Annotated in this window: 40 protein-coding genes and 1 pseudogene (1 of these 41 running past the window's edge); 20 read left to right on the forward strand and 21 right to left on the reverse strand. The window is 65.3% G+C overall.

Going from position 1 to position 48,196, the window contains the following annotated elements; genetic code table 11:
* The 3 genes in view from BZF61_RS05535 to BZF61_RS05545 are tightly spaced (each overlapping or abutting the next) and all read left to right on the forward strand, a layout consistent with a single transcriptional unit that may run on beyond the window.
* A protein-coding gene (locus BZF61_RS05535) for a hydroxymethylglutaryl-CoA lyase (RefSeq protein ID WP_211276720.1) crosses the window boundary here: on the forward strand, window positions 1-317 show its final stretch. It extends 604 nt beyond the left edge of the window; 317 of the gene's 921 nt are visible here — the last part of the coding sequence; its start codon lies off the left edge, out of view; its stop codon occupies window positions 315-317.
* Window positions 314-1,495: a CaiB/BaiF CoA transferase family protein gene (locus tag BZF61_RS05540; RefSeq protein WP_086617634.1), complete on the forward strand. Its 1,182-nt coding sequence runs from the start codon at window positions 314-316 to the stop codon at window positions 1,493-1,495. Before BZF61_RS05535 ends, BZF61_RS05540 begins: the two co-directional genes overlap by 4 nt.
* Window positions 1,492-2,106 (forward strand): VOC family protein, encoded by a 615-nt coding sequence (locus tag BZF61_RS05545; RefSeq protein WP_086617635.1) that lies wholly within the window; start codon window positions 1,492-1,494, stop codon window positions 2,104-2,106. The genes BZF61_RS05540 and BZF61_RS05545 overlap by 4 nt, the downstream gene beginning before the upstream one ends.
* On the opposite strand, the gene BZF61_RS05550 is transcribed toward BZF61_RS05545, so the two are convergent.
* The 9 genes from BZF61_RS05550 to rpoB form a co-directional block, all read right to left on the reverse strand.
* On the reverse strand, window positions 2,087-2,404 hold the full coding sequence (locus BZF61_RS05550) for a DUF1330 domain-containing protein (RefSeq protein ID WP_086617636.1): 318 nt from the start codon (window positions 2,402-2,404) through the stop codon (window positions 2,087-2,089). The two genes, BZF61_RS05545 and BZF61_RS05550, sit on opposite strands and share 20 nt — an antisense overlap.
* An 18-nt stretch (window positions 2,405-2,422) precedes the next feature.
* Window positions 2,423-3,118, reverse strand: coding sequence for a hypothetical protein (locus BZF61_RS05555; RefSeq protein WP_245804522.1), 696 nt, complete (start codon window positions 3,116-3,118; stop codon window positions 2,423-2,425).
* A 45-nt stretch (window positions 3,119-3,163) separates the two neighbouring features.
* On the reverse strand, window positions 3,164-3,532 hold the full coding sequence (locus tag BZF61_RS05560) for a hypothetical protein (protein ID WP_086617638.1): 369 nt from the start codon (window positions 3,530-3,532) through the stop codon (window positions 3,164-3,166).
* Entirely contained in the window at window positions 3,529-4,749 is a 1,221-nt protein-coding gene (locus BZF61_RS05565; RefSeq protein WP_086617639.1) for a class I SAM-dependent methyltransferase, read from the reverse strand. The genes BZF61_RS05560 and BZF61_RS05565 overlap by 4 nt, the downstream gene beginning before the upstream one ends.
* A gap of 123 nt (window positions 4,750-4,872) precedes the next feature.
* Window positions 4,873-5,688, reverse strand: coding sequence for a DUF1838 family protein (locus tag BZF61_RS05570; RefSeq protein WP_086617640.1), 816 nt, complete (start codon window positions 5,686-5,688; stop codon window positions 4,873-4,875).
* Between the two features lie 333 nt (window positions 5,689-6,021).
* The gene (gene gltX, locus BZF61_RS05575; protein ID WP_086617641.1) at window positions 6,022-7,383 is read right to left on the reverse strand and encodes a glutamate--tRNA ligase; all 1,362 of its coding nucleotides are present in this window, start codon (window positions 7,381-7,383) and stop codon (window positions 6,022-6,024) included.
* A 43-nt stretch (window positions 7,384-7,426) separates the two neighbouring features.
* Complete coding sequence (locus BZF61_RS05580) at window positions 7,427-7,867, reverse strand: DNA-directed RNA polymerase subunit beta' (protein ID WP_086617642.1); 441 nt, start codon at window positions 7,865-7,867, stop codon at window positions 7,427-7,429.
* 160 nt (window positions 7,868-8,027) lie between these two features.
* Window positions 8,028-12,329 carry a DNA-directed RNA polymerase subunit beta' gene (gene rpoC, locus BZF61_RS05585; protein WP_086617643.1) on the reverse strand — a complete coding sequence of 1,434 codons (4,302 nt, stop codon included), beginning with the start codon at window positions 12,327-12,329 and terminating at the stop codon, window positions 8,028-8,030.
* A 143-nt stretch (window positions 12,330-12,472) separates the two neighbouring features.
* Window positions 12,473-16,666, reverse strand: coding sequence for a DNA-directed RNA polymerase subunit beta (gene rpoB, locus BZF61_RS05590; protein ID WP_086617644.1), 4,194 nt, complete (start codon window positions 16,664-16,666; stop codon window positions 12,473-12,475).
* A gap of 364 nt (window positions 16,667-17,030) precedes the next feature.
* Between rpoB and BZF61_RS05595 the strand changes: the two genes are divergently transcribed.
* From BZF61_RS05595 to BZF61_RS05610, 4 genes are all read left to right on the forward strand, one after another.
* The gene (locus BZF61_RS05595; protein WP_086617645.1) at window positions 17,031-17,291 is read left to right on the forward strand and encodes a helix-turn-helix domain-containing protein; all 261 of its coding nucleotides are present in this window, start codon (window positions 17,031-17,033) and stop codon (window positions 17,289-17,291) included.
* Window positions 17,292-17,591: 300 nt separating this feature from the next.
* The gene (rplJ, locus tag BZF61_RS05600) at window positions 17,592-18,104 is read left to right on the forward strand and encodes a 50S ribosomal protein L10 (RefSeq protein ID WP_086617646.1); all 513 of its coding nucleotides are present in this window, start codon (window positions 17,592-17,594) and stop codon (window positions 18,102-18,104) included.
* 71 nt (window positions 18,105-18,175) lie between these two features.
* The gene (gene rplL / locus BZF61_RS05605; RefSeq protein ID WP_086617647.1) at window positions 18,176-18,556 is read left to right on the forward strand and encodes a 50S ribosomal protein L7/L12; all 381 of its coding nucleotides are present in this window, start codon (window positions 18,176-18,178) and stop codon (window positions 18,554-18,556) included.
* 267 nt (window positions 18,557-18,823) lie between these two features.
* A complete protein-coding gene (locus tag BZF61_RS05610; RefSeq protein WP_086617648.1) occupies window positions 18,824-20,209 on the forward strand; it encodes an MATE family efflux transporter in 1,386 nt (461 codons plus the stop codon).
* On the opposite strand, the gene BZF61_RS05615 is transcribed toward BZF61_RS05610, so the two are convergent.
* Window positions 20,206-21,078 carry a mechanosensitive ion channel family protein gene (locus BZF61_RS05615; protein WP_086617649.1) on the reverse strand — a complete coding sequence of 291 codons (873 nt, stop codon included), beginning with the start codon at window positions 21,076-21,078 and terminating at the stop codon, window positions 20,206-20,208. The two genes, BZF61_RS05610 and BZF61_RS05615, sit on opposite strands and share 4 nt — an antisense overlap.
* Window positions 21,079-21,342: 264 nt before the next feature.
* Between BZF61_RS05615 and groES the strand changes: the two genes are divergently transcribed.
* The 3 genes from groES (at window position 21,343) to BZF61_RS05630 (ending at window position 24,771) form a co-directional block, all read left to right on the forward strand.
* Complete coding sequence (gene groES, locus BZF61_RS05620) at window positions 21,343-21,630, forward strand: co-chaperone GroES (protein WP_086617650.1); 288 nt, start codon at window positions 21,343-21,345, stop codon at window positions 21,628-21,630.
* 53 nt (window positions 21,631-21,683) lie between these two features.
* Window positions 21,684-23,315: a chaperonin GroEL gene (gene groL, locus BZF61_RS05625; RefSeq protein ID WP_086617651.1), complete on the forward strand. Its 1,632-nt coding sequence runs from the start codon at window positions 21,684-21,686 to the stop codon at window positions 23,313-23,315.
* A 418-nt stretch (window positions 23,316-23,733) separates the two neighbouring features.
* The gene (locus tag BZF61_RS05630) at window positions 23,734-24,771 is read left to right on the forward strand and encodes a serine hydrolase (RefSeq protein ID WP_086617652.1); all 1,038 of its coding nucleotides are present in this window, start codon (window positions 23,734-23,736) and stop codon (window positions 24,769-24,771) included.
* 102 nt (window positions 24,772-24,873) lie between these two features.
* Here the strand turns inward: BZF61_RS05630 and BZF61_RS05635 are convergent, their stop codons facing one another.
* Window positions 24,874-25,161, reverse strand: a complete 288-nt coding sequence (locus tag BZF61_RS05635; protein WP_086617653.1) for a hypothetical protein — start codon at window positions 25,159-25,161, stop codon at window positions 24,874-24,876.
* A gap of 225 nt (window positions 25,162-25,386) precedes the next feature.
* Here BZF61_RS05635 and polA point away from each other — a divergent pair, with 225 nt between their 5' ends.
* The gene (gene polA, locus BZF61_RS05640; RefSeq protein WP_086617654.1) at window positions 25,387-28,227 is read left to right on the forward strand and encodes a DNA polymerase I; all 2,841 of its coding nucleotides are present in this window, start codon (window positions 25,387-25,389) and stop codon (window positions 28,225-28,227) included.
* Between the two features lie 53 nt (window positions 28,228-28,280).
* Here polA and BZF61_RS05645 read toward each other — a convergent pair whose 3' ends face one another.
* On the reverse strand, window positions 28,281-30,587 hold the full coding sequence (locus tag BZF61_RS05645; protein ID WP_086617655.1) for a CDC48 family AAA ATPase: 2,307 nt from the start codon (window positions 30,585-30,587) through the stop codon (window positions 28,281-28,283).
* 573 nt (window positions 30,588-31,160) lie between these two features.
* Here BZF61_RS05645 and BZF61_RS05650 point away from each other — a divergent pair.
* From BZF61_RS05650 to BZF61_RS05670, 5 genes are read left to right on the forward strand one after another with little or no spacing between them, the layout of a single operon-like run.
* Window positions 31,161-31,883, forward strand: a complete 723-nt coding sequence (locus tag BZF61_RS05650) for a CoA transferase subunit A (protein ID WP_086617656.1) — start codon at window positions 31,161-31,163, stop codon at window positions 31,881-31,883.
* Window positions 31,880-32,851: a hypothetical protein gene (locus BZF61_RS05655; RefSeq protein WP_086617657.1), complete on the forward strand. Its 972-nt coding sequence runs from the start codon at window positions 31,880-31,882 to the stop codon at window positions 32,849-32,851. The genes BZF61_RS05650 and BZF61_RS05655 overlap by 4 nt, the downstream gene beginning before the upstream one ends.
* Window positions 32,848-33,498, forward strand: a complete 651-nt coding sequence (locus BZF61_RS05660; protein ID WP_086617658.1) for a CoA transferase subunit B — start codon at window positions 32,848-32,850, stop codon at window positions 33,496-33,498. The genes BZF61_RS05655 and BZF61_RS05660 overlap by 4 nt, the downstream gene beginning before the upstream one ends.
* Window positions 33,498-33,746, forward strand: a complete 249-nt coding sequence (locus BZF61_RS05665; RefSeq protein ID WP_211276721.1) for a hypothetical protein — start codon at window positions 33,498-33,500, stop codon at window positions 33,744-33,746. Before BZF61_RS05660 ends, BZF61_RS05665 begins: the two co-directional genes overlap by 1 nt.
* 3 nt (window positions 33,747-33,749) lie before the next feature.
* The gene (locus BZF61_RS05670) at window positions 33,750-34,901 is read left to right on the forward strand and encodes a CaiB/BaiF CoA transferase family protein (protein WP_086617659.1); all 1,152 of its coding nucleotides are present in this window, start codon (window positions 33,750-33,752) and stop codon (window positions 34,899-34,901) included.
* A gap of 127 nt (window positions 34,902-35,028) precedes the next feature.
* Here BZF61_RS05670 and BZF61_RS05675 read toward each other — a convergent pair whose 3' ends face one another.
* The 7 genes from BZF61_RS05675 to hisS all read right to left on the reverse strand — a co-directional run bounded on the left by BZF61_RS05675 (window position 35,029) and on the right by hisS (window position 43,492).
* A complete protein-coding gene (locus BZF61_RS05675; protein ID WP_086617660.1) occupies window positions 35,029-36,252 on the reverse strand; it encodes a DUF418 domain-containing protein in 1,224 nt (407 codons plus the stop codon).
* A 22-nt stretch (window positions 36,253-36,274) separates the two neighbouring features.
* Window positions 36,275-37,486 (reverse strand): methionine adenosyltransferase, encoded by a 1,212-nt coding sequence (metK, locus tag BZF61_RS05680; RefSeq protein ID WP_086617661.1) that lies wholly within the window; start codon window positions 37,484-37,486, stop codon window positions 36,275-36,277.
* Between the two features lie 98 nt (window positions 37,487-37,584).
* Window positions 37,585-39,189, reverse strand: a complete 1,605-nt coding sequence (lnt, locus tag BZF61_RS05685; RefSeq protein ID WP_086617662.1) for an apolipoprotein N-acyltransferase — start codon at window positions 39,187-39,189, stop codon at window positions 37,585-37,587.
* Window positions 39,190-39,194: 5 nt separating this feature from the next.
* Window positions 39,195-39,938, reverse strand: a complete 744-nt coding sequence (locus BZF61_RS05690; RefSeq protein ID WP_086617663.1) for a DUF4167 domain-containing protein — start codon at window positions 39,936-39,938, stop codon at window positions 39,195-39,197.
* 264 nt (window positions 39,939-40,202) lie between these two features.
* Entirely contained in the window at window positions 40,203-41,027 is an 825-nt protein-coding gene (gene prmC / locus BZF61_RS05695; RefSeq protein WP_086617664.1) for a peptide chain release factor N(5)-glutamine methyltransferase, read from the reverse strand.
* A gap of 10 nt (window positions 41,028-41,037) precedes the next feature.
* Window positions 41,038-42,105, reverse strand: a complete 1,068-nt coding sequence (gene prfA / locus BZF61_RS05700) for a peptide chain release factor 1 (RefSeq protein WP_086617665.1) — start codon at window positions 42,103-42,105, stop codon at window positions 41,038-41,040.
* A gap of 136 nt (window positions 42,106-42,241) precedes the next feature.
* Window positions 42,242-43,492, reverse strand: coding sequence for a histidine--tRNA ligase (hisS, locus tag BZF61_RS05705; RefSeq protein ID WP_086617666.1), 1,251 nt, complete (start codon window positions 43,490-43,492; stop codon window positions 42,242-42,244).
* 104 nt (window positions 43,493-43,596) lie between these two features.
* Here hisS and ppa point away from each other — a divergent pair, with 104 nt between their 5' ends.
* On the forward strand, window positions 43,597-44,130 hold the full coding sequence (gene ppa, locus BZF61_RS05710; RefSeq protein WP_086617667.1) for an inorganic diphosphatase: 534 nt from the start codon (window positions 43,597-43,599) through the stop codon (window positions 44,128-44,130).
* 258 nt (window positions 44,131-44,388) lie between these two features.
* Here the strand turns inward: ppa and BZF61_RS05715 are convergent, their stop codons facing one another.
* Window positions 44,389-44,766, reverse strand: a complete 378-nt coding sequence (locus BZF61_RS05715) for a hypothetical protein (protein ID WP_086617668.1) — start codon at window positions 44,764-44,766, stop codon at window positions 44,389-44,391.
* Between the two features lie 252 nt (window positions 44,767-45,018).
* Between BZF61_RS05715 and lptB the strand changes: the two genes are divergently transcribed.
* The 3 genes and pseudogenes from lptB to BZF61_RS05730 form a co-directional block, all read left to right on the forward strand.
* The gene (lptB, locus tag BZF61_RS05720; protein WP_086617669.1) at window positions 45,019-45,801 is read left to right on the forward strand and encodes an LPS export ABC transporter ATP-binding protein; all 783 of its coding nucleotides are present in this window, start codon (window positions 45,019-45,021) and stop codon (window positions 45,799-45,801) included.
* 10 nt (window positions 45,802-45,811) lie between these two features.
* Window positions 45,812-47,320: an RNA polymerase factor sigma-54 gene (gene rpoN, locus BZF61_RS05725; RefSeq protein ID WP_086617670.1), complete on the forward strand. Its 1,509-nt coding sequence runs from the start codon at window positions 45,812-45,814 to the stop codon at window positions 47,318-47,320.
* A 206-nt stretch (window positions 47,321-47,526) separates the two neighbouring features.
* Window positions 47,527-47,712 (forward strand): annotated as a pseudogene (locus BZF61_RS05730) (response regulator); the annotation flags it as partial.
* 143 nt (window positions 47,713-47,855) lie between these two features.
* On the opposite strand, the gene BZF61_RS05735 reads toward BZF61_RS05730, so the two are convergent.
* Window positions 47,856-48,196: transposase (locus tag BZF61_RS05735; protein WP_143736936.1), on the reverse strand; the 341-nt coding region annotated here is incomplete at its 5' end.

Here is a 48,196-nt window from a genome sequence, read left to right on the forward strand (position 1 = left end):
CGACGCTGCATCTCCACAACACGCGCGGCCTCGGCCTCGCCAATGTCGTCGCGGGGCTGGAGGAAGGCATCACCACCTTCGACGCCTCCTTGGGCGGGCTGGGCGGGTGTCCCTTCGCGCCCGGGGCGAGCGGCAATCTCGTCACCGAAGATCTGGTGTTGATGCTGAACGCCATGGGCCTGAAGACCGGGATCGATCTCGACCGGCTGCTGGCCGTCCGCCAGATCCTTGCCGAGGCCCTGCCGGGTGAGCCGCTCTACGGCTTCACCCCCGATGCCGGGCCGATGCTCGACTACAAGCAAAGGCTCGCCGCATGAACGCCCCTACGCCCCTCGCCGGGATCCGCGTCGTCGAATTCACCCATATGGTGATGGGGCCGGTGGTCGGCCACATCCTCGCCGGGCTTGGCGCCGAGGTGGTGCGGGTCGAACCCATCGGGGGTGATAATACCCGCCGCCTCAAGGGCTCGGGCGCGGGCTATTTCCCGATGTACAACCGCGGCAAGCAATCGATCTGTCTCAACCTGAAATCGGCCGAAGGGCTTGCTGTCGCCAAAGACCTGATCGCCCGCGCCGATGTGCTGGTCGAAAACTTCCGTCCCGGCGCGCTTGACCGGCTGGGGCTGGATTACGACCGGTGCGCCGCCGCCAATCCGCGCCTTGTCTATTGCTCGGAAAAAGGTTTTCTGCCCGGCCCCTACGAACAGCGCACCGCGCTCGACGAAGTCGCGCAGATGATGGGTGGACTTGCCTACATGACCGGACCGCCGGGCCGGCCCTTGCGCGCCGGTGCGAGCGTGATTGACGTGACCGGCGGCATGTTCGGGGTGATCGGCGTGCTCGCCGCGCTCGAGGAACGCCACCGCACGGGGCGCGGACAGAAGATTACGGCAAGCCTGTTCGAGACCACGGCCTACCTGGTCGGCCAGCATATGGCGCAGTTCGCTGTCACCGGCAGCCCCGCCGCACCGATGCCGGCGCGGGTCTCGGCCTGGGCGATTTACGATGTCTTCGAGACCAAGGACGAACCCGTCTTCATCGGGGTCGTGACGGATGCGCTGTGGGAGAAATTCTGCCGCCTCTTCGGGCTCGACGCGCTGTGGGCGGATGAGACGCTGCGCGAGAATAACGCGCGCGTGGCGGCGCGCGACAGGATCATTCCGGAAATCCGCGCCCTGATCGCTACCATGACCCGCGCCGAGGTGATCGCCAGGCTCGACGGTTCTGGCCTGCCCTTCGCTCCCATCGGCAAGCCCGAAGACCTGTTCGACGATCCCCACCTCCAGCACGGCGGACTGGAAGACGTCACCCTCGAGAACGGCACCCAAGTGCGCCTGCCGACCATCCCGCTGGAGATGAACGGGGAAAGGATCGGGGCGCCGCAACACCTACCGCAGCCCGGACGCGATACGCGGGCCGTGCTCGAAGGGATGGGTTACGACGCGCAGGCAATCGCCGCCTTGATCGCAAGCGGCGCTGTGGGAGAAAGCGAATGAGGATGAGCGTATTGGTGGGAATGGCCGCGCTGCTGGCGGGTTGCGCCGTCAACATCGGCGACAGCGCCCCGCGCGCCGCTGCCGCGCCCGCTGGCGCTGCCGCCACAACCGTTTCGCCGGGGGTGACCGCCCCCAAGGAGCGCCTGCCGACCGACGTGCGCCGCGCCACGATCATCGTGCGCGACATGGAAAGGTCGCTTGCGCTCTATCGCGATGTCATCGGATTGCAGGTCAATTACGACACGACCGTTGAGACATCGGGCGTGGCGCTGCCCGCCGGCGAGCCGGGCGCGCGTGCGCGACTGGTGCTGCTCAACGCCAACGATCCGTGGGTCGGCTGGATCGGGCTGATGGAATGGGTCGATCCGCCGATTCCGGCGGGCGACTATCCCAAGCGCATGGGGCCGGGGGATGTCGTGCTGGTGCTCAACACCGACGATGTTCCGGGCCGCTGCGCGCGCGCCAAGCAGGTGCCGGGCGTGACCTTCACCGCCGAAGCCCGTTTGCAAACCTATCCGGGCCGTAACGGCGGGCCGGACATCAGGGTGATGGGCTGCAATTTCTTCGACCCCGACGGGATCCTGATCGAGCTCAATCAGATTTTGCCGTGACGAGGTCTGGCCCGTCAATCACCAGAACCTGAACATCGGCCAGTCCCTCGCGCAGTTTCCTCGCCTCGGCATATTCGGGGCTGTTCCAGAAGGCCCTGATCGCGGCGCGGTCGGGCCATTTGGAAATGACCATGCTCGCGCCCTCTCCGAAGCTGCCCTCGAGGCATTCGGCACCCGGCCCGCGCAGGAGGTATTCACCGCCGAACTTCGGAATCAGAGCCGCCGCGGCCGCGCCGTAGCCGGCGATGAAGGCCTCACGGTCACGGATGGCGGCGGTGACGATCATATAGGCGGGCATCGCAGGCTCTCCCCTACATCAGAACGGCTTGACCGCGCCCAGGAAACAGACCGAGGCGATGGTGATCCAGTAGATATAGGCCGCCACCCTTGCGAGCGCGATTTCACGGGCGAGCGCGGCCTCCTGTGCGGCATCCGGCCCCATGGCGAGAATCCGGAACCGCTCGGTCCAGCGGCGCATCACGAGGCGCAGGAACAGGCCGATGCACAGAGCGAAGGCATAGAGCCCCATCTTGGAAGGATACCACAGATTGCTCGGCCCTGAGGTGATCGGGCCACTGCCGGCAAACGCGAGCCCGGCAGCCGCGAACAGCGCAAGGATCAGCGGATAGCGCAGCCACTCCTCGGTGCGGGTGACGGCAATGCCGATATCGGTCTCGCGCTTGATGAAGGCCGTCCAGGTCATTGCCAGCCACGCGGCAAAGAACAGCCACATCCACCACACTCCTGCCCCTTCTAGCGCGGGAACGAAGCCGTAGATCTTGCCCATATGCAGGCCGAGCGGGAGCAGCAGGACGATCCCGGTCCGCGCGAGGATGTCGATGCGATAGGCGGTTTCCATGTGCCGCCGCCGCTCTTCCAGCGACAAGGCCGAATTGGTGACATGGTAACTGGTCTGGAACACACCCCATTCGCCGCCCAGCCAATAGACCATCGACAGAATGTGCACCCAGCGCAGAATGGCGAGTTCGTTGCTCGCGAGAAATTCCATCATCGTCTGTGACCCCCAGTTCTCGACGCCCCGTCCGCGTCGCAGTGCCTATTCGCGCGAGAGCTTCTCGACGATGTCCATGATTGGCGGATCATGCGCCTCCATCGCCTCGACCTCCTGCTGGAAGCCGCGCATGATGCGCGCAATATAGGCCTGCGTTGCCAGGCCACGCTCGGCCCCCGCCGCGCGGTCTGGCACGTAGTTTTCGATGTCGTCGCGCGAAAGCGTGCCCTTGGCCTCGAGCAGCCGTTCAATCGTATCCTGCCGCTCGCGCAGCGCCGAAACCTCGGCGGCGAGCGCGAAGACCGTCGAATAGAGCCGATCGAGCGCCGGGTCGTCAAAGAAATCCGGACGCTTGCCCTTGGCGCGGCGGCCCGAGAGCGCGACCCAGTCGAGCCCTTCGCCGGCCGCGCTCATGCCGCCACCTGCTGTTCGCTCGCAAGCGGTTTCCACGCGCCATAGGCATTCCAGATCGCCGCCCGGCCATAATCCTCCTCGCCTTCATCGGGAGAGGGGGGAAAGATCGCCGGATCGACCACCGCACGCACACCGGCGACGAACTGGCTTTCGCGCGGGAAGCCCGCCTTGGCCATGACTTCCTTCAGATCCTGCCCGTGCATCGCCGACCAGAAGGGCTCATTATTGTTGAAAGCATCCCAGTCGCGCATGAACTGCTCGAACAGCGGCATTTCATCCGAATATTGCGGCTGCTCGATGTGCAGGATCAGCCCGCCGGGCGCGAGCACGCGGTTGGCCTCGGCGAGGATACGCGGCATCGCCTTCGCCGACAGCTCGTGCAGGAACATCGTCGTCTGCACCCAGTCAAAATACCCGTCAGCCCAGCGCGAAAGATCCTCGCCCGAGGCTTGGACGAAGCGGATGTTCTTGACCCCCAACCCTGCCGCGCGCGCCGCACCGTAGCGAAGCGAGGCGGCAGCAGTGTCGATGGCGATGACCTCGGCATCGGGAAAGGCCTGGGCGATCGGGACAGCGTTGTGGCCGATGGTGCAGCCGATATCGAGGATGCGGCGGGGCTTCCAGTCGGGCCTTTCTGCCTTGACCCAGCCAACCACCGCCTGCCCGCCGCCGTCGTTCAGTCCGCCCAGCGCCCCGCCAGTGGTCGCAAACAGACCGACATCGTAATTCGCGCCAACCGTGACATCGCCCGGGCGTTCTTCGCCATGGTAACCGCCGGGCTGGCAATGAATGTCGACGGCTGTCTGATAATCGGGCTGCTGGATCGCCGGATCGAGTTCGAGCATTCCCGAATGCTCGTTGAACTGGCGCGCCATCGCGTCGAGCTCGTCAAGCTGACGCAGCACCACTTGCCGCCCGTTGTGCTGGCGCATCTCCATCGAATTGCGCTTCAGCGCCGACCACATGCGGTGCCAGGGATCGCGGTTCATCGCGTCGCGAATTTCGTAACGATGCTCCGGATCGCGGCCATGTTCCGCGCGAAAGGCGGGCAGCACACGCTTTTCGTAGGCCAGCCGATTGCCAGCACCGATGGGGCCGGAAAGATAGCGGTTGAAATGGGTGAGGAAGTTGAACCGGGCCGCCTCATCGTGGGATACCCGCGGCATCATCGGATGGCGGATCATCGCGGTGTAAGGCGGAGGCAGATCTTTGGCCATGTGCGGCACCTTTGTGCTGAGCCGGAAAGTTGTCCGGACAAATTTGACGTGGAGCGCAGCTTTGTCAAGGCTCCAGCGTCGCGGCATTGATCTAGATCATAGTGCATCCACCGCGCTGCACAATCAGCCCGCCCAGCCTTCCATCGCCTGACCCTGCTGGAGCGCGCGGATCTCGTCGATGTCGCGCGGCGGGTTGAGCCACATCGGCTTTTCCTTCTCTGCCCATTCGCGCAGCCGCTTCGGCAGTTCGGCATTGCTGTCGACCCGCCAGGAGAGCAGGTGATAGATTGCCTGTCCCTTGCCCGCAAAAGGCGGGAGCGCGCCATAGCGCTGCCAGGCCATCTGGTAGGGTTCGTCATTGGTGCCGGGACGGTGGATGAAGAAGTCATAGTTTTCCCAGGCCTCGTATCGCCCGCCATTGGGTAGCGGAAAATCGAGGAACACCGGCGCGGTGATGGCAAGCGTATCCTTGCCCATCCAGCGCCAGGTCATGCCGGTCTTGGCCTCGATCTTCTGGATCGCCGGCGCGACGCCTTGTTCGACATCCCCGTAGATGCGCCCGTTTTCGTAGCGATAGGAGATCATCTGGTAAGGATAGGCGATCGGCTCGACCTTCCGGCCATTATATTCGGTCAAGATCTCGCCGGTCACAGGGTCGGTATAGGCATAGGTCTTGCGGGTCAGATGAATGACCGGATCGCCCGGCTTCTTTGGCCAGAACACCCGGCTCGAATCGAATCCGATCATCCCGAAGAGCTTCTTGCCGCTGGGATATTCGTAGATGCCCCCTTCCGAAACCCAGTGCACTGGCGCGCCGGTGCCCGCACGCGCATCGATCCACATGCGGAACTCTTCGGGAGCAGCAGCACGGCTGTCCGCAGTGGCCTGAGCGGTTGCGGGCGTGGCCTGGCGCTCGGACAGGGCGGGCATTGTGGTCATTATTGCTGCCGCAGTGCAGGCGATCAGGATCGAACGCCGGACATGGGAAGAGGAATGCCGCATGGTTGCTCCTGTGATGATTGCGCCTCGTAATTTGTCCGGACAAAGGTCGCTTGGCAAGGGTCTATCGCAGAATCCGTGCCAGAGCGGTCAGGCGGGCGTCGGTAGGCAACCCGGTTCACGCCGCGCACGCTCTTGTCCATTCCGGATAGCTCGCCGGAGGGTTTGCCGGCAAAGCCGCGGGCGGCAGGTGCAGCGCGCACATGATCCGGTTTTCAGGCGGCGGGGCAGTACCGATCCAGCCCATGCATCGAAATGGCCCAGCCTTGCCGCTTAGTCGCGGGCTGCGGCTTGCAATCGGGCGCGAGCCTCGCTTTCGCCGATCAGGGGAAGGAGTTCGCCCATGTCGGGGCCGTGATCCATGCCGGTAAGGGCCTGACGCAAGGGGAGGAACAAGGCGCGTCCCTTGCGACCTGTAATCTGCTTCAGCCTGGCTGTCAGCGCGCCCCAGGGATCCTCGCTCCATACCAGCGCCGCCGCGGCCTCGGCCACGAAGGCGCGGTCTTCCCTGCTCAATTTGGGAGGCGCTATCGGGCCGGTCACCAGCCGCCACCAGTCTGCCGCCTCGCCGACGCGAGCAAGGTTCGGGCGGATCGCGTGCCAGCCGGCCTCGTCCATGCCATGCGGCAGACGATCCTGGACCGCAGCAAAGGGCAACTGGTGAACGATCGCCGCGTTGAGCCGTTCGAGGTCCTGCTCGTCGAACTTGGCCGGCGCACGGCCAAACGTGCCGAGATCGAAGCCCGCCACAAGCTTGCTGCGATCGGCAATCGGCTCGACCGGCTGTGACGTGCCAAGCCGCGCGAGCAGGGCGATGATCGCTTCCGGCTCGATGCCACGCGCGCGGAAGGTTTCGCAGCCGAGCGATCCCAGACGCTTGGAAAGCTTGCCCTCGCGGCCGACCAGCAGCGCCTCGTGCGCGAACACCGGGAGCGCTGGTGCGCTATCCGATGGGGCACCGAAACCCGCCGCAAAAAGTGCGGTAAATATCTGAATCTGAACGGCAGTGTTGGAAACATGATCCTCGCCGCGCAGCACATGCGTCACCCCCATGTCGATATCATCGACCGTGCTCGGCATGATGTAGAGCCACGAGCCATCGGCGCGGCGGATGACGGGGTCCGAAAGCTGCACGGGATCGAATCTCTGGGGGCCGCGAATGGCATCCTGCCAGATGATCGGCTCGGCATGGTCGAGCAGGAAGCGCCAGTGCGGCGCAATGCCTTCGGCCTCCTTGGCCTTGCGCTCGGCATCGGTCATTCTGAGCGCGGCGCGGTCGTAGACCGGCGGCAATCCGCGGCCGAGGGCGATCTTGCGCTTGACCTCAAGCTCCTGCGCGCTCTCGTAGCAGGGGTAGATGCGCCCGGCGGCGTGCAGCGCGGCGAAGGCCGCCTCGTAGCGATCGAGGCGCGCGGACTGGCGCTCCTCGCGATCGAAATCAAGCCCGAGCCAGGCCAGATCCGCACGGATCGCCTCCACATATTCCTCGCGGCTGCGCTCGGCATCGGTGTCGTCGATCCGCAGGATGAAGCGACCCCCGGCCTGCCGTGCGAGCATCCAGTTGTGGAGTGCCGTGCGGATGTTGCCGACGTGGAGCCGGCCGGTGGGCGAAGGGGCAAAGCGGGTGGTGGTCATGGCGGCGAGCGGTAGAGACACGCGCGCCCGGCGGCAAGCCGGCTTACACCGCGCGCATTTCCGCGGCGACGAGGGCAAGCGCACCGTCCCACAGACGGTGCCAGCGTTCGGGACGGACGAGGCCGTTCAGCCCATCCTCGAACCCGTCCCGGTCACCCCTCGCCGCCGCATCGACCAGTCCCCCAATCGTGACCTCGTCGTGGCTGAGCAGGCGGCAGCAAAAGCGGCTGACATGGATATTCTCGGGCCAACAGGCCGAGATGGACTGGGCAAGCATGAGCGCTTTTGCCGCAATCTCGACACTGCCCATTCGCTGCGCCAGTTCCGGCACGGGATCACGCCCCAACCGCTCGTGCAGCGCGATCAGCCGCAGCGCATGAACAAAGCGCCCGCCGATCGGCCCGAGTGTCTCGACCCGTCGAGGGGCCGCGAGACGGGCAATGATGTCCTGTGCTGAAGGGGAAGGCAGATGGTTGCCGGGCATGGGACCTCGCTGGGATTGCCGGATTAGGATGGCACGCCTCAAGGTCTACTATTTATGCGAGTGATTTGCAATAGCGATTATTTGGCCACGGACAGGAAAAACCCCGCCGGAGCGCGAACTCCGGCGGGGCTTTCAGGGCCTTCAAGGCGCGGACGGAGGCCTATTCCTCGCCATCCTCCTCGGCTTCGGCAACAGGGGCTGAGGCGGCCATCGCAGCCATTGCCGCCTTCATTTTTTCTTCCGAACCGATCGCATCGGCTTCCGGCTCGGCTTCGCGCTGGCCCGACGCGGACAGGGCTTCCTGCTGCTTCTTCCACGCCGCCTTGAGCGCGGCATCGCGACTGTTGGCGGCAACGCGCAGGCGATTCATGGCCGCACCGGTGCCGGCGGGAATGAGCCGGCCGACGATCACGTTTTCCTTCAGACCGATCAGGGTGTCCTTCTTCCCTTCAACCGCCGCCTGCGTCAGCACCCGGGTGGTTTCCTGGAACGAAGCCGCCGAGATGAACGAACGGGTTTGGAGCGAGGCTTTGGTGATGCCGAGCAGCACCGGCTTGCCTTCGGCAGGCTGCTTGCCCTTGGCCAGCTTCGCGTTGGTTTCGAGCATCTCCGCCAGATCGACCTGTTCGCCAGGCAGCAGAGTGGTGTCCCCGCCATCGGTGATCTCGACCTTCTGCAGCATCTGGCGAACGATCACCTCGATGTGCTTGTCGTTGATCTTGACGCCCTGCAAGCGGTAGACTTCCTGAATCTCGTTGACGAGATATTCGGCCAGCGCTTCGACGCCCAGCACCTCGAGGATGTCGTGCGGGTTGGGCGAGCCGGAAATCAGGATGTCACCCTTTTTCACATAGTCGCCTTCCTGCACGTCGATCACCTTGGTCTTGGGGATCAGGTACTCGACGGGTTCACCCTCCTCGGGGATGATCGCGATCTTGCGCTTTGCCTTGTATTCGCGGACGAATTCGACCCGACCGGAAATCTTGGCGATGATCGCGTTGTCTTTCGGCACACGCGCCTCGAACAGTTCGGCCACGCGCGGCAGACCGCCGGTGATGTCGCGGGTCTTGGCAGCCTCGCGGCTCGCACGGGCCAGAACGTCGCCCGCCTGCACCGTGTCGCCATCGGCAACCGAGAGGGTCGTGCCCGGAGCGAGCATGTAACGCGCCGCTTCGGTCTCGCCGCCGCCTTCGCCCAGCAGGGTCAGACGCGGACGCAAGTCCTCCTTCTTCTTGCGCCCGGTCGCGCGGTTCTCGGTAACGACACGCTGGGCGATGCCGGTCGCATCATCGACCTGCTCTTCAAGCGTGATGCCCTCGATCAGGTCCTGATACTTCACCACCCCCGATTGTTCGGTGATGATCGGCAGGGTGAAGGGATCCCACTCGGCCAGACGGTCGCCCGCTTTGACCTGATCGCCATGCTTGAACATCAGCACCGTACCGTAGGGCACCTTGTGCATCTCGCGTTCGCGCCCTTCGGCGTCGATCACCGCGATCTCGCCGGTGCGGGCAAGGCTCAGGATGCGACCGCGCTTGTCGGTGATGGTCGGCATGTCGCGCAATTCGATCCGGCCGTCCGAAATCGCTTCGAGGTGCGAGGTTTCGTTGAGCTGGGCCGCGCCGCCGATGTGGAAAGTCCGCATCGTCAGCTGGGTGCCCGGCTCGCCGATCGACTGCGCCGCGATCACGCCCACCGCTTCACCGATGTTCACCGGGGTCCCGCGCGCCAGATCGCGCCCGTAACAGGTCGCGCATACGCCCTGTTCGGCTTCGCACACCAGCGGCGAACGGATCTTGGCCGACTGCACTTCAGCCGCCTCGATCTGCTTCACCATCGCTTCATCGAGCAGCGTGCCGGCAGTGACGATGACTTCGCCGGTGGCGGCGTTGATGATGTCCTCGGCGACGGTGCGGCCGAGAATGCGCTCGCCAAGCGAGGCGATCACCGAACCGCCCTGCACGATCGCGCGCATCTCGAGCGCGTTCTGGGTGCCGCAATCCTCCTCGACGATGACGCAGTCCTGCGACACATCGACCAGACGGCGGGTGAGGTAACCCGAGTTCGCGGTCTTGAGCGCGGTGTCCGCGAGGCCCTTGCGCGCGCCGTGGGTCGAGTTGAAGTATTCAAGAACGGTCAGGCCTTCCTTGAAGTTCGAGATGATCGGGGTTTCGATGATCTCGCCCGACGGCTTGGCCATCAGGCCGCGCATCCCGGCGAGCTGCTTCATCTGCGCCGGGCTGCCACGCGCGCCCGAATGGCTCATCATGTAGATCGAGTTGATCTGGGCTTCCTTGCCCGTTTCGGGATCGATCGGGGTGGCCTTGATCTCGGCCATCATCGCTTCGGCGACCATGTCGCCGCATTTCGACCAGGCGTCGATCACCTTGTTGTACTTTTCCTGCTGGGTGATGAGGCCGTCCTGGTACTGCTGTTCATAGCCGGCCACCAGTTCCTTCGTCTCTTCGACCAGCTTTTCCTTGGCCGCGGGGATGATCATGTCATCCTTGCCGAAGCTGATCCCGGCCTTGAAGGCATAGCGGAAGCCCAGCGCCATGATCGCATCGGCAAACAGCACCGTGTCCTTCTGGCCGGTGTGGCGATAGACCTGATCGATCACATCGCCGATCTCGCGCTTGGTAAGCAGGCGGTTGACGATGTCGAAGGGCACCTTGTGGCTCTTCGGCAGGCATTCGCCGATCAGCATCCGGCCCGGGGTGGTGACAAAGCGCTTCATCGTCACCTTGCCGCTTTCATCGGCCTGCGGAACGCGCGCGATGATGCGGGTGTGGAGCGTGACCGCTTTGGCTTCGAGCGCCTGATGCACTTCGGCCATGTCGGCAAAGCGCGGCAGCTTCTCGATCTTCGTGCCGTCAGCCTCCTCGATGAACTCGGGGTGCTTCTCCTGCCGCTCCATCGAAAGGTAGTAGATCCCCAGCACCATGTCTTGCGAAGGCACGATGATGGGCTTGCCGTTGGCGGGCGAGAGGATGTTGTTGGTGCTCATCATCAGCACGCGCGCTTCGAGCTGGGCTTCCAGCGAAAGCGGCACGTGGACGGCCATCTGGTCACCGTCGAAGTCGGCATTGAAGGCCGAGCAGACCAGCGGGTGCAGCTGGATCGCCTTGCCTTCGATCAGCACGGGTTCGAAGGCCTGAATGCCCAGGCGGTGCAGCGTCGGCGCGCGGTTGAGCAGCACCGGGTGCTCGCGGATCACCTCGTCGAGGATGTCCCAGACTTCCTTGCGCTCCTTTTCGACCCACTTCTTGGCCTGCTTCAGGGTCATGGAGAGACCCTTGGCATCCAGACGCGCGTAGATGAACGGCTTGAACAGCTCGAGCGCCATCTTCTTGGGCAGGCCGCACTGGTGCAGCTTGAGTTCCGGACCGGTGACGATCACCGAACGGCCCGAATAGTCGACGCGCTTGCCGAGCAGGTTCTGGCGGAAGCGGCCCTGCTTGCCCTTGAGCATGTCGCTGAGCGACTTCAGCGGACGCTTGTTCGCGCCGGTGATCACGCGGCCGCGGCGGCCGTTGTCGAACAGCGCGTCGACCGCTTCCTGCAGCATGCGCTTTTCGTTGCGCACGATGATGTCGGGCGCGCGCAGTTCGATCAGGCGCTTCAACCGGTTGTTGCGGTTGATGACGCGGCGATAGAGGTCATTGAGGTCCGAGGTCGCGAAGCGGCCACCGTCGAGCGGCACCAGCGGGCGCAGTTCGGGCGGGATGACCGGAATCACTTCGAGGATCATCCATTCCGGACGATTGCCGGATTCGATGAAGCTTTCGACAACCTTCAGGCGCTTGATGATCTTCTTGGGCTTGAGCGCCGACTTGGTGGTGGCCAGCTCCTCCAGCAGCGCGTCACGCTCGGCCTCGAGGTCGAGGTTCATCAGCATGGTGCGCACGGCCTCGGCGCCGATATCCGCCGAGAATGCGTCCTCGCCATACTCGTCCTGATATTCGAGCAGCTCGTCCTCGCTCAGCAGCTGGTATTTCTCGAGCGGGGTCAGGCCCGGCTCGATCACGACGTAGCTTTCAAAGTAGAGAATGCGCTCGAGCTGCTTCAATTGCATGTCGAGCAGCAGGCCGATGCGCGAGGGCAGCGACTTCAGGAACCAGATGTGCGCAACCGGCGCGGCCAGTTCGATGTGGCCCATGCGCTCGCGGCGCACCTTGGTCACGGTGACTTCGACGCCGCACTTTTCGCACACGACGCCCTTGTATTTCATGCGCTTGTACTTGCCGCACAGGCACTCGTAGTCCTTCACGGGGCCGAAGATGCGCGCGCAGAACAGCCCGTCACGCTCGGGCTTGAAGGTGCGGTAGTTGATCGTCTCGGGCTTCTTGATCTCGCCATAGGACCACGAGCGGATACGCTCGGGGCTGGCGATGCCGATCTGGATCTGGTCGAAGGTATCGGGCCTCGCCAGCTGGTTGGTGAATTTGGTCAGGTCGTTCATCTTCGAATTCCCTCTAAGGGGTGAATTTCAACAGCAAGAGTTCGCAAAGACAGTCAGAAGAGCGAGCGAAGGCGTGAAGGTTACAATTGCAACCATCGCAATCTTGGTGCCCCGCCCGGCTCCCCTGAGACTTCTGGACACTCTTACTCCGCTGCCTCCAGCATCGCGCCGTCGTCATCCTCGTCGTCGCTGAGCGACTTGAGTTCAACGTTCAGACCGAGCGAGCGCATTTCCTTGACGAGCACGTTAAAGCTCTCCGGAATGCCGGCCTCGAAGGTGTCATCTCCCTTGACGATCGCTTCATAGACCTTGGTGCGGCCGACCACGTCGTCGGACTTCACCGTGAGCATTTCCTGCAGGGTGTAGGCTGCGCCGTAGGCCTGGAGCGCCCAGACCTCCATTTCCCCGAAGCGCTGGCCGCCGAACTGCGCCTTGCCCCCCAGCGGCTGCTGGGTGACGAGCGAGTAGGGCCCGATCGAACGCGCGTGGGTCTTGTCGTCGACCAGGTGGTGAAGCTTGAGCATGTAGATGATGCCCACGGTCACCTTGCGGTCGAAGGCTTCGCCGGTGCGGCCGTCATAAAGGACGCTCTGCCCCGAAGGATCAAGCCCCGCCTTGACCAGCATGTCCGAAACGTCGGCCTCGCGCGCACCGTCGAACACCGGGGTCCCCATTGGCACGCCGGCCGAAAGATTGCTCGCCAGCTCGACGATCTCTGCGGTCGAACGGCTTTCGAGATCCTCGACATATTGCTCGCCGTAGATGTCCTTGAGCCGTTCGAGCACGGCCGTCGGCGGCGCGGCATTGGCGTAGTCTTCGGCGGCGTTCGGATTGGCGGCACGCCACTCTTCGAGCAGGCCCTTGATCTGGTGGCCGAGCGCACGTGCGGCAAAGCCGAGGTGCGTTTCGAAGATCTGCCCGACATTCATGCGCGAAGGCACGCCCAAGGGGTTGAGCACGATATCGACCGGGGTCCCGTCTTCGAGGAACGGCATGTCCTCGATCGGCAGGATGCGGCTGATCACACCCTTGTTCCCGTGACGGCCGGCCATCTTGTCGCCCGGCTGGAGCTTGCGCTTCACCGCGACGAAGACCTTGACCATCTTGAGCACACCCGGAGCGAGTTCATCACCGCGCTCCAGCTTTTCCTTGCGGTCGTGAAACTTGGCATCGATCAGCGCGACGGCTTCGTCGTACTGCGATTTCACCGCTTCGATCTGCGCCTGACGGGCATCATCGGCGACCGCGAACTTGAACCATTCGTGGCGATCGACCTCCTCGAGGACTTCCTCGGTGATCTCGATCCCCTTCTTCAGGCCCTTCGGCGTGGCAGAAGCGGTCTGGCCGAGCAGCATGTCCTTGAGGCGATTATAGGTCGCCCGGTTGAGGATGTTGCGTTCGTCCGCGGCATCCTTGCGCAGACGCTCGATCTCCTCGTTCTGGATCGCGCGGGTACGGTCGTCGATCTCGATGCCGTGACGGTTGAACACCCGAACTTCGACCACCGTCCCGGACACGCCCGGCGGCAGGCGCAGCGAGGTGTCGCGCACATCGCTCGCCTTCTCGCCGAAGATCGCCCGCAGCAGCTTTTCTTCCGGGGTCATCGGCGATTCACCCTTGGGGGTGATCTTGCCGACCAGGATGTCGCCCGGATGCACTTCGGCACCGATATAGACGATCCCCGCCTCGTCGAGGTTGCGCAGCGCTTCCTCGCCGACATTGGGGATGTCGCGGGTGATGTCCTCCGGCCCGAGCTTGGTATCGCGGGCCATGACTTCGAACTCCTCGATATGGATCGAGGTGAACACGTCATCCTTGACGATGCGTTCGCTGATCAGGATCGAGTCTTCATAATTGTAGCCGTTCCACGGCATGAAGGCGACAAGGCTGTTCTTGCCCAGCGCCAGCTCGCCCAGATCGGTCGAGGGGCCATCGGCGATGATGTCGCCCTGCTCGACCACGTCGCCCACCTTCACTAGCGGACGCTGGTTGATGCAGGTGTTCTGGTTCGAACGCTGGAACTTCTGCAAGGTGTAAATGTCGACGCCCGACTGGCCGGGTTCGACATCGCCGATCGCACGGATGACGATGCGGGTGGCATCGACCTGATCGACGATCCCGCCGCGCTTGGCCGCAATCGCCGCGCCCGAATCGCGCGCCACGGTTTCTTCCATCCCGGTGCCGACCCACGGCGCTTCCGCCTTCACCAGCGGCACGGCCTGACGCTGCATGTTCGACCCCATCAGCGCGCGGTTGGCGTCGTCGTTCTCCAGGAACGGAATGAGCGAGGCAGCAACCGAGACGAGCTGCTTGGGGCTGACATCCATCAGCGTGATCTGCTCGCGCGGGGCCATCAGGTTGTCGCCGTTGTGCCGCGCCGAGACCAGCTCCTCGACGAAAGAGCCATCTTCATTGAGCTCGGCCGAAGCCTGGGCGACGGTGTGCTTTTGCTCTTCCATCGCCGACAGATAGACCACCTCGCCGGTCACCTTGCCGTCCACCACCTTGCGGTAAGGGGTTTCGATGAAACCGTACTTGTTGACGCGCGAGAACGAGGCCAGCGAGTTGATCAGACCGATGTTCGGGCCTTCGGGCGTTTCGATCGGGCAGATGCGGCCATAGTGGGTCGGGTGAACGTCGCGCACTTCGAAACCCGCGCGTTCGCGGGTCAGGCCGCCCGGCCCAAGCGCCGAGACACGGCGCTTGTGGGTGACTTCCGAAAGCGGATTGGTCTGATCCATGAACTGCGAGAGCTGCGAGGAACCGAAGAACTCGCGCACCGCGGCCACCGCGGGCTTGGCGTTGATGAGATCGTTCGGCATCACGGTCGAAACGTCGACCGAGCTCATGCGCTCCTTCACCGCGCGCTCCATGCGCAGCAGGCCGACACGGTACTGGTTCTCCAGCAGCTCGCCCACCGAACGCACGCGGCGGTTGCCGAGATTGTCGATGTCGTCGACTTCGCCCTTGCCGTCCTTGAGACTGACCAGTTCCTTCACCACCGCGAGGATATCTTCCTTGCGCAGCGTGGTGATGGTGTCCTCGCACTCGAGGCCCAAACGCATGTTGAGCTTCACGCGGCCCACGGCCGAAAGATCGTAACGTTCGGGATCGAAGAACAGGCCTTCGAACAGCGCCTCGGCGGTTTCCTTCGTCGGCGGCTCGCCCGGGCGCATGACCTTGTAGATCGCCTCAAGGCCTTCGTCGCGGTTCTCGGCCTTGTCAGCCTTGAGCGTGTTGCGGATCCATGGCCCGGTGTTGATTTCGTCGATGTCGAGCAGCGGCAGCTGATCGATCCCGGCCTGGTCGAAGGCCGCGACGTGTTCGAGCGTCACTTCATCGCCGGCTTCGATGTAGATCCGCCCCGTCGACTCGTCGATAATGTCGCGCGCGGCGTAGCGACCGACGACTTCCTCGGTCGGCAAGAGCAGGTCGGTCAGGCCGTCCTTGGCCGCCTTGTTGGCCGCGCGCGGGCTGATCTTCTGGCCAGCGGGGAACACTTCCGCACCGGTCGCAGCATCGACCAGCGCGAAGGCGGGCTTGGCACCGCGCCACTGTTCGGCGACGAAGGGGACCTTCCACCCGTCCTTGGCGCGTTCCCAGGTGACGATATTGTAGAAATAGCCGAGAATGTCCTCGGCATCGAGGCCGAGCGCATAGAGCAGCGCGGTGACCGGCAGCTTGCGCTTGCGGTCGATCCGGACGTTGACGATGTCCTTGGCATCGAACTCGAAATCAAGCCACGAACCGCGGTAGGGGATCACGCGCGCAGCAAACAGCAGCTTGCCCGAGGAATGGGTCTTGCCGCGGTCGTGATCGAACAGCACGCCCGGCGAACGGTGCATCTGGCTGACGATCACGCGCTCGGTGCCGTTGATGATGAAGGTGCCGTTCTCGGTCATGAGCGGCATGTCGCCCATGTAGACATCCTGCTCCTTGATATCGAGCACCGAGCGGGTTTGGGTTTCCTGATCGACCTCGAACACGATGAGGCGCAGCGTCACCTTCATCGGGGCGGCATAGGTGATGCCGCGCTGACGGCACTCGGTGGTGTCGTACTTGGGCTCTTCCAGTTCATAATGCACGAAGTCGAGCTCGGCGGTGCCGGCGAAATCGCGGATCGGGAAGACCGAGCGCAGGGTCTTCTCGAGGCCGGAAACATAGCCGGTCGACTTGTCCGAACGCAGGAACTGCTCGTAGCTTTCGCGCTGAACCTCGATCAGGTTCGGCATCTGCACCACTTCGTGAATGTCGCCGAAGATCTTGCGGATGCGCTTCTTGGCGGTCCCCTGGGCCTTGCGGCTGCGGGTGATGGGCGGCTTCGCCTTGCTTGCCATGGAGGAGTGGGCCTCTTCAATTGGGCCGCGCGAGGCTTTCGCGCGGACGGGAAAATCGCTGTCGTTCCACGCGAGAGGCGCCGCCGAGATCAACGCAAGAATGCAAAGCTCTCGACACCGCGCAGTGCGCGGGCCGACAAGAGGCTTGCGATATGCGTTGCGTGGCGACGATGTCGCCGCTTCCTTCCGTGGCCGATCCCCGCGCATGAATCGGCCTTGCTCGAAGCGGGCGAGGACGCGCTCTCTAGGAGCCGGGCGCCGGCGTGTCAATGCCGCGGTGAGGCGGGGTGGTGATCCCGTTTATCCTCGCCCGGGCTTTCGGCCACGGCGCCGCGCTACGCGAAGACCTGGAAGGGACCGTGTGATGCCGCCGATCAATGACGACCGCGAAGGCGCCCGCATCATGGTTAAGCTCGACGACCTGCTCTCCGCTCGCCGCATGACGTTGACCGACCTCTCCGAGCGGGTCGGCCTGACCCTCGCCAACCTCTCGATCCCCAAGACCGGCAAGGCCAAGGCGATCCGCTTCTCCACCCTTGCCGCGATCTGCCGCGAGCTGGAGTGCCAGCCGGGCGATCTGCTCGCTTGCCGGGCAGGGGACAGCGCAAAGCGCCAATCCGCTTGACTCTTCCGCCCGATGCTCTAGAGGGCCGCCGCGAATGGCGGGCCTTGCGCCCTGGCCATTCATCCGTCCGAGACAGCTGGTGAGGGCCAAGCGGCCCGCTTAATTTCCAGCCTAGACGGGGAAACGAGATTTTGCAGCGGACTGCCGAGCGCAGGCCGTGCTGCTTGTGCCAGATGGCACACCCTCCTTCCCTTTCGACGGACTCGCCCGCGTGCGGGGCCTTGGCGGCCCTGAGCGCGGACACAACGTAGCCGACCGTGCGGGAGCCATCCGGCCCGGTCATTTGTGAAGGAGTATGGCATGGATCGTTCGCAGAAAGCCGAAGCGGTTGCCCAGCTCAAAGCGGTCTTCAACGAGGTCGGCGTGGTGGTCGTCACCCGCAACCTCGGCATGACGGTGGCCCAGTCCACCGAACTGCGCGGGAAGATGCGCGATGCTGGTGCGACCTATAAGGTTGCGAAGAACCGTCTCGCCAAGCTCGCCCTCGAGAACACCGACTATGTCGGGCTGGGTGACATGCTCACCGGCCCGGTCGGGCTGGCCTGGTCGCATGACCCGGTCGCGGCTGCCAAGGCCGCTGTCGAATTCGCCAAGTCGAACGACAAGCTCGAAATCGTCGGCGGTTCGATGGGTTCGGTCGTTCTCGACGAAGCCGGGATCAAGGCACTCGCCTCGATGCCCAGCCTCGACGAGCTGCGCGCCAAGCTCATCGGTCTGGTCAACGCCCCGGCGACGAAGATCGCCCAAGTCGTTACCGCACCCGCCGCGAAGGTTGCCCGGGTGTTCGCCGCCTACGCGGACAAGGCCGCTTAAGAGACGTTTTTCGCCAGTCGAATCAATCTTCTGGGGCGCGTTTGCCCCGCCACAATTTGGAGTGAACCATCATGGCCGATATTGCCAAGCTTGTTGAAGAACTGTCGCAGCTGACCGTGCTCGAAGCTGCTGAACTCGCCAAGGCGCTTGAAGAAGCGTGGGGCGTAAGCGCTGCTGCTGCGGTTGCCGTGGCTGCACCTGCCGCTGGCGGTGGGGACACCGGCGCGGCTGCCGAAGAGCAGACCGAATTCGACGTCATCCTGACCGGCGACGGCGGGAAGAAGATCCAGGTCATCAAGGAAGTCCGCGCCATCACCGGCCTCGGCCTGACCGAAGCCAAGGCGCTGGTCGAATCGACCCCGAAGGCGATCAAGGAAGGTGTTAGCAAGGCCGAAGCCGAAGAGATCAAGAAGAAGATCGAGGAAGCCGGCGGCACTGTCGAGCTCAAGTAAGCTCGACTCGGGGCTCGACCGTTTTCAGGTGAGGCGGCGCCAGCAATGGCGCCGCCTTTCTTGTGCGCGCATCCGCCTCGGCTACACCCGCTGTGCTCAAAGCTTGATGGCGGCCATCTGCATCGCCGGCCCCCCGCCGCGCCGACATTTCTTCCGGCGATCAACCATGCCCTGCCCGCATCCCTTCGCGCGGCATTTGAGACTTTGACCGAATCGCGCTTGCCTCTATGGGGGCCGGCTCGCCTGCTGGCGGGCAAAGAGCCGACCATGCAGCATTCAGCATCTCTCTCGACGCCCGGCTGGGGGCAGGAAATCCGCGCCACGCTCGGCATCGCGGGGCCGTTGGCGGCGGCCAACCTGCTGCAGATGCTGACCTACGCCATCGACGTGATCTTCATCGCCCGGCTCGGCGAGAAGGAGCTGGCCGCATCGGCGCTGGCGGTGTCGCTGTTCGGGCTGGTGCTGTGGGCGCTGACCGGCCTTACCGGAGCCGTCGCGCCGCTGATCGCCGAAGCGCTCGGAGCACGCGCCCCGGCGCTGCGTGCGGTGCGGCGGTCCGTAAGGATGGCGCTGTGGCTGGCGGTGATGGCGGGGATCGGCGGGATGGGCCTTTGTCTGATGCTCGATCCGATCATGCGCATCTCCGGTCAGCAGCCCGCGATCATCGCGCTCGCCAATCAGTACAACACCGTCCTCGTCGTATCGATGGTGCCGATGCTGCTGTCGGCGGTGCTGCGCAATTTCGTCTCGGCGCTGGGTCGTCCGATCTTCGCGACCGCGATCACCGGGATGGGCGTGTTCGTCAACGGCATCGCCAATTATGCCTTCATCTTCGGCAAGCTGGGCGCGCCCGAGCTGGGGCTGGCGGGGGCTGCCGTGGCGACGATCATCACCGCGCTCTTCACGCTGGCAGCCTATGTGCTGGCAATCCGCATGGACAAGCGCCTGCACCGCTATCACGTCTTCGGCCGGCTGTGGATGCCGGACTGGGAGCGCCTCGGGCAGATCGCCCGGATCGGTGCGCCGATTGCGCTCACCATCACGGCAGAGGCGGGGATCTTCGGCGCGGCGGCGTTTCTGATGGGCCGGTTCGGTGCAGCGGAACTGGCCGGGCACACGGTCGCCCTGCAGCTCGCCAGCCTCGCCTTTCAGGTGCCGTTCGGGGTCGGACAGGCGGCGGCGATCCGGGTCGGTTACCACTATGGTGCGCACGATCGCGCCGGGGTGGGCCGCGCAGGGTGGGTGGCAGTGGCAATCGGCGCGGGGTTCATGACCCTGACAGCCGGGGCGATGATCCTCGCGCCGGAGTGGCTGCTGCGCATCTATGTCGATCCCGATGCGCCCGCCAATGGCGCGCTGGTGGGCTTCGCGCTGCAATACCTGCTGCTGGCGGCGATTTTCCAGCTGGCGGACGGGGTGCAGGCGGTGGCCGCCGGGGCGCTGCGGGGGCTTCAGGATACCCGCGTGCCGATGTGGATCGCGATCTTCAGCTACTGGGTGCCGGGGATCGGCCTGTCGGTCGGCCTCGGCTTCTTCACCCCGCTCGAAGGTACCGGGGTTTGGATCGGCCTTGCCACCGGACTGTTCTTCGCCGCCGCGGGGCTGCTGCGGCGCTGGCACCGGCGCGAGACACTGGGCCTGGTGCGGGGCTAGGCCTTCTCGGTGATGGTGCGCACCTCGCGTTGCGGGAAGGGAATGGTGATCCCGACCTCGGCAAAGCGGGTCTTGGCGGCCTCGGTCAGCGCCCATGACAGGGCAAGATAGTCCTCGGTCTTGCACCACACCCTGAGGCCCATCGTCACCGCGCTATCCGCAAGCGCCGAAACGAACACCACCGGCTCCGGCTCGGGCAGCACCCGTGCGTCGGCCGTGGCCAGCGCCAGCAGTTCCTTGCGCGCCTGGGCGATGCTGTCGGAGTAGCTGATGCCGATCAGCAGCTCGAACCGCCGGGTCGGCATGCGCGAGAAATTGACGACCGGCTTGTTCCACAGTTCGTTGTTGGGAACCATCACGTAAAGGCCGTCAAGCTGGAGGATCTCGGTGGTGAACAGGCCGATGCCCTGAACCGTGCCGTTAACCGCACCGGAGGTGATCGTCTCGCCCACCCGGAAGGGACGCTGGATCAGGATCATGACGCCCGCCGCGACATTGCTGAGCGTGCCTTGCAGGGCAAGACCGACCGCCAGCGCGAGGCCGCCCAGCGCGGCGATGATGCTGGTGGTCTGCACCCCGAACTGGGTCAGCACGGTAATCGCCACCACCACCCACAGCGCATATTTGATGATATTGGAGAGGAATTTGGCAACCGTCGGCTCGATCCGGTCTGATCGGCTGAGCGCCCGGTCAACCCAGCGCGACAGAAGGCGCGCCAGCATCACCCCGATGATCAGCACCACCACCGCCCCCGCGAGGTGCGCGAGATTGGCCTTGAGCCATGCCAGCGCGGTCGCGGCGAATTCGATTTCGTTGCCCAGTTCGGTCTGGATTTCGGCCTTGAAGGCGGAGAGCGGCTTGACGGACATCGGGGCAATGGGCTCCGTTGCTAATGGCAGGCATGGCACGAGCGGGTGTGCACAAGGGTTCGGGCATCCTCGGTTGGAGGACGTTGCCCGGATAGAGAACTGGCGCGGCGCTGACCACCCCGTCCGCAAAATCGCAACCGCAGCGAAAATTTTTGCACCGACAGGGGTTGATTCGTCCGACCTCCACGACCACATGCGCCGCGTTGGCACTCTCGAGGGGAGAGTGCCAAGCCAACTCATCCACTTTCAGGAAAGGTCATAGCAATGGCATTTCGTCCGCTCCACGACCGCGTCGTGGTCCGTCGCATCGAAGCCGACACCAAGACCGCTGGCGGCATCATCATCCCCGACAGCGCCCAGGAAAAGCCGAGCGAAGGCGAAGTCATCGCCATCGGCGACGGCGCCCGTGACGACGACGGCGACCGTATCCCGCTCGACGTGAAGGTTGGCGATCGTGTGTTGTTCGGCAAGTGGTCGGGCACCGAAGTCAAGATCAACGGCGAAGACCTGCTGATCATGAAGGAAAGCGACATCATGGGGATTGTCAGCTAATTGCCCGCCCCTTTGTTCCTTTCTAACCACAAGCAATCTCAGGAGAAACAATCATGGCTGCCAAGGACGTGAAGTTCGGCCGCGAAGCCCGCGAAGGCATCCTGCGCGGCGTCGATATCCTCGCCAACGCCGTCAAGGTGACCCTCGGCCCCAAGGGGCGCAACGTTGTCATCGACAAGAGCTTCGGCGCGCCGCGCATCACCAAGGACGGTGTGAGCGTCGCCAAGGAAATCGAGCTCAAGGACAAGTACGAGAACATGGGCGCGCAGATGCTGCGCGAGGTTGCGAGCAAGGCGAATGATGCTGCTGGCGACGGCACCACCACCGCCACCGTGCTCGCCCAGGCGATCGTGACCGAAGGCATGAAGTCGGTCGCCGCCGGGATGAACCCGATGGATCTGAAGCGGGGCATCGATCTGGCTGTCAGCAAGGTCGTCGAAAACCTCAAGGCGCGTTCGAAGGACGTTTCGGGTTCGGAAGAAATCGCGCAGGTCGGGATCATTTCGGCCAACGGCGACCGTGAAGTGGGCGAAAAGATTGCCGAGGCCATGGAAAAGGTCGGCAAGGAAGGCGTGATCACCGTCGAGGAAGCCAAGGGCCTCGAATTCGAACTCGATGTCGTCGAAGGGATGCAGTTCGACCGCGGCTACCTCAGCCCCTATTTCATCACCAATCCCGAAAAGATGACCGTGGAACTGGATAACCCCTACATCCTGATCCACGAGAAGAAGCTGTCGAACCTGCAGTCGATGCTGCCGATCCTCGAAGCTGTGGTGCAGTCGGGCCGTCCGCTGCTGATCATCGCCGAGGACATCGAAGGCGAAGCGCTGGCGACGCTGGTGGTCAACAAGCTGCGCGGCGGCCTCAAGGTTGCAGCGGTGAAGGCTCCGGGCTTCGGCGATCGCCGCAAGGCCATGCTGCAGGACATCGCGATCCTCACCAAGGGCGAGATGATCAGCGAAGACCTCGGCATCAAGCTCGAAAACGTCACCATCGGCATGCTCGGTCAGGCCAAGAAGGTCACCATCGACAAGGACAACACCACGATCGTCGATGGCGCCGGTTCGGCTGAGGACATCAAGGCGCGCGTTGCCGAGATCCGCACCCAGATCGAAAGCACCACCAGCGACTATGACCGCGAGAAGCTCCAGGAGCGTCTGGCCAAGCTGGCTGGCGGCGTCGCCGTGATCAAGGTCGGCGGTGCGACCGAAGTGGAAGTGAAGGAGCGCAAGGACCGTGTCGATGACGCGCTCCATGCGACCCGCGCGGCGGTGGAAGAAGGCATCGTGCCGGGCGGCGGTACCGCGCTGCTCTATGCCACCAAGGCGCTCGAAGGGCTCAAGGGCGAGAACGACGACCAGACCCGCGGCATCGACATCATCCGCAAGGCGATCACCGCCCCGATCAAGCAGATCGCGACCAACGCCGGCCATGACGGCGCGGTCGTCGCGGGCAATCTGCTGCGCGAGAATGACGAGACCATGGGCTTCAACGCCGCCACCGACACCTATGAAAACCTGGTGAAGGCCGGCGTGATCGACCCGACCAAGGTCGTGCGCACCGCGCTGCAGGATGCGGCTTCGGTCGCTGGCCTGCTGATCACCACCGAAGCGGCGATCGTCGAGCGTCCGGAAGACAAGCCGGCCTCCCCGGCGATGCCCGACATGGGCGGCATGGGGTTCTGACCGGATAGCGGCCCGGCCAGCTCGGCTGGCCGGTGCTCGCGCCGGTCCGGCCAGCGGGGCCAATGGCCCGGTCCGACGACCGGGGCTTTGCCCAGGTCGGCCCAGACACCGGAAAATGAAAACCCCGGCGGTTCACTCCGCCGGGGTTTTTTGTGTCAGGCCTGCCACCTAACAGCATTTGTAACGGGCACGGGCAAAGGCTTCGGCGTAAGGCACAGACGCGACCCGAGGGGCCATTCCGGCCCCAGACTCGACGCCCCTGCCGTCACCGGCAGGGGCACTTCTTCCGGCGGGTGGCCGGCCGTGCCGAAGGCACCTTTCGTCGCCCGGACGCAAATGAGCCCTTGCCGCGCGGAATCCTGCATGGTTAGGATGGGATTTAAGCCCAGTGAAACCTTCAGGGAGTAGCTTTCGCCTTATGGCACGCCCTCGTATCTGCGCGCTGGTCACCGGCCTTGGCGCCACGCTCGCCCTGCTTGCCGCGCCTGCTTGGGCGCGGAGCGACGATCTGCAATCCAGCTTCGACAGTGCCTTCGGCACGCAGGCGCGCACCCCCCAGAGCTTCGAGGCGATCTATGCTTCCAGCTTCAGCCAACGCATTGCCGAACTGGCCGATCCCTCGCAGGGGCGGATCGGCGTTGCCGCGGTCGATCTTGCCACGGGCGAGCAGATCATGGTGCTGGGTGACCAGCTGTTCCCGATGGCCTCGACCAGCAAGGTCGCGATCGCGGCGACCTTCCTCGAAATGGTGGATAAGGGCCGCTATTCGCTCACTTCCGAATTCCCGCTGCTGCTGCCCGAGCGTTCGGCGCGGTTCTCCTCGCCCAAGGCGCCAGTGCGCCCGGGCCAGTACATGCCCGCGATCGACCTGATCGAGATCATGATCACCCGCTCCTCCAACCCCGCCACCGACGCGCTGCTGGCGGCAGTGGGTGGGCCGGCAGCGGTGAACGACTGGGTGCGCCGCCAGGGCATCGAGAACTTCAGCATCAACCGCGACATCGCGACGCTGGTGCGCGACGATGGCGAATTTAATCCGGCCTATCACATCGACAAGCGCGATGCCGCCACGCCGCGCGCGATGACGCAGTTGCTGGCTGGGCTTTATCGCGGCGATTTCCTGTCGGACGAAAGCCGCCGCGTGCTGCTTGGCGCGATGAGCCGCACGGTCACCGGCAAGCGCCGCATTCCGGCGCATATCCCGCTCGAAGCGCGGGTGAGCCACAAGACCGGATCGCTCAGCAACACCTCAAGCGACATCGGCATCATCGAATGTCCCGATGGCCGCGCGATCGCGGTGGCGATCTATGTCACCGGGCAAGGCAGCAAGCTTGCCAGGGAAGAACGGATCGCCGCGATTGCCCGCGCGCTCTATGATGGCTTCGCGGTGCGCGCGCAGCAGAATCCGGTGCGCAACTGGACGAGCGCGCCCTACAGCATCAACACCGGCGGCTAGGCGGATACGGCAAGACGCAAACACGAAAAAGGGCGGTACCTCGCGGCACCGCCCTTCGCATTGCTTCGCCCTCCGCACGCGGCGGAGCGCGTCAGGATCCGATTACTCGGCAGCCTTTTCGGCCTCGGCAGCCACGTCCGCAGCGGCATCGGCAGCCTTGTCAGCGGTGGCTTCGGCAGCGTCGGCAGCAGCGTCGGCAGCAGCCGCGGCGCCTTCGGCGGTCGCATCGGCAGCAGCTTCAGCGCCCTGAGCGGCGGTGTCGGTCGCAGCTTCGGCGTCGGCGGCCATGGCGTCGACAGCTTCGCCGGCTTCGGTTTCGGTCTTTTCGCTGCAAGCGGCAAGGCCAAGAGCCGAGGTGGCGATGGCAGCAGCCAGAATGATCTTACGCATCGTGTGAATTCCTTCTTCAACGAATGACACGCACCCCTTGCAGGAGAGCGTCGAGACCGGCTTTCTCTGGTTCCGGTTCGCGGCCTCAATAATGGCGAAATTGCGGCAGCACAAGCGAATTAAGACGTCTCGCCCCGATTTCGCCCTATTTTTGCCATATTATGACCCCCTCGGCGCTGGCGCTTAGGCCCTACCCGCGCGCCGATGGCGGTGCTAGCAGATGGCATGGCCGACAAGCACCACCTCTATCTCGTCGATGGGTCCTCCTACATCTTCCGCGCCTATCACCGGCTGCCGCCGCTGACCGATCCGGAAGGCACGCCGGTGGGGGCGGTCTATGGTTATACCACGATGCTCTGGAAGCTCGCCGCCGACCTCGACGAGGCCGACGGGCCGACGCATCTTGCGGTGATCCTCGATGCCAGCGGCGTCAGTTTCCGCAACGACATCTACGAGCACTACAAGGCCAACCGGCCCGAACCGCCCGAGGATCTCGTCCCGCAATTCCCGCTGATCCGCGATGCGACCCGCGCCTTCAGCCTGCCCTGCATCGAGGTTGAGGGGCTGGAGGCGGACGACCTGATCGCCTCCTACGCCCGCGCCGCCCAAGGCAGGGGCTGGGACGTCACCATCGTCAGTTCCGACAAGGATTTGATGCAGCTCGTCAGCGAAGTGGACGGTGCCCGCATCGACATGCTCGACACGATGAAGAACCAGCGCATCTGGTTGCCCGAGGTCGAGGAGAAGTTCGGCGTTTCGCCCGAACTGGTCGGTGACGTGCTGGCGCTGATGGGCGATGCAGTGGACAATGTGCCGGGGATTTTCGGCATCGGCCCCAAGACCGCGAGCAAGCTGATCGCCGAACACGGCTCGCTCACCGCCGCGCTCGATGCCGCGGCGGACATGAAGCCCTCAAAGCTCAAGGATCGCCTGATCGAAGGCCGCGCGGATGCCGAGCTGTCGAAGATGCTGGTGACGCTCAAGGAGGATTGCGCGCTTCCCGTGCCGCTTGAGGAACTGAAGCTCGGCCCAGTCCCGCCCGAACCGCTCGCCGCCTTCTTCGCGAAGCACGGATTCACCTCGCTGCTGAAACGGCTGGAGAGCGGCGCCGGCAGTCCGGCGCGCAAGACCGATCTCAACCCGGCCAGGCCGACCACGTCGGGCAGCACCGGCGCAGGCGAAGGCAGCGCCAACCGCCAGCCCCTGCCGCCAATGCCGCGGATCGATCACGCCGCCTATCACACGGTGCAAACCGCCGAGGCGCTCGCCGCCTGGGTCGCCCGCGCCCGCGCCGCGCAGGTGGTGGCGGTCGATACCGAAACCTCCTCGCTCGATGCGATCCGCGCCGATCTGGTCGGGGTCAGCCTCGCGCTCGGCCCCAACGATGCCTGCTACATCCCGCTGGCACATAGCGCGAACGACATCTTTGCGCCGCAGCCCGAGCAGGTGCCCTTCGCGCAGGCGATGGCGCTGCTCAAGCCGCTGCTCGAGGACGATGCGGTTCTCAAGGTCTTCCAGAACGGCAAATATGATCTCAACGTGCTCGCCCGGCACGGCATCACGGTCGCCCCGATCGACGACACAATGGTGATCAGCTTCGCGCTCGATGCCGGGCGCGGCGAGGAAGGAATGGGGGGCGGCCACGGGATGGACGAGCTCAGCCAGCGCCATCTCGGCCACTCTCCGATCGCGTTCAAGGACGTGTGCGGCACCGGCAAGAAGGCGATCAGCTTTGCCGAAGTGCCCCTGGACCGTGCCACCGCCTACGCGGCCGAGGATGCCGATGTCACGCTGCGGCTCTACCATGTGCTCAAGCCCCGCCTCGCCGAAGAAGGCGGCACGCGCATCTACGAGCGGGTCGATCGCCCGCTGATCCCCGTGGTCGCCCGCATGGAACGCGAAGGCATCCGGATCGACCGCGCGCGGCTGGCGCGCCTGTCGGAGGAATTCGCGGTCGAGATCGGGCGGCTCGAGGGCGAGATCCATCAGGCGGCCGGGCAGGAATTCGCGGTCGGCAGCCCCAGACAGCTGGGCGAGATCCTGTTCGAGAAGCTCGGCTACAAAGGCGGCAAGAAGGGCAAGAGCGGACAGTATTCGACCGATGTTTCGGTGCTGGAGCGGCTCGCGGCAGAGGGCGCAACCATCGCCCGGCTGGTGCTCGAATGGCGCCAGCTGGCGAAGCTCAAATCGACCTACACCGATGCGCTGCAGGCCGCGATCAACCCGGAGACGGGCCGGGTGCACACCAGCTACAGCCTTGTCGGCGCGCAGACCGGGCGGCTGTCATCGACCGATCCCAACCTCCAGAACATTCCGGTGCGCACCGCCATCGGACGGCAGATCCGCGAGGCCTTCGTGCCCGAGCCGGGCAATGTCCTGCTGGCGGCCGACTATTCGCAGATCGAACTGCGCTTGGCCGCGCACATGGCCGGGGTCGATAGCCTCAAGCAGGCTTTCGCGGCGGGCGAGGACATCCACGCCCGCACCGCGATGGAGATGTTCGGCGAGGTCACCCGCGACACCCGCGCGCGGGCCAAGACGATCAATTTCGCGATCCTCTACGGCATCAGCCGCTGGGGTCTCGCCGCGCGGCTGGAGGTCCCGCCGGAAGAGGCGCAGGCGATGATCGACACCTATTTCCAGCGTTTCCCCGGCATCCAGCGCTACATCATGGAAACGCTCGAAAGCGTGCGCGCCAAGGGCTATTCGGAAACCCTGTTCGGTCGCAAGACGTGGTTCCCCCGCATCAATTCGAAGAACCAGGCCGAACGCCAGGGGTCGGAACGCGCCGCGATCAACGCCCCGATCCAGGGCACCAGCGCCGATATCATCAAGCGCGCGATGGCGCGGATGCTTCCCGCACTGGCCGACGCCGGTTTGCACGACGTGCGGATGCTGTTGCAGGTGCATGACGAGCTGGTTTTCGAGCTGCCCGAGGAGCGCGTCGCGGCGGCAGCACCGATCATCCGCCAGGTGATGGCCGAGGCGGCGCTGCCGGCGGTGAAGCTTTCCGTACCGCTCGGGGTCGATATCGGCACGGGGCCAAGCTGGGACGCGGCGCACTGACGCCTGCCCGGGTTCATGCCACCCGATGTTTCACGTGAAACATTTGCAGAACATCAATCGTGCTTCTTCTCCCGCGTCGGCTTCAGCATCTCGGGCGAGAAGAACCCGATCGGCTGCACCGCCGCGGCGCGCTTCTTCAGCTCGCCGCGCATCTTGAGGTATTCCTCCTCCATCTCGACCGTCACGGTCGCGCGCGAATCCTTGAGCGCCGCCTCGAAATCGCGCGCCTCGACCGTGCTGACCTCGCCGCCCACCCGGCGCAGCGCGGCAAGCCCGGCACGGCGCACCAGATCCTCCAGATCGGCGCCGGTGAAGCGTTCGGTCTGCCCTGCCAGCCATGCCAGATCGACATCGGAACCGAGCGGCATCTTGGCGGTGTGGATGCCGAGGATATGCGCGCGCCCGGCCGCGTCGGGGGTGCCGACATAGACCAGCTCGTCGAAGCGGCCCGGGCGCAGCAGCGCGGGATCAACCAGCGTCGGACGGTTGGTCGCACCGATCACCACCACCGATTGCAGCTCTTCCAGCCCGTCCATCTCGGCGAGGATGGTGTTGACCACCCGGCCCGTCACCTGCGGTTCGCCCTGCCCGCTGCCGCGCGCGGGAACGAGGCTGTCGATCTCGTCGATGAACACCACGCAGGGCGCGACGGCGCGGGCACGGGCGAACAGGCGGGCGATCTGCTGCTCGCTTTCGCCATACCACTTGGATAAAAGGTCGGAGGACTTCATCGAGATGAAGTTCGCCTCGGCTTCCCTGGCGACCGCCTTGGCAAGCAGGGTCTTGCCTGTGCCGGGCGGGCCGTAGAGCAGGAAGCCCTTGGCCGGGCGGATACCGAGCCGGCGGAAGGCATCGGGGTTTTTGAGGGGAAGCTCAATCCCTTCCTTGAGCTTGTCGATCGCCTCTCCCGCACCGCCGATATCGTCCCACGCAACGCTCGGCACCTGCACCATAACCTCGCGCATTGCCGAGGGCTGGACGCGCTTCAGGGCGGCGAGGAAATCGTCGCGGGTGACGCACAGGTCTTCAAGCACTTCGGGCGGAATCGTGCGCGCGTCGAGATCGAGCCGCGGCATGATCCGCCGCACCGCCTCGATCGCCGCCTCGCGGGTCAGCGCGGCAATATCGGCGCCGACGAAGCCATGGGTGACCCGGGCGAGTTCGTCGAGGTCGACCGCGGCTTCCATCGGCATCCCGCGGGTGTGGATCGCCAGAATCTCGCGCCGCCCGCGCTGATCGGGCACGCCGATCACGATTTCGCGATCGAAGCGGCCCGGACGGCGCAGGGCCTCGTCGATCGCGTCGGGCCGGTTGGTGGCGGCGATGACGACGAGGTTGGCGCGCTTTTCCAGCCCGTCCATGAGAGTAAGCAATTGGGCGACCAGCCGCTTCTCGGCCTCGCCCGGCACCTGGGTGCGCTTCGGGGCGATGGAATCGATCTCGTCGATGAAGATGATCGCGGGTGCGGCGCGGGTCGCCTCCTCGAACACCTCGCGCAGGCGTTTCTCGCTCTCGCCATAGCCCGAGCCCATGATCTCCGGCCCGTTGATGGTGAAGAACTCGGCGTCGCTTTCATTCGCCACAGCCTGCGCCAAGCGAGTCTTGCCGGTGCCCGGCGGGCCGTGCAGCAGCACGCCCTTGGGCGGTTCCACGCCAAGCCGGGTAAACAGTTCCGGATAGCGCAGCGGCAGCTCGATCATCTCGCGCAGCGCCCGGATGGTCTCCTCCATCCCGCCGACATCGTCGTAGTTCACGACCGCGCGGCCATCGCGCGGCTCCTCGAACTCGGCACGCAGCTCGACCTCGGTGTTCTCGTCGATGTGGACGATGCCCTTGGGGCTGGTGGAATGCACCGAGAGGCGGATCTGGGTGAGCGCATAGGCCGGCGCGCGCAGCAGCTGGCGCACGTCGGGGGGCATGTTCTGCACCGGCTGCTGGCCGGTGGTGGCGACCAGATCGCCGGCGACCAGCGGTTTCCTGAAGAAATTGCGCTTGAGCGCCTGAGTCGGCCCCTGCAGGCGCATTTCGCGCTGGGCGGGGGCGAACACCACGCGGGTGGCCGGTCGGGATTCGGCGCGGGCAATCTCTACGTGCTCGCCCGAGCCGGCCTCGGCATTGCCGCGCTGAAGCCCGTCGAGGCGCACCACATCGAGCGCGTCGTCTTCGGGATAGGCGGCCATGGCGATCGCCGCGGTGGTGCGTTTGCCGATGATCTCGACCACATCGCCTTCGGTAATGCCGAGCTTCTGGAACGCGGCGCGCGGCATCCGGGCGATGCCCTGCCCCGATTCCTCCTGCCGGGCGGGCGCAACCTGCAACCGGACGGTGCGGACTGGCGCTGCGGTTTCTGCTTCGGCCATTGGTCTTCCTGCGCTTGTCTGTTTTCTCGCAATTCGCCAGCCTAGCTAGGCACGAGGCTGGCCTATTGCAATCTGGACAGGCCCGGCGTGTGTCTCATCCGGCAAGTGCTTGCCAGTGCGGCGGGCAGGATAAGGCCATAAAGCCGCAGGGATTGTGCCCTGCAAGATGGAGGCCCGGCGCGCTGCGGGCCGGGTGCCGGGCAAGAAAAAAGCCCGGCACGAGGCCGGGCTTGAAAGTTTGGGAGAGGATGCCTGAAAGGCCCTTCGCATATGCAGCATATCCGTGCCTTGTGCAAGTGCGTAAACTGCGCAGAGAGTTGCAAAGAATGCAATGATTGGCCAATTACGATCCGGCCTGTGTCAAAACTTGCAAAAGATCTGGCCGAAAAGGCGGCATCCGCTTAGGTCTTGAGCAGATCTTGCCCGAATCAATATGTTGCAACGCAACATGAAAGTTGATTCGGGTTTCTTGCCGCTCGGACGTGACAGGCCAGCGTGAAGGCACTAATCACCTGCGAGAAAAAAGGTTCCCGGCATCCGCTGCCGGACGAGCAACGAGGCAGGCAGGCTGCGATGAACAAACTCTACCCCGACGCCGCCAGTGCGCTGGATGGCATTCTCAGAAACGACATGCTGATCGCCGCCGGAGGGTTCGGCCTGTGCGGCATACCCGAGCGGCTTCTGGACGCGATTCGCGACAGCGGCGTGACAGGCCTCACCTTCGCCAGCAACAATGCCGGGATCGACAATGAGGGGATCGGCAAGCTGCTGCGCACCCGCCAGGTGAAGAAGATGATCAGTTCCTATGTCGGCGAGAACAAGGAGTTCGAGCGGCAATATCTCAGCGGCGAGCTCGAGGTGGAATTCTGCCCGCAGGGCACGCTCGCCGAGCGGATGCGGGCAGGCGGCGCCGGCATTCCCGGCTTCTACACCCGCACCGGAGTCGGCACCGAGGTCGCCAAGGGCAAGGAGCACAAGGAATTCCCCGACCGCGACGGGGTGATGCAGACCTACATCCTCGAACGCGGCATCTTTGCCGACCTCTCGATCATCAAGGCGTGGAAGGCCGACACCACCGGCAACCTCGTGTTCCGCAAGACCGCGCGCAATTTCAACCTGCCGGCGGCAACCTGCGGCAAGATCTGCGTCGCGGAAGTCGAGGAGGTGGTGCCGGCCGGAAGCCTCGATCCCGACCAGATCCACCTGCCCGGCGTGTTCGTGAACCGCATCGTCTGCGGCGCCCCCTATGACAAGAAGATCGAGTTTCGTACCGTTCGCCAGAGAGAGACGGCATGATCGACCGCAGGATCATTCTGGTGCCCCTGCTGGCTCTGGCGGGAACATCGCTGCCGGGCTGTGCTGCCGTGGCGATCCCGGCACTGGCGGGCGGCGCGATGGTCGGCACGCGCATCGACGGCCAAGATGCCGGCCAAGGCCAGGCAGGAGCGAGCGCGCCGGTGCCCGCGGTTGCGGCACCAGCCCAGCGTCCCGCTCCGATGCCCTCGCCGACGCCGTCGGTCAGCGTCAGGCCCGCGGCTGACGCGCCGCCATCACCTGCCCCGACCAAGGCCCCGGTGAGCGCGCCTGCGCCCATGCCCGTGGCAACGCCGCCGGTTGCCGCCGCGGCACCGGCAATCACCCCGACCGTCGCCGCTGGCGCGAGCGGCATGCCCCGTCCCGTGCAGAACGGCTTTGCCGAGTTCGTCCGATATGGTCGCGGGGTCGCAGCCGTCAGCGCTGGCCCCAACGGAGCGCTTTCGGCCATGCTTTCCCACCCGACCGCGCTCGACGGCCAGCGCAAGCGCTGCGCGCCCGGGGACAAGCCGGTGGCCGTGATCGACCTCGATCCGGCTGGCGGACTGTTCACGCCGCCGGCCGACCCGGAACGCGACGTGCCCCGTTCGCTCGGCCTCGCCGTGCTGCGCGAGGCCGGGGTTCAGATCGCCTGGCTGTCGGATCTGCCGGTGAGCGAGATCGGCAGGATCCGCAGCGCTCTCGAATTCGCCGGACTCGATATCCGCGGCCAGGACATCGTCTCGCTTCGCCGCGACCCTGAGGATCGCAAGCAGACCCGCAGGGAAAGCCTCGCCGCCACCTCGTGCATCATCGCCATCGCCGGAGACGAGAAGTCCGATTTCGACGAACGTTTCCGCTATCTCAAGAACCCCGAGTCCGGCGTGGCGCTCGAAACCGCCATCGGCGACGGCTGGTTCCTGATCGATCCGATCTTCCCGCTCGCCCAGCAAGGACAGCAACTGCCATGACGACACCCCCCGAAGGCTGGACCCGCGACCAGATGGCTATGCGCGCCGCACGCGAGCTGCAGGACGGCTACTATGTCAATCTCGGCATCGGCATCCCGACGCTGGTCGCCAACCATATCCCCGAAGGCATGATGGTGACCTTGCAGAGCGAGAACGGGATGCTCGGCATCGGGCCATTTCCCTACGAGGACGAGGTCGATCCCGATCTCATCAATGCCGGCAAGCAGACCATCAGCGAGCTGCCGCACAGCGCCTATTTCGATTCTGCGACCAGTTTCGCGATGATCCGCGGCGGGCATATCGATCTCACCGTTCTGGGGGCCATGGAAGTGGCCGAGAATGGCGACATCGCCAACTGGATGATCCCCGGCAAGATGATCAAGGGCATGGGCGGGGCGATGGATCTCGTCGCGGGTGTCAAGAAGATCATCGTGGTCATGGATCACACCGCAAAGGACGGTAGTCCCAAGTTCGTCCCCCGATGCACCCTGCCGCTGACCGGCGCGGGGGTGGTGGACATGGTGATCACCAACCTGGCGGTGTTCCAGCGGCCCGACCACGCCTCCCCCTTCCGCCTGATCGAGATGGCGCCCGGCGTTACCGAGGCCGATATCGCCGCCGCCACCACCGCGCATTACGTGGTGTGATGCTGCGTGCGGCCGCGCTCGGCATCGTCGCGCTGCTGGCGACCTCTGACGGCGACGAGACCGTCCGCCCGCGGAACGCCAACAACCTCGGCGCAAAGCTGCGCGCACTGGGCGCGCCGGTCGCGGTGAAGAACTACGGCCCGCTCGATCATGAGGAGGTGGTCATGGCGCTTTCGGTGCCGTTCCGCAGCAAAGGCCCGGTGCTGGCCGACGCGGTTGCCTTTCTCAAGGCCAAGCTGGGGGACTAGGCCATGTGGCTCGCAGAACCCCGCAACCCCAACGCCCCGCTCGCCGGACTCAAGGTGGTCGAGCTCGCCCGCGTGCTGGCCGGGCCTTACTGCGGGCAGATCCTCGCGGATCTCGGCGCGGACGTGATCAAGGTCGAAAGCCCGGAAGGCGACGGCACGAGGCTGTGGGGCCCGCCCTGGATCGAGCGCACCGATGCAAGCGGCAAGATCCACCGCGAGGCCGCCTATTACCACGCCTGCAACCGCGGCAAGCGCTCGATCATCGCCGATTTCGGCGTGGCGGACGACCTTGCCCGGGTGAAGGCGCTGATCGCCGATGCCGACGTGGTGATCGAGAATTTCAAGACCGGCAGTCTCGCCAGGTTCGGGCTCGATTACGCCAGCCTCTCGGCCACCAATCCCGGCCTCGTCTATTGCTCGATCACCGGCTTCGGCCACACCGGCCCGCGCGCCCACGAGGCAGGCTACGACTTCGTGGTGCAGGGCATGAGCGGCTTCATGTCGCTGACCGGCGAACCCGAAGGCCAGCCGGTCAAGTTGGGCATCTCGATCAGCGACCTCTCGACCGGGGTGTGGGCGGCAACCGGGATTCAGGCCGCGCTGCTGATGCGCGCTCGCACCGGCAAGGGCCAGCAGCTCGACATCAGCCTGATGGACTGCTCGGTCGCGCTGCTTTCCAATCAGGCGACCTACTATCTCACCACCGGCACCAACCCGCCGCGGATGGGCAATGCCCACGCGCAGGTCGCACCCTACGGCGTCTTCGCGGTGAGCGACGGGCATGTGATCCTCGCGCCCGCCAATGACGGACTGTTCCACAAGCTGATGGATCTGCTCGGCCTTGCCCACCTGGCGAGCGACCCGCGCTTCATCGCCAATAGCGACCGCATCGCCAATGCCAGAGCGCTGGATGCCGAGATCGCCAAGGCCACCATCGGCTGGAGCAAGCAAGAGCTGCTCGATGCCTGCCACGCCGCAGGGGTGCCGGCCGGGCCGATCAACCGGCTGGACGAGGTCTTCGCCGATCCACAGGTGGTGGCGCGCGGGCTCAGGATCGATCTCGGCGGGATCCCCGGCGTGCGCAGCCCTTTCGTGTTCTCCGGGGCCGAACTGGCGCTCGACCGGCCCTCGCCGATCCACGGGGAACATGGCTGACAGCCTTCCGCAGCCGCTGTTGGAGACACATGAGACACTGTCCTGACGCAGAAAACCGGCCCCCATGCGCCGCCGGGCAGACAGGGGCGGGAGCAGGCGCAGGCGGTGGGTCATCACCGTCTTGGTGTCACGGGCGTAGAATGTAGGAAAGCGCTCTTGCCCCGGCGCGCCACAGCCGTTCGAAGGGGCCCTGCCCCAGCCGCTCCACCCAGACCGGCGACCACGCCAGCATCGCCGCAACCGGCACGCCCCCCAAGGCAAGGGCCTGCCAGCGGCTGACCTCGCCGAACAGGCCGAGGCCCCATGGCGCAAAGATTGCGGCGAAGATCACGCTCGTCATCAGGTAATTGCTCAGCGACAGTCGCCCGAGAGCGGCAAGCCTGCGGGTGAACGGATTGTCCTGCGCCAGAAAGGCCATTGCCAGCGCGGCGTAGCTTACCCCCAGCAGGGTATCGAAAGGGGCGGAGATCACCAATGCCACCGGCCCGACCAGCGCGGCGGGGAAACCCTCGGCCACCAGCCACGCGGCCAGCCCCAACAGCCCCGGCAGCGCCACCAGCGCGCAGATCGCCGCAAGACGCTGGAGATGGAAGGTCCGCCATTTCCCCTTGAGCATTCCGCCCTTCCACAACCCCATGCCGAGCGCAATGGCGGCAAGGTTGAGCGGCAGCGCGGCGAGCAGGGCGGCCAGCTGGGCGTGAATGGCAAGGCCGCGGCGGACGATCCTTTCGCCCAGCCCCTCGCGGCCCTGCTCCAGCAGCGCGGCCATCGCCGCCGGATCGCGCCCGAACTGGCGCTCGGCGAACAGCAAGGGCTCGGTGCCCGACTGGTGCTGGTAGAAATCGATCATCGCGCTGCCGAAGGCCGTCAGACCAAGCGCAACGTGCACCACCACCAGCCCCGCGCCGACCGTGAGCAGCGCCCGCGCGGAAAGCCCCGCAAGCAGCGGCAGGGCCAGCCCCGCCAGCGCGTAGGCGCGCAGCACGTCGTTGTTCGCAAGCAGGATCGCATGGACGATGCCGATCGCGAACAGCACGATCATGCGGGCATAGTGCGCAGGCCAAGGGCGTCTCTGTCCGCCCGCAGTCGCCTTCTCCAGCAGGATCAGGCTACCCGCGCCGAACAGCATCGCAAACAGGGTGCGGAACTTGTCTTCGATAAAGACGAAGCTGACAAGCCACACCCAGTAATCCGCCGCGCCCACTCCGCCGAAGCTCAGCGGGTTGTAATAGGCGGGTGAAGGCAGCGCGAAGGCGAGAACGTTCATCCCCGCGATCCCGATCACTGCGACACCGCGCAGCGCATCGAGCGCGAGGATGCGTGAGGCGGGCAAAGGGGCGGGCGCCGTCATTCGAGGCACCCCACCGCGCCGATCAGGCCAGCGCTGCCTTGAGATCTTCGACCAGATCGAGCCGCTCCCACGGGAACAGGTCGCCTTCCGCCTTGCGGCCGAAGTGACCATAGGCGGCGGTCGGCTGATAGATCGGCTTGTTGAGACCAAGATGGGTGCGGATCGCCCGCGGGGTCAGCCCGCCGAGCTTGGCGATGCCGAGGATCGCCGCTTCGATCTTGTCGTCGCCGACAGTGCCGGTCTCGTGCGTGTCGACATAGAGCGAGAGCGGCTTCGACACGCCGATCGCATAGGCGATCTGGATGGTGCAGCGCGTGGCGAGGCCGGCGGCGACCACGTTCTTGGCGAGGTAGCGGGTGATGTAAGCCGCCGAACGGTCAACCTTGGTCGGATCCTTGCCGCTGAAGGCGCCGCCGCCATGCGGGGCCGCGCCGCCATAGGTGTCGACGATGATCTTGCGGCCGGTCAGGCCCGCATCCCCATCCGGTCCGCCGATCTCGAACTTGCCGGTCGGGTTGATGAAATATTCGGTCTCGCGCAGCAGCACCGGCGGGATGACCTCGGCGACGACCTTCTTCACATAGGCTTCAAGCTCGGCCTTCTTCGCCGGGTTGTCTTCGTCATAGCCAGGCTTGTGCTGGGTCGAGACGACTACGGCAGTCGCCGCCACCGGCAGCGAGCCCTCGTAGCGCAGGGTCACCTGGCTCTTGGCGTCGGGTTCGAGGAAGGGGGCCGCACCCGAATGACGGTCGGCCGCCATGCGCTCGAGGATCTGGTGGCTGTAATAGAGCGTCGCGGGCATATAGCCCGGGGTCTCGTCGGTTGCATAGCCGAACATGATGCCCTGATCGCCCGCGCCTTCATCCTTGTTGGCGCCCGCGTCCACGCCCTGCGCGATATGCGCCGACTGCCCGTGCAAGCGATTGATGAACTTGAGATTGTTCCAGTGGAAGCCGTCCTGCTCATAGCCGATGCGCTTGACGGTGTTGCGCACCACCTGCTCGATCTCGTCCTCGGCGCCCGGCGCCCACTCGCCGTTCTCGTAAACGCCCTTGCAGCGGATTTCCCCCGCCAGCACGACCAGATTGGTGGTGGTAAGGGTTTCGCAGGCGATGCGCGCTTCGGGATCCTTGGACAGGAACAGATCGACGATCGCGTCGGAAATCTGGTCGGAAACCTTGTCCGGATGGCCTTCGGAGACGCTTTCGGAGGTGAACAGGTAAGTCGTGCGCATGGATCCCCCGGGGGCTGGTGGTGTGCCGATATCCGCCGGACGCAGAACCTTATAGAGATATAAGGAAACCTTTATGTCCGGCTTCTTGCCGTTCCGCCCTAGCCGCGCGGGCGGGCAAGCGCAAGCACTCTCGGCAGCCCCAGACCAAGGGCGATCAGCAGCGCCGCCCAGCCCAGTGTCAGCGCATGGCCGAACCGCGCGAACAGGGTCGGCGGCTTGGCGGCGGGGACGAGGCCTTCGAGCTTGCCCGCTTTGCCCGGCGCGATATGGCCGCGCACCACGCCGTTTGCATCGATCACCGCGCTGATCCCGGTGGTGGTGGAACGCAGCACCGGCAGCCCTTCCTCAAGCGCCCGCATCCGCGCCTGTGCGAGATGCTGCGGCGGGCCCCAGCTGCCGAACCAGCCGTCGTTGGAAGGATTGAAGATATAGTCCGGGCGGTTGGCCCTGTCCGCCACCGCGCCCGAGAACACGATCTCGTAGCAGATCATGATGCCGGCCTTGCCGTGCGCGCCGAGATCGAGCGTGCGCGGCCCGGGGCCGGGCACATAGTCGATGCTCCCCGCCACCAGCCGTGACAGGCCGAGCGGTTCGAGCAGCGGGCGCATCGGCAGATATTCGCCATAGGGCACAAGGTGCGCCTTGTCGTAGCCCGCGCGGATGCGCCCCGATCCGTCCAGCGCCATCACCGAATTGCGCGCACTGACCGCAGCGGGAACCCCCGAAGCGTTGGCGCCGATATTGAGGTTGACCACCCCGGTCAGCAGCACCGACTGCGGCCCGATCACCCCGCCGATGCGGCGGCGCGCGAAGCCGGGATCGGCCCCGGCGGTCATCTGCAGGTAGTAGCGTTCGGGATAGCCGTCCTCGAGATAGTCGGGCACCGCGCTTTCGGGCCACAGGACAATCCGCGACCGGCCCCGCGATGGCGTCGTGAGCGCGGACAGGCGCGCGAACTGCTCCTCGAACTTCGACGGGTCGTTGATCTCGGACTGGGGGATATAGGGCTGGACGAGGGTGTAACGGATATCGCTTTCAGCCGCGGGCGTCGCCGGGACAAGCATGACGGCGATAAGCGGCAGCAGCGGCACGATCAGCTCGGTCGCGCGCCTGCGGATGATCGCGGAAATCACGCCGCAACCGATCAGCACCGTCACGCCGGACAGGGCGTAGGTGCCCATCCACGGCAGCGCCCGCGCCAGGCCCGGAGTCTCCCACCCCCCCAGCAGCATCAGCCCGAGCGGCGGCCAAGGATAGCCGGTGAACACCCAGCCGCGCAGCCACTCGGTGACGATCCACGCGCCCGCCAGCACCAGCCCGAAGGCCCACACGGGGCGCTGCTTCGCCAGCAGATGCGCCGCCAGCGCCGCCAAGGCGGGATAGCAGGCAAGGTAGATGCACAGCAGCGGCACCGCCAGCCACCCGAGGAATTCGGGCATCTTGGCCTGATGGGTGAAAGCGGTCGCAATCCAGTTGTTGGCGAGCGTCAGATGCGCCCAGCCGAACCACCAACCGCGCCACAGCGCGCCCCGCCACGTTTGAGCGGCATAGATCAGCCACACCACCCCCGCCAGCGCGACGAGGCCGAGCGGCCAGAGGTGGAGCGGCGGATAGGCGCAGGCGGCGACCAGCCCCAGCGCAATGGCAGCCAGAGCCGGACGCCGCTGCACCAGCGCCGCAAGCGCGGCCAGCCGTCCGGTCATGGCAATCAGTCGACGGTTTCGAGCGTGCCGCTGTCCCCGCCCGCATCATCGCTGCGGATCGAGGGCGGGAGGATCGACGAATCGATTCCGGCCGGGGCGCCGGCATCGGCATTCTTGCGCGCCCTGCGGGCGCGGGCGGGCTTTGCCTCGCTGCGTGCGGGACGTTCGGCAAGCTCGACCGGCGCTTCGCTCCGCTCGGGACGCTCCTGCCGCTCGCCGCGGCTCTCGTCGGGCGCGGCCTGAGCGGACTTGCGCGGCTGCTGGCGGCGCCGGCCACGCGCACGGCCATCGTCGCGCGGGCCGTCACGATCGTCTCGCTCCTCCACCAGGAAGCTTTCCCCTTCCTGACCCGGCTCGCCTTCGGCGAGCGCGGTCGCATCCCCGTTTTCACCCTGTTGGTCATGCGCGCGCGTCGGCGCGGCGCTGCGCCGGCTGCGGTCGATGTCGAAATCGTCGTCGAAATCCTCGCTCTGCTCGCGCTCGTCGTTGCGCCGTCCGCCGCGCTGCTCTTCCTGGCGTGCCTTGTTATCGGCGATGACCCGGAAATAGTGGTCGGCAAACTGGAGATAATACTCCATCTGCACCCGATCGCCATTGTGCTGGGCATCCTGCGCCAGCTTCTTGTACTTCTCGAGCAGCTGCGGGGCATTGCCACGCGCGCGGCTGTCGATCCGGTTGAGCTGGTTGCCGTTGCCACCCTGAGAGCGGTTGCCGCGCCCGCGGCGACGGCTATTGCGATTGTTATTCAAGGAAACCGTTCCTTAATCAGCGGCCTGACGCAAAAAACTGCCTGCACGCGCGGCCAACAGACCCCTTGTCCTTGCGCCGCACCCATCAGCCTTGCCAAAGCGTGTTGCGCGCTCCGCGCCGATAGGGCCGAGGGCGCGCCCTGACGGCCGGTTCAGCTGAGTTCTGGAGCTTGGCTCAGCGATTTGCGCCCTTCGCAGATCGTCTAGCCTGGTCCATCCCCTAGCGATGCGAAACCGGTTTGCCAAGCCCTGCGGCACAATTCGTCAACCGAGCACGAGCGCGCGGGCGCGTCCGGCGAGGTCGCGGTGCAGCCGGGTGGCAAAGCCGGCGGCGGCGGCCAGCGCCGACACTGCATCTGCCTGATTCGCTCCGATTTCGAGCACCGCCACCGCGGCCTGGTTCATCAGCGCCCGCAATTGCGGGATCAGCACGCGGTAGTCATCCAGCCCATCCGGCCCGGCAAACAGCGCGCTGTGCGGTTCGAAATCGCGCACCTGGGCATCCAGTGCGGCGTCTGCTTCGACATAGGGCGGGTTGCACAAAACCAGATCGAAGGTGCCAAGCCCATCGCTCCAGCCCGCCGCGTGCCAGTCGCCGGCCAGAAACTGCGCCTGCGGGCGCAATCCCAGCCCTGCGGCATTTGCGCGGGCGATTTCCAGCGCAGCCTCGCTCCGGTCGATACCGATCCCCTGCGCCTTGCCGAGATGGGCCAGCACCGCCAGCAGCAGCGCTCCCGAACCGGTGCCGAGATCGAGCACGCGCAGCGCATCGGGCTTGCATTTCAGCGCGGCCTCCACCAGCGTTTCGCTGTCGCCCCGCGGGATCAGGGTGGCAGGCGAGACGATCAGCGGCAGCCCGTAGAATTCCTGCACACCGGTGATGTAGGCGACTGGTTCGCATGTGGCGCGACGCTCGATCAAGGCGGCGAAGCCCGGCGGCGCAGGCGCACGCAAGTGGCGCAGCAGCAATTCGGAGCGCGAGACCCCGAACAGATGCGCCATCAGCAGCTCGGCATCCAATCGCGCGGTGTCGCTGATGCCGGCGAGCCGCTCCGCGGCAGCACGGATCGCTTCGCCGGCGGTGATCATGCGGCCACCCTCACTCGCTGAGCGCCGCCAGGCGCTTGCCTTCGTCCTCGGCGATCAGGGCATCGATCAGCTCGGCCAGCCCCGGCCCGGCGAGCACTTCCTCGAGCTTGTGCAAGGTCAAGCCGATGCGGTGATCGGTCACGCGCCCTTGCGGGAAATTGTAGGTGCGGATCCGCTCGGAGCGATCCCCGCTGCCAACCATCGCCTTCCTCGCCTGGGCCTCGGCGCCCTGCGCGGCTTCGCGCTGGGCATCGTAGAGCCGCGTGCGCAGCACCTGCATCGCCTTTTCGCGGTTCTTGTGCTGGCTGCGTGCGTCCTGACAGGTCACCACGGTGCCGGTCGGCAGGTGGGTTATGCGCACCGCCGAATCGGTGGTGTTGACGTGCTGGCCCCCGGCACCGGAGGCACGGTAGACATCGATCTTGAGGTCTTTCTCCTCGATCTGCACGTCCACGTCATCCGGTTCGGGCAGCACTGCGACGGTCGCCGCAGAGGTGTGAATGCGCCCGCCGCTTTCGGTGACAGGCACGCGCTGGACGCGGTGGACCCCGCTTTCGAACTTCAATTTGGCGAAAACGCCGGTGCCGGTGACGTTGGCGATCACTTCCTTGTACCCGCCGATGTCGGAGGCGTTGATGCTGACCGGCTCGACCTTCCAGCCCTGTTCGGCGGCATATCTTTCGTACATGCGATAAAGATCGGCGGCGAAGAGCGCGGCTTCATCGCCCCCCGTCCCGGCCCGGATTTCGAGCATCGCGGGCTTGGAATCCGCCGCATCGCGCGGCAGCAGCGCGATGGCAAGGCGGCGTTCGAGATCGGGCAGCGTAGCCTTGAGGTGGGCGAGTTCCTCTTCGGCCATGGCCTTCATTTCCGGGTCGGCGAGCATCTCTTGCAGCGCCGCCATTTCCTCGCGCGCGGACTTCACTTCGGCGGCGATCCTGGCGACGGGTTCGAGTTCCGCATAGTCGCGGCTGGCGCGCACGAAGGCCTCGCCCTCGAGCGTTCCGCTCGCCATGCGCGCCTCCAGCTCGGCAAAGCGGTGCGCGATCTGGTCAAGGCGTTCGGGGGGGATTTGCATGGGCTTCTTTTCTCACTCGTCGTGCTGAACCGGTCTCAGCATCGATTTCTCCCATTCGAGCCGTGATCTGCGCGGCGCGATGGCCCTGGAAGCGCAGCTGTCCGATCGGCAACCGCGTTGAGGATGACGGGAGGGGCTAATGGCCGGACAGGATGAAGCTCTCGACCGCCATATGACGCTTCCCGCCATCGCCCATCACCCGCATCGGCGAGCCTTCCTCGGTCACAGCGAAGGAGACAAGCGTGTGCGAAGGCAGCTTCTTCGCCTTGTCGAACCGCTTGCGCGGCGAGCCGCTGGCGACAAGTTCCGAGGAGAAACCAGCAGAGCGAAGCCGACCCATCAAGTTGATGGCCTCGGCGAGCCGATCGTCATTCTCGACCACCACCACGGCATCGGCCTTGACCTCCTGCCGCGCCCCCACCAGCATCGCCAGCCGCTCGATCCCTGCCGCCCAGCCCACAGCAGGCGTCGGCGGACCGCCGAGCGATTCCATCAGACCGTCATAACGCCCGCCGCCCAGCACCGTGCTCTGGCTGCCCAAGGCCGCCGCCGAGACGCTGCCCTCGTCGGGGATGAATTCGAAAGCGGTGTGGCGGTAGTAGTCGAGGCCGCGCACGAGGCTCTCCGCGCGCACCCACTTCACCCCTGCCGCATCCAGCCCGCTGGTAACAGCGGCGAAGAAGGCGCTCGCCTCTTCCGACAGGTAGGCATCGATCTTCGGTGCATCCGCTAGGAAAGGCTTGTCTCGCGGGTCCTTGGAATCGAGAATCCGCAGCGGGTTCTTCTCCAGCCGTTGCTGCGATTCCTCGGACAATTGGTCTTTCACCGCGCGGAAGTATTCGATCAGCGCTGCCCGCCACGCCTCGCGGCTCGCCGCATCGCCCAGCGTATTGAGGTGCAGGGTGACGTCGTGAATGCCAAGCTCGCGCAGCAGCTGGTCCGCCATCGCCAACAGCTCGACATCGGCCTGCGGTTCGGCGGCGCCGATCACCTCGGCATCGATCTGGTGGAACTGGCGGTAGCGGCCCTTCTGCGGGCGCTCGTAACGGAACAGCGGGCCGTGGGTCGCAACCTTCAGCGGCGCATATTGCTGCCAGCCGTTGGTGAGGAAAGCGCGCGCGATCCCGGCGGTGAATTCAGGGCGCAGGGTCAGGCTCTCGCCGCCACGATCCTCGAAGGAATACATCTCCTTCGAGACCACATCGGTCGTCTCGCCCAGCGAGCGCGCGAAGACCTCGGTCTTCTCGAACACCGGCATTTCCACCCGGCGGAAGCGATAGAGCCGCCGCACGCGCTCGAAGGTTTCGACCACGAAGGCGAAGGCCTCGGCATCGGCGCCGAAAATGTCCTGGGTGCCGCGGATGGCATGGGGAGTCTTCTTGCTCATGTGGCGCGCGATTACGGCCACGCGGCCCCTTTCGCAATCCTGCGGCACCGATTAAGGAGCGGCGCGTTGCCTCTCCCATCGTGAACCATAAGAAGAGAACAACCATGCGCATCGACAAGATTCCCACCGGGGTGAACCCGCCCGATGACATCAACGTCATCATCGAAGTGCCGACCGGCGGGGAGCCGGTGAAGTACGAATTCGACAAGGAAAGCGGCGCGCTGTTCGTCGACCGTATTCTGCACACGCCGATGCGCTATCCGGCCAATTACGGCTTTGTGCCGCACACGCTATCGCCCGATGGCGACCCGCTCGATGCGCTGGTGATTTCGCGCTCGCCCTTCATCCCCGGCTGCGTGGTGCGCGCGCGGCCGATCGGGGTGCTCAACCTCGAAGACGAGCAGGGCGGCGATGAAAAGCTGGTCTGCGTGCCTGTGAACGAGACTTTCCCCTATTACGCCGACGTGGTCGAAACGAGCGATCTGCCCTCGATCATCTTCCAGCAGATCGAGCATTTCTTCACCCATTACAAGGATCTCGAAACCGAAAAGTGGGTGCGCGTAGGCAGCTGGGGCGATGCGGCCGCAGCGCGCCAGATCACGATCGAGGCGGTCGAACGCTATCGGGCGTCCCAGTAGCGCAGCCGCCTCTGCCGCCGGGTGTGCCGCCCGCGGCAGCACGGCTTGCCCGGCGCGGTTCTGGTGGCGTGCGCCGCGGGTTACCTGCGGCTCGCACCTTGCGCTCGCGGGTGCGATCGCAAATCACCGGTGCGGGAGGAAACATGCGTGCGTCCCGGTCGGGTCGGCGTTGGCCAAGCCATTAGGCCACCCGCCGCCGGGCGCGGCGCAGCACACCAACCCGGCGAGGACGGGTGGCCGGCAATCGGCACCCGAGGCTCACAAGACGCGCAACAACGCCTTGAAGATCGCGGTCAGGGCAAAGGGCAGGCCGATCGCCAGCAGCCACAACCCGATCGTGTCGCGGCGGAAAGCCTGGGCATAGGCCTCATCGGCAGCAGCCGCGTCGTCGAGTCTGATCCAGCGGCTCTCGAACCAGCGCAGCGCGGGGATGATGCCCGCCACCAGCACGATCAGCGCAAGATAGGGCAAGAGGCCCGACGTTCCCTCGCTCAGCGCCTTGACGGTCACGAAAATCTGTAGTGCGGTGTACACCAGCAGGCCGTAGGCGACATGGTTGCTCATTGCCTTGCGCCAGTCGCGCGCCCGCGCCGGTGCGGCTGCCTGCGCCTGATGCTGCCCCGATACCTTCCCCATATGCGCCGCTCCCCAACGGTCTGATCTGTCGCGAGCAGTATCGCAAAGGCGACACCAAGTTGCAACATGGTGGGCAGAGTCGCCGCTTTGTTGCGCGGCGCGCAAACGCCGCTGGCCAAGGCGTTGCCATCGCAGCAGGATTGATCACGCCCCGCCGGCCCGGGCAAGGCCTTGGTCCGACCAAGCAAAGATCCTGCCAAACCCGTCTCGGGTCTTTCCTGCGGCTTCAGGGCTGCTAAAGACCCTGGTGACATGCTCGAGTCCTCACCCACCGCGCCGGAAGCCGACGCCGCCCCTGCCAGCCAGCCGACAGGCAAAGGTCTGGAAGTCATCTCGATTGCCAAGAGCTACGACAAGCGCGCGGTGCTCACCGACATTTCGCTGACCGTGGCCAAGGGCGAAGTGCTCGGCCTGCTCGGGCCTAACGGCGCGGGCAAGACGACCTGCTTTTATTCGATCATGGGTCTGGTCAAGCCGGATTCGGGCCGCATCCTGATGGATGGCGAGGATGTCACCAAGCTGCCGATGTATCGCCGTGCGATCCTCGGGCTTGGATACCTGCCGCAGGAAACCAGCATCTTCCGCGGGATGACGGTGGAACAGAACATCACCTGCGTGCTTGAACTGGTCGAGCCTGATGCCGCCACCCGCGCCTCGGAACTCGAGCGTCTGCTCGACGAGTTCGGGCTCACCCGTCTGCGCGCCAGCCCGGCGATGGCGCTGTCGGGCGGCGAGCGGCGGCGCTGCGAGATCGCCCGCGCGCTGGCGGCCAAGCCTTCGATCATGCTGCTCGACGAGCCCTTTGCCGGCATCGACCCGCTCTCGATCAGCGATATCCGCGATCTGGTGAAAGACCTCAAGGCGCGCGGCATCGGGGTGCTGATCACCGATCACAACGTGCGCGAGACGCTCGACATCGTCGACCGCGCCTGCATCATCTATGGCGGGCAGGTGCTGTTCGCCGGGTCTCCGCAGGAGCTTGTCGCGGACGAGAGGGTGCGGCGGCTCTATCTCGGCGAGAGCTTCACGCTTTAGCGATCCTGCGATGGCGCTCGGCCCCCGCCTCGATCTCAGGCAGACGCAATCGCTGGTGATGACGCCGCAATTGCAGCAGGCGATCAAGCTGCTGGCGGCCTCCAATCTGGAAATCGAGACTTTCATCGCCGAGGCGCTCGAGGCCAATCCGCTGCTCGATACCGGCGAACCGGCGGATGTGGCCGAACCCGAACGCATCGAACTGCCGCCGCCTGCGCGCGAAGAGGCCACCGCCGATCAATTGATGCTGGCTGGCGGGGGCGAAGGGGATGCGCCGCTCGATCTGTCCTCGGTGGACCACGATTTCGACACCGGCGACGGGGCCGGCCCGGCGATGCGCGATGCCGATTGGGGCGCCGCAGGCAGCTTTGGCGGCGATGGCGACGCGATGCCCGATTGGGAGCAGCTGCGGGCTGCCGAAATCACGCTGGTCGCGCACCTTGAAGGCCAGATCGGCGCTGCGGCCAGCGATCCGCAGACTGCCTTGATCGCCCGCCACATCATCGGACTGCTCGACGATGCGGGCTACCTGACGACGCCGCTTCACGAAGTGGCCGAGGATATCGGGGTGGATCTGGCCGCCGCCGAAGCCGGGCTTGCCCTGGTGCAATCGCTCGATCCCTCGGGCGTCGGGGCGCGCAGCCTCGCCGAATGCATCGCCATCCAGGCCCGCGAGGCCGACCGCTACGATCCCTGCATGAAGGCGCTGATCGACAATCTCGATCTGGTCGCGCGCGGCGAGGTTGAGCGATTGAAGCGCCTGTGCCGGGTGGACGACGAGGATTTTGCCGACATGCTGCGCGAGCTGCGCAGCTACAACCCGCGCCCGGGCCTCGCCTTTGCCCCTTCCGAAAGCACCGCCGTGGTGCCCGACATCCTCATCACCGCCAACGCCGCGGGCGGGTGGGACATTGCCTTGAACGAGGAGACCTTGCCCAAGCTGATCGTCAACCGTGGCTATTTCGTCGAACTGAGGGCCGGGGCGACGACCAGGGAATCGCGCAGCTGGCTCAAGGAAAAGCTCGCCGATGCGCACTGGCTGATTCGCGCGCTCGACCAGCGCCAGAAGACGATCCTGAAAACCGCCGCCGAGATCGTCAAACGCCAGGACGGCTTCTTCCGGCGCGGCGTGTCAGAACTGCGCCCGCTCACGCTGCGCGAGGTCGCCGAGCAGATCGGGATGCACGAAAGCACCGTCAGCCGCGTCACCAGCAACAAATATCTGTGGTGCGAACGCGGCACCTTCGAGCTGAAATATTTCTTCACCAGCGGGGTCGGCCGGATCGGCGAGGGGGCGGACGGCGAGGGCGCCTCGGCCCATGCGATCAAGGCGCGGATCAAGGCGCTGATCGATGCCGAGACTGCGAAGAACATCCTTTCCGACCAGCAGCTTGCCGACATGCTAAAGCAAGAAGGCTATGACCTCGCCCGGCGCACGGTCGCCAAATACCGCGAGGCGATCGGCATCGGCTCCAGCGCCGAACGGCGGCGGGCGAAGAAACTGGCCGAGGCGCGTTAGGAGTTTTCTCGCTGGCGACCGCGAAGGGTTAAGCGCCCAAGCCCGGCGTTTCGGGCGCCGCGACGCGGTGTGTCTCGAAAGACTCACATGAAAAGCGTTAATACGTTAAACCTCTTATTAACCTTTTTTGGTGACAAGCCTCGTGGTTAACTCGCGGCAATCTCTCCTAAGCGGGGGTTAGCGAAGGGCAAACAGGGGACCCACCGATGCGTGTGCTGCTGATCGAAGACGAACCGACGACCGCCAAGGCGATCGAACTGATGCTCACCACCGAAGGCTTCAACGTCTATTCGACCGATCTGGGCGAGGAAGGTTTGGACCTCGGCAAGCTGTATGATTACGATATCATCCTGCTCGACCTGAACCTGCCCGACATGCATGGCTATGACGTGGACACCTCGAAGAACCTGCTGTTTTCGGCCTGATGAGGGCGCGGATGGTCTGATCGCGGTCTTTTGTGCGTGAAGGCTGGCCTTTTCGGCCTGGTTTCCGCGGTTTTCGGGGCCTGAGTGCCGCTCAGCAGTCCGTTTTCGCGCTATGCAGGCGCACCTTGCCCCTCGAGCCAGGCGAGGCGCTGGAAGTTATAGGCAAGGTTGGCCATGCCGATCTTGATCCGGGCTCTGGCGATGCCGATGGTGCGGATGAACAGCCCCATGCGGTGCTTCTGACATGCGAACACGTGCTCGACCGCCGAGCGCACAGCGGAGCGCTTGGCATTGGCTCTGGCGATGTGTTTGGGCAGCGGCCGACGCGGCGTGCGCTTCTGGTGGATGTGGCTCTTGAACATGCCCCGCTCGAGGAACGCCTCGTTCTTCTTCGAGCGATAAGCGGTGTCCGCCCATACGCCCGAACCGGTATTCTGCTTGCTGATGAGGT

Origin of the sequence: Erythrobacter tepidarius (genome assembly GCF_002155695.1) — a bacterium.
GTDB lineage: Bacteria > Pseudomonadota > Alphaproteobacteria > Sphingomonadales > Sphingomonadaceae > Erythrobacter > Erythrobacter tepidarius.

Bases quoted from the DNA above. Each gene is read 5' to 3' on its own strand.
- BZF61_RS05540 (WP_086617634.1), top strand. From the start codon at position 314: ATGAACGCCCCTACGCCCCTCGCCGGGATCCGCGTCGTCGAATTCACC.
- BZF61_RS05545 (WP_086617635.1), top strand. From the start codon at position 1,492: ATGAGGATGAGCGTATTGGTGGGAATGGCCGCGCTGCTGGCGGGTTGC.
- BZF61_RS05550 (WP_086617636.1), bottom strand. From the start codon at position 2,404: ATGCCCGCCTATATGATCGTCACCGCCGCCATCCGTGACCGTGAGGCC.
- BZF61_RS05555 (WP_245804522.1), bottom strand. From the start codon at position 3,118: ATGATGGAATTTCTCGCGAGCAACGAACTCGCCATTCTGCGCTGGGTG.
- BZF61_RS05560 (WP_086617638.1), bottom strand. From the start codon at position 3,532: ATGAGCGCGGCCGGCGAAGGGCTCGACTGGGTCGCGCTCTCGGGCCGC.
- BZF61_RS05565 (WP_086617639.1), bottom strand. From the start codon at position 4,749: ATGGCCAAAGATCTGCCTCCGCCTTACACCGCGATGATCCGCCATCCG.
- BZF61_RS05570 (WP_086617640.1), bottom strand. From the start codon at position 5,688: ATGACCACAATGCCCGCCCTGTCCGAGCGCCAGGCCACGCCCGCAACC.
- gltX (WP_086617641.1), bottom strand. From the start codon at position 7,383: ATGACCACCACCCGCTTTGCCCCTTCGCCCACCGGCCGGCTCCACGTC.
- BZF61_RS05580 (WP_086617642.1), bottom strand. From the start codon at position 7,867: ATGCCCGGCAACCATCTGCCTTCCCCTTCAGCACAGGACATCATTGCC.
- rpoC (WP_086617643.1), bottom strand. From the start codon at position 12,329: ATGAACGACCTGACCAAATTCACCAACCAGCTGGCGAGGCCCGATACC.
- rpoB (WP_086617644.1), bottom strand. From the start codon at position 16,666: ATGGCAAGCAAGGCGAAGCCGCCCATCACCCGCAGCCGCAAGGCCCAG.
- BZF61_RS05595 (WP_086617645.1), top strand. From the start codon at position 17,031: ATGCCGCCGATCAATGACGACCGCGAAGGCGCCCGCATCATGGTTAAG.
- rplJ (WP_086617646.1), top strand. From the start codon at position 17,592: ATGGATCGTTCGCAGAAAGCCGAAGCGGTTGCCCAGCTCAAAGCGGTC.
- rplL (WP_086617647.1), top strand. From the start codon at position 18,176: ATGGCCGATATTGCCAAGCTTGTTGAAGAACTGTCGCAGCTGACCGTG.
- BZF61_RS05610 (WP_086617648.1), top strand. From the start codon at position 18,824: ATGCAGCATTCAGCATCTCTCTCGACGCCCGGCTGGGGGCAGGAAATC.
- BZF61_RS05615 (WP_086617649.1), bottom strand. From the start codon at position 21,078: ATGTCCGTCAAGCCGCTCTCCGCCTTCAAGGCCGAAATCCAGACCGAA.
- groES (WP_086617650.1), top strand. From the start codon at position 21,343: ATGGCATTTCGTCCGCTCCACGACCGCGTCGTGGTCCGTCGCATCGAA.
- groL (WP_086617651.1), top strand. From the start codon at position 21,684: ATGGCTGCCAAGGACGTGAAGTTCGGCCGCGAAGCCCGCGAAGGCATC.
- BZF61_RS05630 (WP_086617652.1), top strand. From the start codon at position 23,734: ATGGCACGCCCTCGTATCTGCGCGCTGGTCACCGGCCTTGGCGCCACG.
- BZF61_RS05635 (WP_086617653.1), bottom strand. From the start codon at position 25,161: ATGCGTAAGATCATTCTGGCTGCTGCCATCGCCACCTCGGCTCTTGGC.
- polA (WP_086617654.1), top strand. From the start codon at position 25,387: ATGGCCGACAAGCACCACCTCTATCTCGTCGATGGGTCCTCCTACATC.
- BZF61_RS05645 (WP_086617655.1), bottom strand. From the start codon at position 30,587: ATGGCCGAAGCAGAAACCGCAGCGCCAGTCCGCACCGTCCGGTTGCAG.
- BZF61_RS05650 (WP_086617656.1), top strand. From the start codon at position 31,161: ATGAACAAACTCTACCCCGACGCCGCCAGTGCGCTGGATGGCATTCTC.
- BZF61_RS05655 (WP_086617657.1), top strand. From the start codon at position 31,880: ATGATCGACCGCAGGATCATTCTGGTGCCCCTGCTGGCTCTGGCGGGA.
- BZF61_RS05660 (WP_086617658.1), top strand. From the start codon at position 32,848: ATGACGACACCCCCCGAAGGCTGGACCCGCGACCAGATGGCTATGCGC.
- BZF61_RS05665 (WP_211276721.1), top strand. From the start codon at position 33,498: ATGCTGCGTGCGGCCGCGCTCGGCATCGTCGCGCTGCTGGCGACCTCT.
- BZF61_RS05670 (WP_086617659.1), top strand. From the start codon at position 33,750: ATGTGGCTCGCAGAACCCCGCAACCCCAACGCCCCGCTCGCCGGACTC.
- BZF61_RS05675 (WP_086617660.1), bottom strand. From the start codon at position 36,252: ATGACGGCGCCCGCCCCTTTGCCCGCCTCACGCATCCTCGCGCTCGAT.
- metK (WP_086617661.1), bottom strand. From the start codon at position 37,486: ATGCGCACGACTTACCTGTTCACCTCCGAAAGCGTCTCCGAAGGCCAT.
- lnt (WP_086617662.1), bottom strand. From the start codon at position 39,189: ATGACCGGACGGCTGGCCGCGCTTGCGGCGCTGGTGCAGCGGCGTCCG.
- prmC (WP_086617664.1), bottom strand. From the start codon at position 41,027: ATGATCACCGCCGGCGAAGCGATCCGTGCTGCCGCGGAGCGGCTCGCC.
- prfA (WP_086617665.1), bottom strand. From the start codon at position 42,105: ATGCAAATCCCCCCCGAACGCCTTGACCAGATCGCGCACCGCTTTGCC.
- hisS (WP_086617666.1), bottom strand. From the start codon at position 43,492: ATGAGCAAGAAGACTCCCCATGCCATCCGCGGCACCCAGGACATTTTC.
- ppa (WP_086617667.1), top strand. From the start codon at position 43,597: ATGCGCATCGACAAGATTCCCACCGGGGTGAACCCGCCCGATGACATC.
- BZF61_RS05715 (WP_086617668.1), bottom strand. From the start codon at position 44,766: ATGGGGAAGGTATCGGGGCAGCATCAGGCGCAGGCAGCCGCACCGGCG.
- lptB (WP_086617669.1), top strand. From the start codon at position 45,019: ATGCTCGAGTCCTCACCCACCGCGCCGGAAGCCGACGCCGCCCCTGCC.
- rpoN (WP_086617670.1), top strand. From the start codon at position 45,812: ATGGCGCTCGGCCCCCGCCTCGATCTCAGGCAGACGCAATCGCTGGTG.